Origin of the sequence: Mycobacterium sp., assembly GCF_046095365.1 — a bacterium.
GTDB lineage: Bacteria > Actinomycetota > Actinomycetes > Mycobacteriales > Mycobacteriaceae > Mycobacterium.
Genome location: NZ_JBJTJF010000009.1, coordinates 1 through 42676, shown reverse-complemented (window position 1 = coordinate 42676; position 42676 = coordinate 1). Strand labels below are relative to the sequence as shown.

The window sequence follows — 42676 nt, the reverse complement described above, 5'->3', positions numbered from 1 at the left end:
GGGCTGATCATCGCGGTCAAACGCCTCGATGCCGCCAAGAGCAGACTCTCGGCCCTGTTCGGGGCCGGCGCCCGCGAACGGGTGGTGCTGGCCATGCTGGTCGACACCATCGCCGCGGCCGGGGCGGTTCCGGCAGTCCGGTCGATCACCGTTGTGACCCCCGATGAGATGGTGGCTGCGGCGGCCCGGGAACTCGGCGCGGTGGTTGTCGCCGACTTGACACCGGAGGGTCACCCCGACCCCCTCAACAACGCGATCCTGACGGCATGCGCCCCGGTCTCGGCGACGACGCCGAACATCGTTGTGCTGCAGGGCGATCTGCCGGCCCTGCGAGCCGGCGAGCTCAGCGATGCGCTGGCGGCAGCGGAGCGGCATCGGCGCAGCTTCGTGGCGGACCGCCAGGGCGGAGGTACCTGCGCGCTGTTCGCGTTCGGGGTCCCGCCCGACCCGAGATTCGGCCGTGATTCCGCACGGCGCCATCGCGACTCAGGGGCGGTGGAGCTCCTCGGCGACTGGCCCGGCCTGCGCTGTGACATCGACACCCCCGAGGATCTTGCCGAGGCCCGAGGGCTCGGACTCGGTAAGGCCACCGCCGCCGAGATCCCCTGACGCCGCCCGGGCGGTTAACGGCGGGTTGCCGGTCGGTGGCCGCATCCGGACATATTCCCCGGCAGCCGACCACGGCGGGCCAAGGATGGGGAATGATGGCCGCATGACCGAGGCGGAGACCGAGACCCGAACAGCAGAGGGCGGCCGGCCGGCCCGCGACCCGGCGCCCGCACCGCCCCCGGCCGCCACGCCCGCGGCTGCCGACCCGCTGCCGCCGGACCGCTACCTCAACCGCGAGCTGAGTTGGCTGGACTTCAACAACCGGGTGCTGGCCCTGGCCGCCGACACCTCGCTGCCGCTGCTGGAACGGGCCAAGTTCCTGGCCATCTTCGCCTCCAACCTCGACGAGTTCTACATGGTGCGCGTCGCCGGCCTCAAGCGCCGCGACGAGATGGGACTGTCGGTTCGGTCCGCCGACGGACTCTCCCCCCGGGAGCAGCTCCAGTTGATCGGCGAGCGCACCCAGCAACTCGCGATTCGTCACGCCCAGGTCTTCTTCGAGTCGGTGCGGCCGGGATTGGCCGAGCACGGCGTCCACATCGTCAACTGGGCCGACCTCTCCGACGCCGAGCGCAGCGAGCTGTCGGCCTACTTCACCGAACAGGTGTTTCCCGTCCTGACACCGCTGGCCGTCGACCCGGCCCACCCTTTCCCGTTCGTCAGCGGGCTGAGCCTGAACCTCGCGGTGGCCGTCCGGTCCCCCAACGACGGGGGCGAGCGATTCGCCCGTGTGAAGGTGCCCGACAACGTCGACCGATTCGTCCGTCTCAAGAACAGCGATCCCGAGGACAAGACCGTACGGTTCCTTCCGATGGAGGACTTCATCGCGGCGTTCCTGCCGGTGCTCTTTCCCGGCATGGAGATCGCCGAGCACCACGCCTTCCGGATCACCCGCAACGCCGACATGGACGTCGAGGACCGCGACGAGGATCTGCTGCAGGCCCTCGAGCGGGAACTGGCGCGCCGCCGATTCGGCCCGCCGGTCCGCCTCGAGGTCTCCGACGACATGTCCGAGTACATGCTCGGACTGCTGCTGCGCGAACTCGACGTGAACCCCGGCGACGTGGTGCAGGTGCCGGGACTGCTGGACCTCTCGGCGCTCTGGCAGATCTACGCGGTGGACCGTCCCGCGCTCAAGGACCGGCCGTTCGTACCGGCCACCCATCCCGCGTTCGGAGACACCGGGAAAAGCATCTTCGCCACACTGCGCGACGGCGACGTGCTGGTGCACCACCCCTACGAGTCGTTCTCGACCAGCGTGCAGCGATTCATCGAAGTGGCCGCCGCCGACCCCGACGTGCTCGCCATCAAGCAGACCCTGTACCGGACCTCCGGCGACTCTCCGATCGTCAACGCCCTGATCGAGGCGGCCGATGCCGGCAAGCAGGTGGTGGCGCTGGTCGAACTCAAGGCGCGTTTCGACGAGCAGGCCAACATCAAGTGGGCACGCGCACTGGAAGACGCCGGGGTTCATGTGGTCTACGGTCTGGTCGGTCTCAAGACCCACTGCAAGACCTGTCTGGTCGTCCGCCGTGAGGGCTCGACGATCCGCCGGTACTGCCACGTCGGCACCGGCAACTACAACCCGAAGACCGCGCGCCTGTACGAGGACGTGGGGATACTGACGGCGGCCCCGGACATCGGCGCGGACCTCACCGACCTGTTCAACTCGCTGACCGGATATTCACGCAAGGTGAGCTATCGCAATCTGCTGGTGGCACCGCACGGGATCCGGCAGGGCATCCTTGAGCGCATCGACCGCGAGGTGGCCGCGCACGCCGAGAACGGCAACGGCCTGATCCGGGTCAAGGCCAACGCCATCGTCGACGAGCAGATCATCGACGGCCTCTACCGGGCCTCCCGGGCCGGAGTGCCGGTGGAGGTAGTGGTGCGCGGCATCTGCGCACTGCGGCCCGGGGTGCCGGGTTTCTCGGACACCATCGCCGTGCGTTCGATACTCGGACAGTTCCTCGAGCACTCCCGGGTGATGCATTTCCGCGCCATCGACGAGTTCTGGATCGGCAGCGCCGACATGATGCACCGTAACCTCGACCGTCGCGTGGAGGTGATGGCACAGGTCAAGGACCGTCGCCTGACCGGGTATCTGGACGAGGTGTTCGAGTCCGCGATGCACCCCTCCACGCGCTGCTGGGAACTCGGTCCGGACGGACGCTGGACGGCCTCCCCCGAGGGCGGCCGCGAGGTGCGTGATCACCAGGTGTGGTTGACCGAAAAGCACCGACACGGCTGAGCCCATGGCGCAGGCTAGCAAAACAGCGAAGACACGGCCGATCACCGTCCCCGCAGCAGGGGCAGTGCTGTGGCGGCCGGATAGCCGGTCCGGCGAGCCACTGGTCGCAGTGATCCACCGGCCGCGCTACGACGATTGGTCGCTTCCCAAAGGGAAGGTCGATCCCGGCGAGACCGAACCTGTCGCCGCGGTACGGGAGATCTGTGAGGAGACCGGACAGCGGGCGCACCTCGGACGTCGGCTGGCCAGGATCAGCTACCCGATCCCGGTCGGCACCAAGAACGTTCACTACTGGGCCGCCCGTGCTCTCGGCGGCGAGTTCACGCCCAGCGGCGAAGTCGACGAGCTGTTGTGGGTCCCGGTCAAGGAGGCGTCCAAGCGACTCAGCTACCCGCATGACCGCAAGGTGGTGGCCCGGTTCGGCAAGCGGCCGGCCGAGACCCGCACCGTGCTGATCGTCCGGCACGCCACCGCCGGCCGCAAGGCTCGGTACCACGGCGACGACCGCAAGCGCCCACTGGATCGCGAGGGCAGGACACAGGCGAAATCCTTGGTGCCGCAACTGCTCGCGTTCGGTGCGTCAGTCATCCATGCCGCCGACCGGACCCGGTGCGTTCAGACCGTCGAACCGCTGGCCAGAAGACTGGATGCACCCATCACCGTCGAGCCGACACTGACCGAGGAGGCCTACGCGGACAACCCGAAGGCGGCCCACGAGCGGATACTGCAGATCGCCGCCGCTGACGGAATCCCCGCGGTGTGCACCCAGGGCAGGGTCATCCCGCACCTGATCGACTGGTGGTGCCGGCGGGACGGTGTCAAGCCGGACAAGTCGCGCAACCGGAAAGGCAGCACCTGGGTTCTCTCACTGGTGCAGGACCGGCTCGTCGCGGCCGATCACCTGCCCAGTCCCCTGGCCCGGACAACGAAACCCTAGGTGCCTGAAGAGACAGATCCGCCGCGGACCCCGAAGGGCCCGCGGCGGATCCGCGAAGGGTGAAAGGGGTGGCTTAGCGCCGGCCGCGCTTGGCCGGAGCCTTGCGGGCCGGGGCCTTCTTGACGGCCTTCCTGACCGCGGCCTTCTTGACGACCTTGCGGGCCGGGGCCTTCTTGACGGCCTTCTTGACCGCGGCCTTCTTGACGACCTTGCGGGCCGGGGCCTTCTTGACGACCTTCTTGGCGGCCGCCTTCTTGACGACCTTCTTGGCGGCCGCCTTCTTGACGACCTTCTTGGCGGCGGCCTTCTTGACCGGAGCCTTGCGGGCCGGAGCCTTCTTGACGACCTTCTTCACAGCAGCTTTCTTCACAGCAGACTTCCTAACTGCGCCTCCTACGGCGCCTCTCCTGACAGCGGGTCCTTCAGCAGCGAGCTTTTGTGCACCAGAAACGATTGCTTTGAATTGCGCTCCGGGACGGAACGCGGGAACGGAAGTCGGCTTCACGCGGACCGTCTCGCCGGTGCGCGGATTGCGAGCGACACGTGCAGCACGACGCCGGCGTTCGAAAACGCCGAACCCAGTGATGGTCACGCTGTCACCCTTCTGCACAGCGCGAACGATGGCGTCGATCAGATGTTCCACGGCATCGCTCGCGTGACGGCGATCGGTGTCCAGCTTCTCCGTGAGAACTTCGATCAACTCTGCTTTGTTCATTCACATCCTCCAAAACAGTGGTCCGCTTTGGACCGACTCCGAAACACGCTAAACCCTCAACGCACAGATATCCATGCGCCACGCGTTTTTTCAGCAAAAAGTTCGCGGATTTTTTTCGCTTGGTTTGCGGCCCTCAGGCTCGCATTCCGTCGCATCGACACCGTCGCGGAGCACAGTCCGCATGGCTTGCCCGCCGTCTCAAGAGGACGTGCGAACGCGCGGCTTCCAACTGGGCCGCGATGATTCGAAGGCTCCGATTTCCGCCTGTTTACGCAGCGTGAGGCCGATATCGTCGAGTCCCTCTAGCAGTCTCCACGCGGTGTAGTCGTCAATCGTGAACGGCACCACGGCCGTTCCGCACGCGATGGTCCGATTCTCAAGGTCGACAGTGACTTCCACACCGGGATGTTGCTCGATCAACTTCCACAACAATTCAAGATCGTCGGCGGACACTTCGGCGGCGAGCAGTCCCGCCTTGCCCGCGTTGCCGCGGAAGATGTCGGCGAAACGTGACGAGACGACCACCCGGAAGCCGTAGTCCATCAGTGCCCAGACGGCATGTTCGCGTGAGGATCCTGTGCCGAAGTCAGGTCCGGCAACCAACACCGAACCGCGGTCGAAGGGACTGAGGTTGAGGATGAAGGAGGGTTCGGCCCGCCAGGCGGCGAAAAGACCGTCCTCGAAACCTGTTCGGGAGACGCGTTTGAGGTACTCGGCCGGGATGATCTGGTCGGTGTCGACATTCGATCGGCGCAGTGGCACCGCGATACCGGTGTGGCTGCGGAACGCTTCCATAAGTCCTCTTTCCCGGGTTCAGTTGTCCAGATCGGCGGGCGAGGAGAGGGTGCCTCGCACCGCGGTGGCCGCGGCGACCGCCGGCGAAACCAGATGGGTGCGGGCGCCCTTGCCCTGCCGGCCTTCGAAATTGCGGTTCGACGTCGACGCGCAGCGCTCCCCAGGCCCGAGGTGGTCGGGGTTCATCCCCAGACACATCGAGCAACCCGCGAGCCGCCACTCGGCGCCGGCGGAGGTGAAAACCTCGCCAAGGCCCTCGTCCTCGGCCTGCGCGCGAACCTTCATCGAACCCGGGACGATGAGCATCCGGACCCCGTCGGCGACCCTGCGGCCCCTGAGCACATCGGCCACCGCACGCAGGTCCTCGATACGTCCGTTGGTGCATGAGCCGACGAAAACGGCGTCGACGGCGATATCGCGCATCGGGATCCCGGGCTGCAGATCCATGTAGACCAGAGCCTTCTCGGCCGCCTGCCGTTCGGCATCGCTGCTCATCAACTCCGGGTCCGGCACCGCCTCCGACAGCGGCACCCCCTGCCCGGGGTTGGTGCCCCAGGTGACGAATGGGCTCAGCGACGCGGCGTCTATATAGATCTCGGTGTCGAACTCGGCACCGGAGTCGGTCGGCAGGCGGTCCCATGCCGCGACGGCGGCGTCCCACTCGGCACCGGTCGGCGCATAGGGCCGGCCCCGCAGGAACTCGTAGGTGGTTTCGTCCGGCGCGACCATTCCCGCCCGCGCGCCGGCCTCGATGCTCATGTTGCAGATCGTCATCCGGCCCTCCATCGACAGCGACTCGATGGTGCTGCCGCGGTATTCGATGACGTGGCCCTGGCCGCCGCCGGTCCCGATCTTGGCGATCACGGCCAGGATGATGTCCTTGGCCGTGACACCGGTGGGCAGCGGCCCGTCGACGTTGACCGCCATCGTCTTGAACGGGCGCAGCGGGAGGGTCTGGGTGGCCAGCACATGTTCCACCTCCGAGGTTCCGATCCCCATCGCCAGCGCGCCGAAGGCGCCGTGCGTCGAGGTGTGGCTGTCGCCGCACACGATCGTCATCCCCGGCTGGGTGAGTCCGAGCTGCGGACCGACCACGTGAACGATGCCCTGCTCCGGATCACCCATCGGATGCAGCCGGACCCCGAACTCGGCGCAGTTGCGGCGCAGCGTCTCGACCTGGGTACGCGACACCGGATCGGCGATTGGTTTGTCGATGTCCACGGTCGGGACGTTGTGGTCCTCGGTGGCCAGCGTCAGGTCCGGGCGCCGGACCTTGCGGCCGGCCAACCTCAGTCCGTCGAAGGCCTGCGGACTGGTGACCTCGTGGATCAGATGCAGGTCGATGTAGATCAGGTCGGGTTCGCGGGCGGCACCCTCGCCGGTGCCGGCGACCACGACATGGTCGGCCCACACCTTCTCGGCCAGTGTTCGGGGCTTGCGCACCATTGCTCTCACTCTTCGTTCGGCTTCGTCACGCGTCTCCGGGGCTTCGCCACCGCTATCCCAGATACCGCGGGGGTTTCGCCACCGCTATCTCGGATACCGCGGGGGCTTCGCCACCGCTATCTCAGATACCGAGACGCTAGTATCTGGATATGAGACAGGATAGCGGAATCGGTGTCCTCGACAAATCCGTGGGCGTGCTGCACGCAGTCGCCGAAGCCCCCTGCGGGTTACCGGAGTTGTGCGCGCGGACCGGATTGCCGCGGGCCACCGCCCATCGGCTGGCCGCCGGACTCGAGGTCCATCGACTGCTGGCCCGCGACGACGACGGCCGCTGGGTGTTGGGCCCGGCGCTGACCGAACTGTCCGCGGGCGTCAGCGATCCACTGCTCGCAGCCGGCGCCGCGGTGCTGCCGCAGTTGCGTGAGATCACCGGCGAGAGCGTGCAGCTGTACCGCCGCGAGGGCAGTACGCGGGTCTGCGTGGCCGCCCTGGAACCCCCTGCAGGTCTTCGCGATACCGTGCCGGTCGGCGCGCGCCTTCCGATGACGGCCGGCTCGGCGGCCCGGGTGCTGCTGGCCTTCTGCGACACCGCCACCCAGCAGGCCCTGTTGCCCTCGGCCGCCTTCACGGCGCGGACGCTCGCCGAGGTGCGCCGGCGCGGCTGGGCGCAGAGCGCGGCCGAACGCGAGCCCGGCGTAGCGAGCGCATCGGCGCCGGTGCGCGACCGCAGCGGCGCGGTGATCGCGGCGGTGTCGGTCTCCGGCCCGATCGACCGGATGGGCCGGCACCCGGGGGAACGCTGGGCGGCCGATCTGCTGGCGGCAGCCGAGCATCTCACCCTGCGGCTCTGACATCGTCGTGCGCCTGACACACTGGCCACCATGTCGGGTAACAAGCAACGCGCCCAGATCGTGATGACCGACGAGGAGATCGCCGACTTCGTCGCCCGCAGCCGCACCGGGACCATGGCCACCGTCGGACCCGACGGCCAGCCGCACCTGGTGGCGATGTGGTACGGGATCGTCGACGGCGACATCTGGGTCGAGACCAAGACGAAGTCGCAGAAGGTCGTCAACATCCGGCGCGACCCGAGGGTGAGCTTCATGATCGAGGCCGGCATGACCTACGACACGCTCGTCGGGGTGTCCTTCGAGGGCGTGGCCGAGATCCACGACGACCCCGCCACCATCTTCGCCGTGGGCGTCAGCGTGTGGGAGCGCTACAACGGGCCCTACACCGACGACCTCAAACCCGCGGTGGACATGATGATGAACAAGCGCGTCGCGGTGCGCATCCGTCCGCGCCGGGTCAGGTCCTGGGATCACCGCAAATTGGGCCTGCCGGCGATGCCGGTGGCCGGCTCGACCGCGCGAGCAGACACAAACTCGCACTAATCGTCGTGAAAAAGCGGGAGTTTGCGTCTGCTCGCCGGAGGCGACCGAGTACCCCCGATGGGATTCGAACCCACGCTACCGCCGTGAGAGGGCGGCGTCCTAGGCCGCTAGACGACGGGGGCTAGGAAACGATTCCGGTGTGAAAGCATAACCGAGGCTGAGACACCGGCGAAATTGCTCCCGCCGGCCGGCGCATTGGCTGGGGTACCAGGACTCGAACCTAGAATGGCTGAACCAGAATCAGCTGTGTTGCCAATTACACCATACCCCATCGGGGACCTATAACAGCTGGTCAGAACCAGCTATTCCAAGCCTCCGGACAACGCAGTGCAGACTACCAAAGATTGCGCGCCACACCGTCGCGGGCCTCGCGCAGCCGGCGCAGCGTGCGATCGCGGCCGAGCAGTTCCATCGACTCGTACAGCGGCGGGCTGACGCTCGCGCCGGTGACCGCGACCCGGATCGGCCCGAAGGCCTTGCGCGGCTTGAGGCCCAGTCCGTCGATGAGCGCGCCCCTGAGCGCCTCCTCGATCGCCGCCGACGTCCACGGACCGATTCCGTCGAGGGCACCGAGTGCGGAGTCCAGCACGCCGGCCGCATCGCCGGTGAGTTCCTTGGCGCCGGCCGCGGGATCGATGGCGTAGGACTCCTCGTCGAGGAACTTCAGCAGGTTCCACGCGTCGGAGAGCACCACCACCCGGGTCTGCACCAGACCGGCGGCCGCCGCGAAGCCGGCCTCGTCGAGTCCGGTGTCGTGGCCGTGGGCGTCGAAGAATGCGCGCAGCCTCCGGGCGAACTCCTCAGGCTCCAGCCGCCGGATGTGCTCGGCGTTGATGGCGTCGGCCTTCTTCTGATCGAAGCGGGCCGGGTTGGAGTTCACGTCGACGACGTCGAAGGCGCGGACCATCTCCTCCAGGGTGAAGACGTCACGGTCCTCGGCGATGCCCCAGCCCAGAAGCGCCAGATAGTTGAGCAGACCCTCGGGCAGGAATCCGCGGTCGCGATGCAGGAACAGATCGGACTGCGGATCACGCTTGGAGAGCTTCTTGGTGCCTTCGCCCAGAACGGTGGGCAGGTGCGCGTACTCGGGTATGCGCTCACCCACTCCGATCCGGATCAGCGCCCGGTGCAGTGCTATCTGCCGGGGCGTGGAGGGCAGCAGGTCCTCGCCGCGCAGCACATGGGTGATCCTCATCAGCGCGTCGTCGACCGGGTTGACCAACGTGTACAGCGGGTCCCCGCTGGCTCGGGTCAGCGCGAAATCCGGCACGGCGCCGGCGGCGAAAGTCGTCTCCCCGCGCACCAGGTCGTGCCATGAGAGGTCGTCGTCGGGCATCCGCAACCGCAGCACCGGTCTGCGGCCCTCGGCCTCGTAGGCCGCGCGCTGCGCATCGCTGAGGTCGCGGTCGTAGTTGTCGTAGCCCAGTTTGGGGCTGCGGCCGGCCGCGAGGTGCCGGGCCTCGACCTCCTCCGGCGTGGAGTAGGCGGGATAGGCCTCACCGGCCTGCACCAGCCGCGCGATGACGTCGCGGTAAAGATCGCCGCGCTGGGACTGCCGGTACGGTGCGTGCGGCCCGCCGACCTCCGGACCCTCGTCCCAGTCCAGGCCGAGCCAGCGCAGAGCGTCGAGGATCGCGGAGTAACTCTCCTCGGAGTCCCGCGCGGCGTCGGTGTCCTCGATGCGGAACACGAAGGCGCCGCCGGTGTGGCGGGCGTAGGCCCAGTTGAACAGCGCGGTGCGGACCAGACCGACATGCGGTGTCCCCGTCGGCGACGGGCAGAACCGCACCCGCACCGGACCCTCGGCATCGCGCGCGCTCATCGGCCGGGTTTCCGGACGACCGGATTAGTCAGCGTTCCGATGCCCTCGACGCTGACGCTGACGGTGTCGCCGTCCTCGATCGGTCCGACGCCCTCGGGCGTGCCGGTGAGGATCAGGTCACCGGGCAGCAGCGTCATCACCGCGCTCATCCACTCGATGATCGCTCCGATGTCGTGGATCATCAGCGACGTCCGGCTGAGTTGGCGCACCTTCCCGTTGACCTCGGTACGGATCTGCAGATCCGCGGGGTCCAGATCGGTGACGATCCACGGCCCCACCGGACAGAAGGTGTCGTGTCCCTTGGCGCGGATCCACTGGCCGTCGGCCTGCTGCTGGTCGCGCGCGGAGACGTCGTTGGCGATGGTGTAACCGAGGACGACCTCGCGGGCCTTCGATGCCGGCACGTCCTTGCACGGCCGGCCGATGACCGCCGCGAGCTCGCCCTCGTGGTGCACCGGAGAAGCGTTGGCGGGCAATTGGATCGGCACGCCGGGCCCGATGATGGCCGTGTTGGGCTTGAGGAAGATGACCGGATCCTCCGGAGTCGGACCGGTGGTGCCACCCATCTCCCGGATGTGCTCCAGATAGTTCTTGCCCATGCACACCACCTTGCTGGCCAGGATGGGCGCCAGCAGGCGGACCTCGGCCAGCGGCCAGGACCGGCCGGTGAAGGTGGGCGTGCCGAAGGGATGTTCGGCGATCTCGCGGGCGACCCAGTCCGGCCCGGGAACCTCCCCCCGGCCCTCGATGCTGACGAAGGCCACTCCGTCGGGGCTGGCGACACGACCCAGGCGCATTCGTGACAGCGTAGTGAGCATGCCCGCCGAGCCGGCCAGCGCCCTCCGCCGCTGGTCCATGCTCGCCGTCGGGCTGTTCGCGACGTTGTTCGCCAACGTGTTCATCAACGGGGTGGCATTCCTGATCCCGGCCCTGCATTCCGATTTCGGCCTGGACCTGGCACTGGCCGGCCTGATCTCGGCGATGCCGAAGTTCGGCATGGTGCCCACCCTGATCCCGTGGGGCTACGTGGTGGACCGCGCCGGGGAGCGTTTCACCCTGTGGGCGGGATCCGCGCTGACCGCGGCGGCCGCGGCGGGGGCGGCGGCCTGCGCCGGCGACTCGCCGCGCTCGCTGGCGGCAGTGGCGGGTCTGCTCTTCGCGGGCGGGATGGCCGCGGCGAGCAGCAACTCCGCCAGCGGCCGGCTGGTGGTGGGCTGGTTCCCCGCCGGGCAGCGGGGGCTGGCGATGGGAATCCGTCAGACCGCCCAGCCGCTGGGAGTGGGCCTGGGCGCGCTGGTGATGCCGCAACTGGCTCAGGACCGCGGCATCGGGGCCGCCCTGCTGTTCCCGGCGGCGGTGTGCGCGCTGGCCGCGGTGGTGTGTGCGGCGTTCGTGGTCGACCCGCCGCGTCCGGCCCGCGCCGAGGCGCCGCCCGAGGACCTGGCCAACCCGTACCGCGGTTCCCGGCTGCTCTGGCGCATCCACGCCGTCTCGGTTCTGCTGGTGGTTCCCCAGGCACTGGTGTGGACCTTCGCGCTGGTGTGGCTGATGACCGAGCGCGGGTGGTCGCCGGCCTCGGCGGGCGCTCTGGTGACGGCCACTCAGATCCTCGGCGCGCTCGGCCGCGTCGCGGCCGGCCGCTGGTCGGACCGGATGGCCGCGCGGCTGCGCCCGATCCGGATGATCGCCGCCGCGGCAGCGGCCGGCATGCTGATGCTGGCGGTGACCGACTGGCTCGGATCTCAGTGGAGCATCGCGGTGCTCGTCGTCGCCTCGGTGGTCACCGTCAGCGACAACGGCCTGGCCTTCACGGCGATCGCCGAGATCGCCGGCCCGTTCTGGAGCGGCCGAGCACTGGGCGCGCAGAACACCAGCCAGTTGCTGATGACGGGCCTGACACCGCCGGTGTTCGGCGCACTGATCGGGGTGGCCGGTTATCCGGCGGCGTTCGCGGTGTGTGCGCTGTTCCCGCTGCTGGCGATGCCGCTGGTGCCGGCCGAACCGGACTAGAGTCCGGCCCGGATGCGCTCGCCCACCTCCGCGGTGGACAGCACCGCATCACCCCGGGTCCCGAGATGGCCGGCGACGGCGCGATCGACCCGGTCGGCCGCCTCGTCATGGCCGAGGTGCGAGAGCAGAAGAGCCACACTCATCACCGCTGCGGTGGGATCGGCGATCCCCTTGCCGGCGATGTCCGGCGCGCTGCCGTGCACCGGTTCGAACATCGACGGGTTGGTTCCGGTGGCGTCGATGTTCCCGCTGGCCGCCAGTCCGATTCCCCCCGACACCGCCGCGGCCAGGTCGGTGATGATGTCGCCGAACAGGTTGTCGGTGACGATCACGTCGAACCGGCCGGGGTCGGTCACCATGTGGATGGTCGCGGCGTCGATGTGCTGGTAGGCGACCTCGACGTCGGGGTACTGCGCGCCGACCTCGGCCACGACCCTCGACCACAGCGTGCCCGCGAAGGTCAGCACGTTGGTCTTGTGCACCAGCGTGAGGCGCCTGCGGCGTCTGGCCGCCAGATCGAACGCGTAGCGCACGACGCGGTCCACGCCGTAGGCGGTGTTGACACTGACCTCGGTGGCGACTTCGTGCGGTGTGCCCACCCGGATCGAGCCGCCGTTGCCGGTGTAGGGGCCCTCGGGTCCCTCGCGGACGACGACGAAGTCGATCTGCGGCTCGCCCGCCAGCGGACTGGCGACCCCCGGGTAGAGCCGGCTGGGCCGGAGATTGACGTGGTGGTCGAGTGCGAAGCGGGTCTTGAGCAGCAGGCCGCGTTCCAGCACACCGCTGGGCACCGACGGGTCCCCGATCGCGCCGAGCAGGATCGCGTCGTATCCGCGCAGTTCGTCGAGGACCGAGGGCGGCAGCACGTCCCCGGTCGCGTGGTAGCGCCTGGCCCCCAGGTCGTACTCGGTCTTCTCGACACCGGGCAGCACCGCATCGAGAACGGTGAGCGCCTCCGCGATCACCTCAGGGCCGATGCCGTCGCCGGGGATCACCGCCAGTTTCACGTCAGGTCAACGACTTCCAGTGTGGTGGCGTCGACGGCGGCGCGGATCCCCGCGCACACGTCGGCCGGTACGTCGCGGTCCAGTCGCAGCATCACGGTCGCGCCGCGACCGGAGGTGTCCTGGCTCATCTGCGCGGCCTCGATGTTGACCCCGGCCGCCCCCAGCAGGGTGCCGATCTTGCCCAGCGCCCCGGGCTTGTCGCCGTAGTGCAGGATCAGGTTCACGCCCTCGGCGCGCAGGTCGAAACTGCGCCCGTTGATCGAGACGATCTTCTGCACCTGCTGCGGACCGGTCAGGGTGCCTGAGACGCTGACCGCCGACCCGTCCGGACCCACCACCCGGACGTCGACCAGGCTGCGGTGGTTCGGGCTCTCGCTGACCGTGCTCAGCTCGGTGTCCAGGCCGCGCTCGGCGGCCAGGGCGGGCGCATTGACGAACGTCACCTGCTGGTCGGTCATGGTGGAGAACAGGCCCCGCAACGCCGACAGCTTCAGCACCCCGACGTCGTCGGAGGCCAGTTCACCGGAGACCTTGACGACCAGACTCTCCGGTGGCTCGGTGGCGAGCACACCCACCAGCACGCCGAGCTTGCGGACCAGTTCCAGCCACGGCGCCACGTCCTCGCTGACCGCTCCGCCGCCGACGTTGACCGCGTCCGGCACGAACTCCCCGGCCAGTGCGAGCTTCACGCTGGCCGCTACGTCGGTGCCCGCCCGGTCCTGCGCCTCCGACGTCGAGGCGCCCAGGTGCGGGGTGACGACGACCTCCGGCAACTCGAAAAGCGGGCTGTCGGTGCACGGTTCGGTGGCGAACACGTCGAGTGCCGCGGCGCGCACATGGCCGCTCTTGATGGCATCGGCCAGGGCGTGCTCGTCGATCAGACCGCCGCGCGCGGCGTTGACGATGATCACTCCCGGCTTGGTCCTGGCCAGGGCCTCCTTGCCGAGCAGGCCGGCGGTCTCCTTGGTCTTGGGCAGGTGCACCGAGATGAAATCCGCGCGGGAGAGCACGTCGTCCAGCGGCAGCAGTTCGATGCCGAGCTGGGCGGCGCGGGCCGGCGGGACGTAGGGGTCGTAGGCGATGACGTGGGTGCCGAACGCCGCCAGCCGCTGCGCGACCAGCTGCCCGATCCGGCCCAGGCCCACCACGCCGACGGTCTTGCCGAAGATCTCGGTTCCGTTGAACGTCGAACGCTTCCAGGTGTGCTCGCGCAGGGTGGCGTCGGCCGCCGGGATCTGGCGGGCCGCCGAGAGCATCAGCGCCAGCGCGTGCTCGGCGGCGCTGTGGATGTTGGAGGTGGGCGCGTTGACCACCAGCACACCGGCCGCGGTGGCCGCCTCGACGTCGACGTTGTCCAGACCCACCCCGGCGCGGGCGACGATCTTCAGTCTCGGGGCGGCGGCGATCACCTCGGCGTCGACGGTGGTGGCCGAACGCACCAGCAGCGCGTCGGCGCCGGCGACGGCTTCGAGCAGCTTGGGGCGGTCCGGGCCGTCCACCCAGCGGACCTCCACCTGGTCGCCGAGGGCGGCGACGGTCGATTCGGCGAGTTTGTCGGCGATCAGTACTACGGGCAGAGTCACGCGGACAGCGTAATGGGGTCTAATCAGACCGTGGATGTCACGGTCGTCGGCAGCGGCCCCAACGGGCTGTCGGCGGCGGTCACCTGCGCCCGAGCCGGACTGTCGGTGCAGGTCCTCGAAGCGCAGCCGACTCTCGGCGGGGGCGCACGAACGCTGGCCGACCCCGAATTCACCGACGTCGGCCACGACATCTGCTCGGCGATCCACCCACTGGCGCTGGCCTCGCCGTTCTTCGCCGAGTTCGACCTGCGCGCCCGCGGCGTGGAGTTGGTGGTGCCGGAGATCTCCTACGCCAACCCGCTGCCGGGGCGTCCGGCCGCGCTGGGCTTCCGCGACCTGGACCGCACCTGCGCCGGACTGGAGTACGGCCGGGACTGGCGGCACCTGCTGGGACCGCTGGTCGCCCGGGGCCGGGACGTGGTGGCCTTGCTGATCGGCGACAAGCGGTCCCTTCCACCGGACCTGCCCGCCGCGGTGGCACTCGGGCGGCGGATGCTCGAGCAGGGCACTCCGGCCTGGGGCCGACTGCGCGGCGAGGACGCCCGCGCGTTGTTCACCGGCGTTGCCGCACACACCATTTCGACGATGCCCTCGCTGGTGGCCGCGGGCGCCGGACTGCTGCTGGCCACTCTGGGGCACACTTCGGGCTGGCCGGTTCCGGTCGGCGGCAGCCAGGCGATCGCCGACGCGCTGATCGCGGACCTACGCGCGCACGGCGGGGAACTGCGTGCCGGAACCGAGGTGCGCACCCCCCCGCCCGGGGTGGTGCTGTATGACACCGCACCGACCGCACTGCTGGACATCTACGGCGACGCCATGCCGTCCCGGTATGCGCAGGCGCTGCGCCGTTACCGCTACGGTCCGGGTGTCGCGAAAGTGGATTTCGTTCTCTCCGAGGATGTTCCGTGGTCCGACCCGAGGATCACGACGGCGCCGACGCTGCATCTGGGCGGCACCCGCGCGCAGATGGCTCACGCCGAGCGTGAGATCACCGCCGGCCGGCACGCGCAGTGGCCGATGGTGCTGGCCGCTCAGTCCTGGGTCGCCGACCCGAGCCGGATCGACGCGCTCGGCCGCCGGCCGTTCTGGACCTACGCCCACGTGCCGGCGGGGTCCGCTGTCGACCAGACCGCGGCGATCACCGCGATCATGGAGCGGTTCGCGCCGGGCTTCGCCGACATCGTCCTCGCCGCGCGCAGCGTCCCGGCTTCCCGCCTGCACCTGCACGACGCCAACTACGTCGGCGGCGACATCGGGGTGGGCGGAAACTCGGTGCTGCGCGCCCTGCTCGGCCCGACACCGCGGGTGAATCCGTGGACCACGCCGATCCCGCGGGCCTACCTGTGTTCGTCGGCCACCCCGCCCGGTGGCGGGGTGCACGGCATGAGCGGCTACTACGCGGCCCGCACCGTGCTCAAGCGCGAGTTCGGTCTGCGGGCGCCTGCCCTGGCGCCCTGAGGCGCCTCACACGCAGTCGGAGGCTCCGTCGACGACGAAGACCGCCCCGCTGGTGTAACCGCTGCTCTCGGTGCACAGGAAGGCGATCGCCGCCGCGACCTCGGCGGCGTTTCCCATCCGGCCCAGCGGTATGTGCGCCAGTTCGCCGTCGAGCAGGGGCCGGTAGGAGTGCATCGGCGCGGTCATCGGGGTGTCGATGAGGCCGGGCGCGACCGCATTGACCCGGATCCCGTCGCCGGCCCACTTGACGGCCAGGTTGCGGGTGAGATTGATCAGGCCCGCCTTGGCGGCTGCGTAGCCGGGCACCAGCGGGACCGCCCGAAGCGCCGAGATCGAGGCCAGGTTGACCACGCTGGCGCCGCCCCGGGCGGTGGACGCCTTCAGCGCCGTGTGCAGGGCGACGGTGAGCCGGTAGTGACCGCCCAGGTTGAGAGTCACCGAGGCCTCGAAGCCGTCGGGATCGGACTCGTCGCGTCCCCCGGGGAAGTTCGCACCGGCGTTGTTGACCAGAACGTCGAGTCGGCCGAACTCGCCGGCCAGCGCGGCGACGGAGTCGGTGTCGGTCAGGACCAGCCGCCGGTAGGTCAGGCCGGTCAGGTCGGTGTCGTAGTCGGCCGGCGCCGCGCGGGTGCCGGTCACGGTGACGGCGGCCCCGGCGTCGCCCAGCACGCGGGCGATCGCGTGTCCGATGCCACTGGTGCCGCCGGTCACCAGGGCGCGGGTTCCGGTGAAGTCGAAGCTGACCCGGGCGGTCATACGTACCTCGCGATCTGCGTTGTGAGCCAGGCGGATTCCCAGAAGTTGACGCTGACGGCCAGCAGCGTCTCGTGCGCCTCCCGCAGGACGGCCCGCGACGCCTGGTGCCCCGGTTCGGCCCGGGCGACGATCTCGGCGAGGTGGATCGCCTGCAGCGGCCGGCCGGCGGTCAGGTGCTCGCGGGCCCGGGCGGCCAGGGCGTCGGCGCCGGCCAGCCCGACCAGGTCGGCGCTGACCGACTCCGGTCCGACCGGGTAGAGCTCGGTGGTGGAGCGGTGGTGGAACCAGCCGGAATAGTTCTCCCAGACGGCCCGCACGTCCCAGGGCACGGCGCCGTAACCCTGCCCGACTCGCAATTGCTCGGGCAGGACGATCTCGGCCATCAGGGTGCGGACGTCGGCGCCGGCGTTCATCCCGGCCACCGTCTGATCGTGGACGTAGGCGACGGCGTCGCGGATCCTGGTCAGTTCGGCGTCGATGAGCCCGGCGCCGGAGATCGGCTCGAAGTGCCCGGTGATGAGGATCTCCGGTTGCAGCGCCCGGACCCGTTCGATGGTGTCGGTCACCGTCAGAGCGTCGCGATATCGGTCACCGCGCATCGTCACCAGGTTGGGAATGTGCCCGAAGACCGGTCCGAACGTGTTGCTGCACAGGCAGACCCGTTCGTCGGGCAGCCAGACGACCATGGAGTCGGTGGTCTCCCCTCCCGGGGTGGCGATCAGTTCCAAACGGCGGTCGCCGACGTCGAGGGTCAGACGGTCCTGCACCTCGATGTCTGCGGTCAGCGTGCTCTGCGGCGGCAGGGCGCCGAAGCGGCGCTGGATCACCGCCACCCCGTCGGCCAGGGTATCCCGGAAGGCGAAGGCGCTGCGCGCCACCCGGTAGCGCATCAGCCGTTCGTTGTCGTCGCGCCAGGTACGCCAGTTCGCCTGCGCCACAACCTGCGTCAGCGGATCGCGCAGGGTGTCGATACCGCCCACGTGGTCGTAGTGACCCTGGGTGATGACGATGTAGCGCACCGGGCCGGAATCAACCGCGTCGAAGTTGGCGCGGTGCACCGGCGCCTCGAACCCCATCCCGGTGTTGATCACCACCCGGCCGTCGTCGGTCGTCAGCAGATAGGAGTTGGTCAGGCCCGGCGAGCACCAGATGCCCGGTGCGACCTCGTCGGCCTGCTCGGCCGAGGCCGGCGCCATGGCGTCGGCTCCCGGGCGGCTGTGCCAGATCGGTTCGGTGTCGGTCACCGCGGGCGCTCCTGGGTCAGGGGTTCAGATTTCCGGGCGGACGTCGAAGCGGTCGAAGTAGAAGTCGAATCCGGCACGCAACTCCTCGGGCGTCACGCCGAAGTGCCGTCTCAGATCGTAAGGGACCGAACCCTTCCCACCGCGACGATTGCCGTCGATGTAACGCTGGAATCGGGCTGCGACCTGGTCCGGTAGCTCGACTTCCGCGCGCCGGTACAACTCCTGGAGCACCCCCATCTCGTTGCCGTTGAGGCGGTGGAACCCGACGTCGATGCTCTGATCGGCCGGGACCAGTCCCCGGTCGCGCACGCAGGCGCCGAGCAGCCGGCGGATCCGGTCGGTCCAGTAGCAGACCAGCCAGTCCGGGTCGATGCGCTGCCGGCGCATCCTGTCGGAGTAGGCCATCATTGTGATCGCCGACCGGATCACCGCCGCCGGGTCGCGGTGGGTGAACGCCACCGTGGCGTCCGGGAAGGTGGCCATCAGCGGACCGAGCTGCTCGCTGTGCTGCGGGGATTTGAGCACCCAGGTACGGGGGCCGCGCAGAAACGTCAGGGCCTGCAGGACTTTTTTCGTGTAGCGGTAGTGCGTGCGCTGATCAAGCCCGAGGTAGTAATCCCGCCAGTCCGGCACCCGGGCATGCCACTCGAGCACATACGACGCCAGATCGAGGTCTTCGAGTTCCACCTCCTCCTCGATCGCGTCGGGATACCTGTCGTGCATGGCCGCGACGTAGGGCACGCTGAGCATCATGGCGTCGTGCTCGGCCTTCACCCGGGCATAGCGCGGGTCGACCCCGTCGGGTCCCGGACCGTGACCGGGGGCCGGGATCGGTTCCTGGCTCTCCCAGTACGGCAGTGACCGCCGGCGGGGATCGCGCGCGATCAGGTTCACCAGATGAGTCGTGCCGGACCGGGGCATGCCCACGACGATCAGCGGGCGTTCGATCCGGATCGAGGTGATCTCCGGATAGCGGCGGATCAGATCGTTCAGCGACAGTCGGTTTCGCAGCAGCCGCACGACGCGCGCGCGCAGTGTCGACCGGGCGAGCTGGCGCAATCCGGTGTCGGACTCGATGGCCGCGACGTGGGCGTGCAGCCGCGCGCCGAATCCGTCGGTCTCGTCGAGGTCCCCGGCGCCCGCGGCTGCCGCCGCCTCCTCGAGCATCCGATCGACGTCGAAGCTCACCGGGCGCGACTCGGTGTACTCGAGCACCTGACGCTGCACCTCGGTCAGCACCGGGGTGGCCAGGTCATCGAGATTGATCTGCATCCGACCCCCCAGCCTGACCGTGGGGAATAGTCTCGCGAGCACATGACATCAACGCCAGTGTTTCCCACCACCCGCCAGGTTCGGGTGCATTCGCCCGGGAAGGTCGCCGTCGACCGGGTCGATCTGCCGGTCTGCGGACCGCGCGACGCCCTGGTCGAGGTCGACGCCTGCGGCATCTGCGGCAGCGATCTGACCTACATCCGCCTCGGCGGCCTGGCCGGGCCGGGCGGCGGGCCGATGCCGCTCGGGCACGAGTTCGCCGGGGTGGTGCGCCAGGTCGGAGCCGAGGTCACCGGAGTCGAGCCGGGCCGGCGGGTCGTCGTCCACCCCGGCGACGAGACCTCCGGCCGCATCGGCGGCGGCAGTGCCGCCGGCGGCCTGGCCGACGTGGTGCTGGTGCGGGAGGCAGCCGCCGGAGACCGGCTGGTCGCGGTGCCCGACGGCATGTCCATGGATGTCGCGGCGCTGACCGAGCCGGTCGCGGTGGGCATGCACGCCGCCGAGCAGGCCGGCGTGGCCCCCGGTGAATCGGTGGCGGTATTCGGTTGCGGCCCTGTCGGTTTGGCGGCAATCGCAGCACTGGCCGACCGGGGATTCACCGGGATCGTCGGGGTGGACCCCTCCGCCGAGCGCCGTCGCCTCGCCGGGGCCGTCGGTGCGTCGGCCACGATCGACCCCGACCGAACCTCGGTGTGGCGGGAACTTCGCAGTCTGCACGGCACCCGGGCGCTGGCATACGGACAGGCGCCGGCCACCGACGCGTTCATCGAGGCGTCCGGATCGGATGCGGTGCTGACCTCGATCATCGACCGGGCCGGTCCGGGCTCGCGAATCAGCGTGGTGGGACTGCACTACACGCCGGTGCCGGTGAACTTCCTGCAGGTGCTGATGAAGGAACTGACGATCCGCGGCTCGATGGAATATCCGGCCCGGTTCGCCGACGCCATCGACCTGCTGGCCCGTCGGGACCTCTCGGCGCTCATCACCCACCGGTTTGCGCTCGGCGAGGTCGACGCGGCCCTGGAACTGCTGGCCGGCAGCCGCGAGTGCGGCAAGGTCATGATCACCCCGCGGGGCTGAGAGCCAGCCGCAGGAACTCCCGCCGGCGGGCCAGCACGCTGGGCAGCCACGGACCCACCTCGGCGGCTTCGAACCAGCCGGTGCGCTCCAGCAGCATCCCCAGCACTGTGACAGCCTCCAGCCGGGCCAGCGGCGCGCCCAGGCAGAAGTGGACGCCCTTGCCGAAGCTCATGTGGCCCTTGCTCACCGGGCGGTCCAGCCGGAACTCGTCGGGGTTCTCGAAGTGGGCCGGGTCGCGGTTCGCCGCTCCCCACAGCAGCAGCACCCGGGAATCCTCCGGCACCGCGACACCGGCCACCTCGGTGTCGGCCAGGACGTGGCGGTAGTGGGCACGGAACGGAGGTTCCAGCCGCAGAGTCTCCTCCACGAAAACCGGGAGCAGATCCGGGCGCCCGCGAAGCAGCTGCTGCAGCTGGGGGTCGGTGGCCAGGATCGCCGCGGCGGTGCCCAGCAGTGACGCCGTCGATTCGCCGCCGGCGCTGAACAGCGAGACCAGGATCAACCGGGCGGTGAAGCCGTCGAGGTGGCCGGCTTCGCACGCGGTGGCCAGCACGCCCATCAGATCGTCGCGGGGATCGGCCGCGGCCAGGCGCAGCCGGGTGGCGAGGTAGGCGTCCAGATCGGAGATCGCAGCCATCGACGCTGCCAGGTCGCCGGCGGACATCAGCCCGTCGAGCAACTGGGTGCTGGCGTACCCCCACCGGGCCAGCTGGTCGGCGTCGGCTTCGGGGACACCGATCAGCTCCGCGACGATCAGCATCGGCAGCCGGTTGGCGACCGCCTCCATCCACTCGACGGTGCCGCCGTCATCCGTTGTCGCCCAGAGCTTCTCGAAGACCGTGGCGATGAGGGGCTGCAGTGCCTGTACCCGCCTGGCGGTGAACTGGCCCAGCAGCAGCTTGCGGTGCGCGGCATGGACCGGGTCGTCGGCGGTGACCAGGATGTGGGTGCGGCCGCCCACCCCGTCCATCGGGAACGACCCCATCCCGGCGTCCGCGGTGTAGGTCATCGTCGCGGTCAGGTTGGAGGAGAAGACCTCCGGCCGGTTGACGACGTCGGTGATCGCGGCCCAACCGGCGGCCAGATGGAACGGGGAGTCACCGAGCCGGTGGACGCCGCCCTCGCCGCGCAGCCGGGCGTAGAGCGGATAGGGGTCCTGGACCGCCGCCTCGGCGAAGAACTCCGCCGGGTCCAGCGTCGGCGCACCCACTCGGTCAGTCTAGAGGCTGACGCGGTTCGGCGCGCTCGTCATCGCTGAGCGACGATGAGCGCGCCGAAGTCGCCTGGAGTGCGACGTTACGCCGTCTCGGTGATGGGCCGGTCCACCCAGCTCATCAGCTTGCGCAGCTTGGCACCGGTGACCTCGATCGGGTGCTCGGCGTTCTGCTTGCGCAGCGTCTCCAGTTCCCTGTTCCCGCCCTCGACGTTGGCGACCAGACGCTTGACGAAGGTGCCGTCCTGGATCTCGGCGAGGATCTGCTTCATCCGGGCCTTGGTGTCGGCGTCGATCACCCGGGGACCGGACAGGTACCCGCCGAATTCCGCTGTGTCGGAGACCGAGTAGTTCATCCGGGCGATGCCGCCCTCGTACATCAGGTCGACGATGAGCTTGAGCTCGTGCAGCACCTCGAAGTAAGCCAGTTCCGGGGCGTAACCCGCCTCGACCATCACCTCGAAGCCGGTCTTGACCAGTTCCTCGGTGCCGCCGCACAGCACGGCCTGCTCGCCGAACAGGTCGGTCTCGGTCTCGTCCTTGAAGGTGGTCTTGATGACCCCGGCGCGGGTGCCGCCGATGCCCTTGGCGTACGACAGCGCCAGTGCCAGGCCCTCACCGGTGGGGTCCTGCTCGATGGCCACCAGGCAGGGCACGCCCTTGCCGTCGACGAACTGCCGGCGCACCAGGTGCCCGGGCCCCTTCGGTGCGACCATGCCGACGGTGACGTCGGCGGGCGGCTTGATCAGGCCGAAGTGGATGTTCAGGCCGTGGCCGAAGAACAGCGCGTCGCCGGCCTTCAGGTTCGGCTCGATGTCGTTTCTGAAGATCTCGGCCTGCGCGGTGTCCGGCGCCAGCAGCATGATCACGTCGGCCCACTTGGCCACCTCAGCGGGGGTGTCGACCAGCAGGCCCTGCTCCTCGACCTTGGCGCGCGACTTCGAGCCCTCCTTGAGGCCGACCTTCACCTGCACGCCGGAGTCGCGCAGGCTCAGCGAGTGCGCGTGGCCCTGGCTGCCGTAGCCGATCACACCGACCTTGCGGCCCTGGATGACCGACAGGTCGGCGTCGTCGTCGTAGAACATCTCGATTGCCACTGAACTGATTCCTTTTCTCTTACTTCGTGTTCGTGATGCCGCGCGGACCACGCGACAGTGCTACCACACCGGACTGCACCGTCTCGCGGATGCCGTACGGTTCCAGCACCCGGATGAGCGCCTCGAGTTTCTCCTCGGTGCCGGTGGCCTCGACGGTCAGCGACTCGGTGGACACGTCGATCACCTTGGCGCGAAACAGGTTCACCGCCTCGATGACCTGGCTGCGGTTGCCGGCATCGGTGCGAACCTTGATCAGCGCCAACTGCCGCGCAACCATGTTGCCCTCGTCCTGCTCGAGAATCTTGATCACGTTGATCAGCTTGTTCAGCTGTTTGGTGATCTGCTCCAGCGGGGTCTCCTCGGCGGTGACGACGATGGTCATCCGGGACATGTCCTTGACGTCGGTGGGTCCCACCGCCAGCGACTGGATGTTGAACCCGCGCCGGGAGAACAGGGCGGCCACCCGGGCCAGCACGCCGGGCTTGTCCTCGACGAGGACGGACAGAGTATGGGTCTTGATGTTCGGCATCAGGCGCGTCCCTCCTCGTTGTCCTCGTCGAACAGCGGCCGGATGTTGCGGGCCGCCATGATCTGGTCGTTTCCGGTGCCGGCCGCCACCATCGGCCACACCTGCGCGTCCGCGCCGACGATGAAGTCGATGACGACCGGCCGGTCGTTGATCGCGCGGGCCTGGTTGATCACGTCGACGACGTCTTCGGCACGCTCGCAACGCAATCCGACGCAACCCATGGCCTCGGCCAGCTTGACGAAGTCGGGGATGCGCTGGCTGTGGGTGGCCAGGTCGGTGTTGGAGTAGCGCTCGCCGTAGAACAGTGTCTGCCACTGCCGGACCATGCCGAGGTTGCCGTTGTTGATCAGAGCGACCTTGATCGGCACGCCCTCCACGGCGCAGGTGGCCAGTTCCTGGTTGGTCATCTGGAAGCAGCCGTCGCCGTCGATCGCCCACACCTCGGCGTCCGGCAGCGCCATCTTCGCGCCCATTGCCGCGGGGATCGCGTAGCCCATGGTGCCCAGCCCGCCGGAGTTCAGCCAGGTGCGCGGCTTCTCGTAGGAGATGAACTGCGCGGCCCACATCTGATGCTGGCCCACCCCCGCCACGTAGACCGCGTCCGGCCCGGCGATCCTGCCCAGTTGCTCGATGACGTACTCCGGGCTCAGGCTGCCGTCGTGCTGCGGGTCGTAGCTCAGCGGGTAGGTCTCCCGGACCCCGTTGAGGTATGCCCACCACGGCGCCAGATCGGGGTCGCAGACGCCCTCATTGCCGATCCGGTCGGCGCCGGCGGGCATCCGGCGGAACGCCGCGATCAGGTCGCGGATGACGGCCTTGATGTCACCGACGATCGGGACGTCGGCGTGCCGGTTCTTGCCGATCTCGGCCGGGTCGATGTCGGCGTGGATCACCTTCGCCCCCGGGGCGAAGGAGTCCAGCTTGCCGGTCACCCGGTCGTCGAAGCGGGCGCCGAGAGCGATGATCAGGTCGCTGCGCTGGAAGGCCGCCACCGCGGCGACCGTGCCGTGCATGCCCGGCATGCCGAGGTTCTGCGGGTGGCTGTCCGGGAAGGCGCCGCGGGCCATCAGGGTGGTGACCACCGGGATGCCGGTCAACTCTGCCAGTTCGGCGAGTTCCTCGGTCGCCTCGCCGCGGATCACCCCGCCGCCGACGTAGAGCACCGGTCTGCGGGCCTCGGCGATGAGCCTGGCGGCTTCCTTGATCTGGCGGCCGTGCGGCTTGGTGTTCGGCTTGTAGCCGGGCAGCTCGAGCTGCGGCGGCCAGGCGAAGGTGCACTGGCCCTGCAGCACGTCCTTGGGGATGTCCACCAGCACCGCGCCGGGCCGCCCGGTGGCGGCGATATGGAAGGCCTCGGCCAGCGAGCGGGCGATGTCGTCGCCGTCGCGGACCAGGATGTTGTGCTTGGTGATCGGCATGGTGATTCCGGTGATGTCGGACTCCTGGAAGGCGTCGGTGCCGATCAGGCTGCGGCCCACCTGCCCGGTGATCGCGACGACGGGGACGGAGTCCATCTGGGCGTCGGCCAGCGGGGTCACCAGGTTGGTGGCTCCCGGGCCCGAGGTGGCCATCATGACGCCGACCCGCCCGGTGGCGTGGGCGTAGCCGCTGGCGGCGTGGCCCGCGCCCTGCTCGTGGCGGACCAGCACGTGGCGCAACTTGGTCGAGTCGAAGAGCGGGTCGTACACCGGCAGGACCGCGCCGCCCGGGATGCCGAAGATCAGCTCGACGCCGAGTTCCTCCAGGGAACGGACCACCGCCTCGGCCCCGGTGAGCCGCTGCGGGGCGATGCGATTGGCGCGCGAGGTGGCGTGGCCGTTGGCCGGGACGGCGTCATCGGACTCGGGCGCTCGCGTGGTGGGTGCGCTCACTGGGTTCCTCGGTCTCTCGTGACTTGTTCGGGCTATCGGGCGGGTCTGCGGTTGTGGGGCAAGAAAAAACCCCCGTCAGCGTGGGCGGCTGTACGAGGGTTGCGCGCTGGTGCGTGTGACTAAACCCGGGGGCGGGCAAGCGCGGCACCAACGCGCTGACCTACTACGAGCTTTCCGCCGGACGTCATACCTGCGAAGGTTAGCCTCGGCACAGCTCAAGCGTCAACCTCACCGCCGCAGACCCGCGCACGAACGGCCCCCCGGTGGGATGATTCCGGGATGGCCGGCCAAGGAGACAACGCCCCGACGGTGATCAGGATCTCCCCGATCGCGCACTTTGCGTCCTTTTTCCTGCTGATGGCCCTGCTCACGGTCGGTCCGGCGTTCGGCATGACCAGCATGGCGGTGCTTTTGCTGGTCCCGGTGGCCCTCTCCTTCGCCATCGAGCGGCTGCGCACGGTGGCCGACGAGGACAGCGTCACCGGCCGGACCCTGCTCAACAGCAGGACCGCCCCGTGGACGCAGGTCGACGGACTGAAGTTCACCCGCGGCGGCTGGGCGCGGGCCTGCCTGAGCGACCACACCGACATGCTGCTGCCCGGGGTGACCTTCGCGACGCTGCCGAAGCTGACCGGCGCCAGCGGCGGCCGGGTGCCCAACCCCTACCAGCGTTAGCCGGTCAGGCGAACGGGTTGATACCGCGCAGGTAGAGCCAGGCGGCAACACCGCCGCCGGCCCCCAGCAGGAGGGCCAGGAACGATCCGATGAACGGGCGTCTGGCCCAGCCGCGACCGCCGTCGAAGCCGTAGCGGCCGGGTCCGGCCAGGATGATCGCGGCCGCTACCGCGGTCAGCATCAACAGGTACTCAGCGGCCGAGTCGAAGACGAAGATGCCGCCCTTCTGGCGCTGCACGGTGAACGTCGCGAGCAGGCTGTTGACCAGGAACGCCAGCGCCACCGCAGCGGCCACGGGTGTGAACAGCCCGAGTACCAGCAGGACTCCCGAGGCGATCTGCGCGCCGGCCGCCACGTAGGTCAGCAGCCCCGCGTTCTGGTAGCCGGCTTCGGTGAGGGTCTCCCGGAACCCCTGCAGGCCCTCTCCGCCCCACCAGCCGAACGCGTTCTGCAGTCCGTGCGCGATGAACACCACGCCCAGGGCGACCCGTAGCACGAGCAGCCCGAGGTCCTGGGTCCCGCGCCGTCCGGCGGCACGGGCCCGCGCCTCGGCGTCGACCGGGCTGATCTCCAGCGGGCCCGCCGCGGCCGGCGGCGGCACGGCCGGTGGCGGCGCGCTCTGCGGCTGGGCCGCCGGCTCCACGTAGGGCAGCGGATCCGGCTCCTGCAGCAGCCCGTATCCGGTCGATGGACCGGGCGCCGGGGCCGCCGGCCCCGATCCGTAGGGCGCTTTGAGCCGGGTGGTCTCGAAGTCGCCGCCCAGGGTTCCCGCCGCCAGGTCGTCCTCGGGATCGACCAGCCGGGCCGACGCGGGCCGGACCGGGGCGTCCTCGGGCCGCTGCCAGCCGGGATCGGGGTTCTGGCTCGTCACAGAGGCCAGGGTAAGTGCTATCGGCGCCAAATCGGGGATTTGTCCCGCACGTCGAACCGGGGATCCGGCCCGAGCCGCGAGGACCGTCGTGGCGCGGACCGGCGGGCGATCCGTAACCTTGCGGCATGCGCACGCGTCCCGCCCGGTCGGCCGTGGCTGCGCTGTGCGCGGCGGCCGCCGTGGTCTCCGGGTGCGCGCGGTTCGACAACGCGGTCTCGCAGCCGTTCACCACACCCCCGGACTTGCGGCCCGGCCCGCCGTCCACTCCGCCGCCTCCCCCGCCGCTGCCGCCCAAGCCCTTTCCGAAGGTCTGCCCGGCTCCCGGGGTCATGCAGGGCTGCCTGGAGAGCACCAGCGGGCTGATCATGGGCTCCGACGCCAAGACCGCCCTGGTCGCCGAACGCACCACGGGCGCGGTCAAGAAGGTCTCGGTCAGCGCCGAGCCGAAGGTCGAACTGGTCATCCCGGTCGACGGAAGCGGCGACGGCGGCCTGATGGACATCGTGCTGTCCCCCGCCTACTCCCAGGACCGGCTGATGTACGCCTACATCAGCACGCCGACCGACAACCGGGTGATCCGCATCGCCGACGGAGACGCGCCCAAGGACATCCTCACCGGAATCCCCAAGGGCGCAGGCGGCAACACCGGGTCGCTGATCTTCACCAGCCCCACCACGCTGGTGGTGCAGACCGGTGACGCGGGCAACCCGGAAGCCGCCAACGACCCGAAGTCCCTGGCGGGCAAGGTGATCCGGATCGAGCAGCCGACGACGGTCGGCCAGGCCCCGCCGACGACGGCGCTGAGCGGGATGGGCGCCGGCGGCGGCATGTGCGTCGATCCGGCGGACAAGTCGCTCTACGTGACCGACCGCACCCCGGCCGGAGACCGGCTACAGCGCATCGGCCCGGACTCCAAGGCGACCACGGTGTGGACCTGGCCGAACCGCCCCGGGGTGGCGGGCTGCGTGGCGCTGGACGGCACGGTGCTGGTGAATCTGGTCAACACCAAACAGACCGTCGCGGTTCGGCTGGCGCAGGCCACCGGTGCGGTCACCGGGGATCCCGAAGTGGTGCGCCAGGACAAGCACGGTCACGCCTGGGGGCTGGCCGTCGCACCCGACGGCAACATCTGGGGAGCCACGGTGAACCGCACCGCCGGTGATGCCGAGAGACTCGACGACGTGGTCTTCCCGCTCTTCCCGCAGGGCGGCGGCTTCCCGCGCTCCAACGCCGACGTCACCTGACGTCGAGCACCAGCCCGGGGTCGAAGGTGGCCCGGGCGGCCACCGAGGCCGCAGCGGCGGCGACCACCAGACCTGCAGCGCTGTCGTAGCCCTTCGGAAAGACGATCTCAGCGCTGTCCGGGCCGTCGCGGTGAGCCATCAGCCAGTCGTAGAGCAGCCAGTCCAGCGCGCACGTCACCGCCATGGGGTCCGCCCCGGGCGTCCGGGATGCGTCCACCACCGTGCGCAGGGCGTCGCGGTGCTCCTCGCGGGCGCCTTCCTTGTTGGCCCCCGAGCTGTCGAACATCAGCATCGACAGGGTCAGCGGAAATCGTTGCCCCTCATCGGTTCTCACCACCCAGCGGCCACCCATCCAGGGCTTGTCCGGGTCGACCCGGTGAAACTCGCCGTAACCGCCCACCACACCGAGTCCGGGGTCGTCGAGCTCACCCTCGAAGGGAGCCGGGCCGAGCAGTCCCAGCGGCCGCCGGGCCCGGATGGAGAACAGGGCTGCGGTGCCGATGATCTTGCCGGCGCGCAGGTCCGCGCTCAGCCCGGTCTTCTCCAGGCCGGCGGCGTACTCGTGGCACAGCCGGTCCAGCGTCCGGTGCAGTTCCAGCAGTCCGTCGCGCTCGTCCGGCCCGGCCGGACCGCGCCCGCCGCCGAGGATCTCGCCGAATCGCTCGGCGGCGATGATCAGCGCGTCGTCGAGGGCCTCCAGGTGGGTGGCGATAAGCCGGTCGGGCTCGTCGTCGCCGACGACGAGGGCCTGCAGCGAGGTGGGCGCTCCGGACGGGGTGGCCCAGAAGAAGCCGATCTGGCCGTCGGACTGGATGATCCGCGGTCTCACCGCGTCCTCGTCCACAGCATCACCCGGTTGTTGCCGGAGTCCGCGACGGCCAGCGTGTCCCCGCACAGCGACAGTCCGTAGGGCCAGCAGAGCGTGTCGCGCTGGACGGCGGTCCAGCGGTTCTCGCCGTTGGATCCGAAGTCCGGCTGGGCCAGCACGAAGTCGGCGCCCCGCGCGACCGGGCCGTCCGGCATCCCCTCCCAGAGCAGGATCCGGTTGTTGGCCGTGTCGGCGACGGCAAGCCGGTCACCGTCCAGACACACCGCGTACGGGAAGCGCATCCGGTCTGCCGTGTGCGGGCCATACGGCCACTCCTCGGCGCCGGTGAAATCCGGCTGCCCGACCACCAGGTCCGCGGGCCGGTCGGATTCGGGTTGCGGGGACCAGCCCAGCACCCGGTGATCGCCGGCGTCGGCGACCAGGAGCAGGCCGTCCCGGCCGGAGATGTCGTGGGCCCAGCGGAAGCTGTCCGGCCCGGCCGGGCCGCCGCGATTCTCCTCGTGCGAGACGGCGTCCGGCTGACCCAGGATGACGTCCGGACGCTGATCGGGCGCGGGAATACCGTTGCGCCAGCCCAACACCCGCCGGTTTCCGGTGTCGGCGACCCAGAACGTCGTGCCGACCACCGCGATCCCGAAGGGCCAGTAGAGGCCGGCCGCCGAACAGTCGCCGCCGCGGTTGGCCTCGACCGAACCGGGGTCAGGTTGGCCGATGACGTGATCGGGGGCCAGGTCGTTCACCGTGGGCACGCTGTCCCACACCAGGATCCGGTGATGCCAGGCGTCGGCGACGATCAGCCGGCCGTCGTGCACGAGCACCCCGGTGGGTAGGTTCATGCCGCGTTCCGGGCCGCGCCCGCCGGCGGCCGGCCCCTCGGTGTCTCCGTCGGGCTGGCCGAGTACGACGTCGGCGGGTTGCTCGTCACGGTCGGGTACGCCGTTCCAGATCAGCACCCGGTGGTTGCCGGAGTCGGCCACCACCAGGTGGTCGGCGGAGACGAACACACCCCGCGGGGAGTACATCCAGGCCATCGAGGGCTTGGCGGCAGGAAGCGCCAGACCTCCCGGCGCGGGGGCGCCGAGCCACACCTGCGGTACCCATCCGCCGGTCAGGTCGACATCGGGAACGACGTCGGGGCGGGTACCCACGCCACTGATGTTGTGCCGGACGGTGTACCGGCTCATCCGACCCGTACCCAGACCTCGCCGTCGTCCACCCGCAGCGGCAACTGCTCAAGTTGAGCGCCGGGAGCGCTGAGGCACTCCCCCGATGAGGCGTCGAAGCAGAACCCGTGCCATGGGCAGGTCAGGGTCCCGTTGCTCAGGTCGAGTACGGCATCGTCGAGCGGCAGCGCCTCATGCGCACATTCGTTGCGGTACGCCGACAACCGCTGGCCGATGTTGACCACGATCACCTCGGTGGACCGGCCTTCGCTTCTCAGCGCCGCCGACGAGATCTCGCCGACCGGCAGGCCGGCCGCCGGACCGAGCCGCACCCAGCCTTCGGCTGCGGGATCGCGACCGATCCGCAGCGACTCCAGCGGGATCAGGGTCGGGGTCGGCTCGGCGGCCACCACCTCGACCGCGGTGATTGCCGGAACACCCTGCACCAGAGCGTCTTCCACGAGATTACGCAGGGTCACCGAGGACATCGAGCAGCCGTTGCACGCTCCCTCCAGCCGCACGAATGCGGTGCCGTCCTCGACCCGGACCAGCGACACGTCACCGCCGTGACTCTGCAACTGGGGGCGCACCGAGTCCAGCACCTGTCCGGCGTGGGTCACCGGGTCGGGACGGACGATCCCGTGCAGGGAGAGCAGCAGATGCACCAGCGGGTCGTCGACCAATTCGAAGAGCACGGGACGGGCGCCGTCGTCGCCGCGCATCGCGGTGACGATCCTCACCAGGCCGGCCCGGTGCACGGCCTCGATGGCGGCCTGCAGTTCCTCGGCCACCGCCCGGGCGGCGGGGTCCAGACCGTCCAGCGCGCTCGCCGCGTCGTCGACCCGCTTGGCCAACTCCTCGAATGCCGGCTCGGTTGTTGTCATTCCGCGATCGACTCCGTCTCGGTCCGGGCCAGCGCCTGCTGGCGGGAGATCTCGTCGAGCACTCCGCGCACCGTGCGCACCGAGTCGTGGTCGCCGAGTTCCTCGAAAAGGAAACGCGCCTCGTACAGCTTGGCCTTGGCCTGGTCGAAATCGCCGAGATGGGCCAGCACGTTGCCCTGGTTGGCCAGCACCCGCGCCCGGCCCAGCGGGTCGGCGTCCCGATCGCGGGCCACCAGCACGCCCTCGTAGAGTTCGACCGCCTCGACCAGGTTGTCGGTCTGGTGGCTCGAGGGCGTGTAGACCAGCGAGTTGGCCAGGTTCAGCTGGACGCTCGCCCACTGTTCGGGGTGGTCCTCGCGGGTGTAGACCTTCAGCGCCGACCGCAGTGACTGCGCGGCCACACCCAGACGCAGCTGGCTGGACGCCTCGGTCATCGGCATGGTCAGGTAGGCGGTGGCGAGGTCGGCGTGGGCGGCGGCCCACAGCAGCGGCGCTTCCGACCGCAGTACCAGCTGTAACGCCGAATGATAGTGCGGCACAGCGCGATTGAGCAGATCCGGTCGGTCAACCGCCTGCTGGTGCAACAGCCCCGCCAGGGTCAGGTGTAACTCCGCTCGGGCCACCCGCAGATCCTCGGCGCCCTCCAGCGCACCCAAAGCCCGCTCCAGCCGCGCCACCCCGTCGGCGGTGTTCTCCTGCCCGGCGAGCGAGCCCGCGGCCCCCAGCAGGACACCCCGCAGCGGCCCGCAGCCCTCGCCCGCGGCCTCGGCGGCCCGGTCGAGCAGCGCCACCGCCCCGGCGGTGTCGCCGTCGTCGAGGGCCTTGCTGGCCTGGGCCGACAACACCATCGCGGCCAGTTCGCCGGTGGCCGAACCCATCTCCGGCGGGGTGTCGGTGCGCCCCAGCGCGAAGAGCACCACGTCGACCAGGACACCGAATTCGCCCAGTGCCGAGCGCAATTCGGCGGGATCCTCGGTACCCCCGTCGGGGTCCATCACGAAGCGGTTGTAACGGGTGACCGGGTCGTCACCGGTCAGCGCGGCCAGCGCACCCGCCCGGTCCCCGGACAGTGCGAGTTCGTGGGCTCGCAGGGCCGGCGGCCAGTCGGGGATCGACCCGGACAGCAATGCCAGCCGGGCCGGCTCGGTGTCCGGCTCGGCCGGGACCAGCAGGTAGCCCAGCGGCAGCGGAAAGGCGCCAAGCGGTTGCGGACGGACCGCGAGAACGGCCGCCTCGACGTCGGTCACAGAACTCCTCCCGGTCCTTGCGGGCCGTTTCCCTCAGGATGTCTCATCCGTTCACCGGTCCGCCGCCGATGTCGCGTTCGGCGGTCCGCCGGATCAGGTCGGCTGCCAGTTCGGCGCGGGCCCGGGTGGCGTGGCTGTTGATCCGCTTGCGGACGACGCCGTCGGCGAAGACCACGACGATCTCCACCACCCAGCGGCCCGACTCCTCGACGACCACGGTGGCGACGTCCAGCGCCACATCCGCGGAGCTGCCCTGGCGTACCTCCGTCTTCGGCCATTGCCGCTCGCCCCGGTCCTCACCCACGGCGATCACCGCGCGTCCCGCCCGGGCAGCGGAATCCGAAGAGCCTTGTGCTCATCGTCCCAGAATGCCGCATGGACCCCCACCGGGAAGTCGTCACGGAGCACTTCGCGCACCAGCAGCACGCGGTCACCGGCCGGGTTGCGCTGTTTGAGCAGCAGGCCGCCGCTGCTGGGACCGCGCAGCGGGAACAGCCACAACTCGCCGTCGCGGGGCACCACGGCCACCGCGTCGGAGGGAAACCTGCCGGCCGACAGCGCGGCGTCGAGGCGCAGGTAGCCCTCGGCGGTGATCTCGACGTCGACCTCGTCGGCACCGACCGGTCGCAGCGGGCCCAGAAAGTCGCGCTCGATCAGCGCGAGCACCTGCTCCATGCCGGCCCGGACCGGCGCGGACAACTCGGCGCCCAGATCCATCGCGGCCGCCTCGATCAGGAACACGGTGATGTCGGTGGGACACGCCTCTCCCAGCGCCCACCGCGCGAACGGGATCGCATGGTCCCACCGGAAGGCATGGGTGTGCAGGCCCTGCAGCGGCGGCAGGTCGTCGAGCTCCTCGCCCGGAACCCGGTAGACCGTGCCGGGCGCGGCTGCGGCGCTGCCCTGCGACACGCACGCGTCGACGATCACCACCCGCCGCGCACCGCGCATCTGGAAGCCGACGTCCATCCCGGCGGTGCCCCCGTCGACCAGCCGCGCGCCCTCGGGCACACCGCGGTCCCACAGATGCCGTATCAGAACCGGGCCGACCCCGTCGTCGCCGCGCAGCAGATTGCCGCAGCCGACCACCAGAACGTCGCAGCCCGGCGGCTCCAGGTCGATCTCCGGTGCGACCTCGCCGGCCACACGGTTCCCCTCCGGTGTGAGCCCCTCTTTCACACCATTCCGTTGATGACGAACTTCGAGAGCTCCCGGCCGGTCTTGCCGTCGTAGGCGTGCACGGTGCAGACCAGGCAGGAGTCGAAGCTGCGCGCGACGTGGCCGAGTTCGACCGGGTCCTCCGGGTCGACGATCGGGGCGCCGACGATCGCCTGCTCCATCGGGCCCAGCACATCGCTGCCGTCGCGCGGGCCGATGTTCCACGCGGTCGGAGTGATCACCTGGTAGTTCTTGATCTTGTTGTTCTCCAGCACGATCCAGTCCGACAGCGAGCCGCGGGCGGCCTCGGTGGAGCCGAAACCGCGGCCCGAGTCGTACTCGGTGGGCTTGCTGTAGAAGCTCTCCTTGAGGTCGAGTTGGTCGAGCCAGGTGCGCACCCACTTGAAATACTTGGGCGCCTCGTGCAGCCGGGCCAGTTGTCGGACCATCACGCTCGGGCCGATCTTGTTGTACATGTCGAGGAACAACGGGTCGTTGTCCTGGTGCGGTGCGGCGTTCGGGCCGGCCGCGGCCATCCGGCGGGCCAGCGGACCGGCCTCCAGCGGCAGGTCGCCCATCCCGTCGATCAGGTAGCGCGGCGACTTCGCCCAGCTGTACTTGCCCTGCCCCCTGCCCTTCTCCGGGTCGACCGGGATGGTCTCGCCGTCGAACGGGTGCAGCGGCCGGCTGCCCTCGTAGAACGAGTGCGTGACGTCCTCGCGCACGTTGGCCTGGTCGAACTCGTGGTACCGGCCCCCGGCGAACACGCCGCTGCGGCCGATCAGCGCGGCGTTGCGGCCCTCGATGGTCGGGTTGCGATACAGCGCGGGATCGAAGTAGGTGCCGGTCGCCAGGTAGTTGCCGACACCGGCGCCGTATTTGTCCAGGCCGATGTCCAGCGAGTAGCGGATGAAGAAGCCCATGTCGCTGTTGCGCTGCGACTCGTTCTCGTCGACCCAGGCCAGCACGTCCTCCCAGGTCTTGTTCTCCAGCCAGCGGTCGACGCTGCAGCCCAGCAGGTCGGACTCCAGCCAGTTGTCCTTCCAGTTCTCCAGGATCGCGATCGAGCGGGTGACGTCGGAGAGGGTGGCCGCTCCCATCACACCGCCGGGCACCATGAAGCTGGAATGCGGCCACTGCCCGCCGAAGATGGCGTAGACCTCGACCGGTTTCTGCGAGAGCACCACACCCTTCTGGTAGCTGGTGCCCACGTACGGCGCATGCCGGCGCACCGCCTCGTCGTACATCGGGGATTTGGCGTAGTTCTTGTTGGTCAGGTCGATGGCGAACAGCGCGTAGTAGTAACGCGGGATGGACTGCAGCGTCTCGCAGCCCTGGGCGATGTTGCGCACCAGGGTCGCGTTGGTCGGCATGGTGGTCTTCCACGCGGTGTCCAGCGCGTAGGCCGACTTGTAGAGGTGACTGCCGCCGCAGATGCCGCAGATGCGCGGACACACGATCAGTCCGGCGTGCGGGTCCTTGCCGCGCAGGATGATCTCGAATCCGCGGAACATCGCGGCCTCGGTCCAGGCCGAGGTGACGACCCCGTCGGTGATGGTGACCCGGACGTCGAGGTCGCCCTCGACGCGTCCGAGCGGGCTGACATGCAGATCCATTGATGTCATTGGGTGAGTCCTCCAGAGTCTCTAGGTCAGATGTTTCGGCGCGGCGTCAGACCACGAACATGTCTTCTTTGGTCCACTTCGGCGCGGCGACCCGCGCCGCGGCGGCGGCTGCCATGTAGGACAGCTTCTTGGTACCGGTTCCGGTCTCCTTGGGGATCACCCCGGCGACCTTCTGGGTCTTGAACACGGTGCCCGGCGCCAGGTCGAAGTGCGGGAACTCCGGCTCGGTGCAGCCGTAGCACGGCTGGCCGGCGCGGGTCTTCGAGGACTGGCGGTTCCACAGGATGCGATTGCACGGCGAGTGCGTCATCGGGCCGCGGCAGCCGAACTCGTAGAACAGGCAGCCGGTGCGGGTGCCCTCGCCGAAGGACATGGTGGACTGCTTGTACTCGTAGAACTGCACCCGGGTGCACCCGGTCTGGGTGAACGTCTTGAAGAAGGTCTGCGGCCGCTGCAACTCGTCCAGCGCGATGTCGCTGGTGCGGCCGGTGGCCAGCGCGACGAGGATCTGGGTTATCCAGTCGGGGTGCGCGGGGCAGCCGGGGATGTTGATCACCGGCAGTCCGGCCTTGGACTTGAAGTTGGGTCCCAGGAAACCGCCCCGGTTGCGCTTGTGGAACTGCAGCCCGGTGGACGCCGACGGGTTGGGTTCCATCGCCGGGATACCGCCCCAGCACGCGCAGTCGCCGATGGCGACGACGATGCCGGCCTGGCTGGCCAGCTCGGTCACCCAGTCCTTCATCGGACGGTCGGCGAACATGTCCATCCGGCCGGTTCCGTTGGGCGCCTCGATCACCGAGCCCTCGAAGACGAAGACGTCCATCGGACGCGCACCGGATGCGCAGTCCCGGAAGATCTTCTGGGCCTGGTTGCCCAGTTCCAGGCCGAGCGAGGGATGCCAGATCACCTCGAGCCCGAAGTCGACGATCAGGTCGACGACGTTGGGTTCGTCGGCGTTGAGGAAGGACATCGTGTTGCCGCTGCACGCCCCTCCCTGAAACCACAGAACAGACGCCATGAACGAACTCCTCTCAAACGGCCCGGGACGCGGGGATACCCGGACAGACAGGCCGGGGCGGACAGGGGAGGGCGGGCACCGCTGAACGTCGCGACAGCCAAGCCGTCATGCAAGACCTCCGGGTCTTCTGGCCCCTGTGACGACAGTAACCCCTCCGGCTCGGCGGGGTGGTCAATTTCGGACCGGGAGTCGGTACCGCGTCAGAAAAAATTTACAACGCGGAAACCCATCGGGGGCTAGGGCCGTTGGTCCTCCGGCGCAACCGTGACGGTGACGGTCGTGCCCGCCCCCGGCGCGGACTGGACGGTCAGGGTCCCGCCGACCAGCTCGGCCCGCTCGGCCATCGACAGCATGCCGTAGCCGCCGGCCGAGGCGGCGGCACCGGCGTCCAGGCCGACCCGCCTGGCGGCGGCGTCGAAACCGACGCCGTTGTCCCGGATCTCAAGGCGGGCAACGCCGTCGCGAACCGTGAACTCAACGGTGGCCACCAGTGCCCGGGCGTGCTTGACGACGTTCTGCACGCACTCCTGCGCGATCCGGTACAGCGCCACCTCGATGTGCTCGGACAGCCTGGCGTCGTCGAGGTGCAACTCCAGGTCGACCTCCGGGGTGGAGGCGGCCAGGCTGGCCAGGGCTCCGCCCAGGCCCAGGTCGTCGAGGACCGGCGGTCGCAGGCCGCTGATCGCCGACCTGGCCTCCCCCAGGGTCAGGTCAACAAGGTCGCGGGCCTTCTCCAGTTGCTCGGCCGCCGCGGGCTGGTCGCCGTCGTCGACCGCGCGGGCCGCGGCATCGAGCCGATAGGTCAGCCCGACCAGTCGTTGGGAGATGCCGTCGTGGATGTCACCGGCCAGCCGCCGCCGCTCGCTCTCCTGGGCGGCGATGACCTGTTCGGCGAAATCCTCGTGAGCGCGCTCGCGCGCCGACAGCTGGCGGTGCAACCGGGCCTGGTGCAGGGCCCCGGCGATCAGCCGGCCGATCACCAGCAGTAGTTCGACGTCGCGGGGGCTGAAGTCCCGTCGCGAGATGGTGTGCACGTTGAGCACCCCCACCAGACCACCCGGCTCAGTCTCCATCGGCACCGAGGCCATCGAGGTGAAGTCGTTGCCGCGCAGCGCCGCGATCGGCACATACCGCGGGTCGGCCTCCTTGTCGCTGACGATCACCACCGGCTGCCGGTTGCTGGCCACCCAGCCGGACACCCCCGAGCCGAGCGGCAGCCGGATCCGGCCCACCTGCTCGTCGAACGGCGGGGTGGCCCCGGCCAGCGTCAGCGAACTGTCGGTGTCGTCGAGCACATGCACGAAACAGACGTCGGAGGCGGTGGCGGCGGTGATCATCCTGGCCACCGCCGCGGCCATCGGCTCCACGCCGGGTCCGGTCGACGTCGCCGCGATGATGTCGCGCAGCAGGGCGACCTCCCGGTCGGCGTCGAGCAGGCCGTGCACGTCGTTGGGGCTCAGCGGACCGCTCACCGGAAGATGCCTTCCCGCAGCGCCGTCGCCGCCGCACTGGTGCGGTCACCGACGCCCAGCTTGCGGTAGATCGAGCTGAGGTGGGTCTTGACGGTCTCCTCGCCGATGACCAGCTTGGCGGCGATCCCCCGGTTGGACAGCCCCGTCACGACCAGTGACAGGATCTCGCTCTCCCGCTGGGTCAGACCATGGCGGGCGCCGGGCCAGAACTGGTCGCTCTGCAGCCGCGCCGCGGTCTCGGTGGCCCGCGCCGCCAGACCGGAGTCGATGGCGGTCGCGCCGGCCTGTACGCCCTCGATCTGCCGCACCAGGTCGTCGCTGCTGATCCCCTTGAGCAGATAGCCCGAGGCGCCGACCCGCATGGCCTGGAACAGATATTGCTCGTCGTCGTAGACGCTGATCAGGATGACCTTGCGGGCGGGATGGCGATCCCGGATCTCCCGGCACAGGTCCAGGCCGCTGACACCTTGCATGCGCACGTCGCACAGCACGATGTCGGGCTCGAGTTCGGCGATCACCCCCATCGCCTTCTCCGCCCCGACCGCCTCGCCGACCACCTCGACCCGGTCGGCGAACGGGGCCAGCATCGCCTTGAGTCCCTCGATGACCATCTCGTGGTCGTCGACGAGCACCACCCGCACCGGCATGTCGCTTACGGTAATCGGCCGGTGCGGTCCCGTGCGGCCGCGCGGGTGATCCCCCGCCCGCCTCCCCTGATCGGGGGATGAACGAGGCTGCCGGCAGCCGGATACTCCTCACGTGGCATCGACGCAGGCATCGTTCTGGTGGGAACGTGCCGGACGCGCCCCGATGGGGGTCCCCGGCCTGGAAGGTGTGATCTTCTCCCTGGACGCGGTCCTGGCCGATGCCCGGGCCGATCACGAACTGTTCGCCGGGCTGGTCTGGGACCTGCACTGCGCGGGAATCCGGGTGGTGGTGGCGACCTCGCGCCAGGGCCTGGGTGTGCATCGCTCGGTGCGCGATCTGCTCGGCGACGGCGCGGTGGAACTGGTGATCACCGGCGACGAGGTCGCCAATCCGAAGCCCGACCCGGAGGTCTACCACTACGCGCTGTGGGAACTCGGTCTGCGCGCCGAACATGTTCTTGCCGTGGAGGATTCAGCCGAAGGCCTGCGCGCGGCACTGGGCGCGGGGCTGGCGACCGTCGTGGTCACCACGGAGGGGACCAGAAGCGATGATTTCACCGGCGCGGCCGCCGTGCTGCCCGGTTACGACGGACCCGACTCGCTGTCGGTGCACCGCTGCCGCGGCCTGCGCGCGGGTTGGCTGACGGGCGCGCTCAGCGCCTGACGATCAGACGACCGACAGCGGAACCTCGTCGACCGGGGTCGGCTCCACCACCACGGGCCCGTTCTCGATCGTCCAGTGGTTCAGCGACCACTGGCCGTCGGCCGGACTGATCACCTGGAACACGTCGTTGATCTGCCACTGATCCCAGTGCGTGACCGTCACGCTCGAGGACTTGCCGTCCGCGCCGGTCACCGAGAACACCGCGGTGTCGTTGCGCGGGCCCGAACCGGAGTTGGAGTACTGCGCACCGGGGGTGCCGGCGATATTGAACACCAGGCTGTCTCGGCCGGACTGCATGGAGCCGTCGATGGTGAGCGCGACGTTGTAGCTGTTGACGCTGTAGGTGTCGGTGCCGTCGCCGCCGTCAGCGGAATAACTTCCGGCCCGGCTGTAGGCGAACACGTCGTTGCCGGCTTTGCCGCTGTCGCTGAGGTTGACGAAGTAGTCGTTGCGGCCGTCACTGCCCTGGCCCGCCGCGGTCGGGGTGAGTTGCGGTGTGCTGGCGGCAAGCTCGTTGGGGTTCTTCAGCAGCGGGCTGTTGCTGATGAGCCGCAGGACCGACTCCCGGTAGAGCGTCATCGAGTGGGTGCCGCCCGGCACGTAGCGCAGCAGCCATGACGTGTAGGCCTGGTGTATCGAATTGTCGATGTTGATATTGAGAACCGTCCCGGGATCGCGGGATCCGATCTGGGCGACGATGTCCCCGGGATAGCGCCACGAGGTGTTGGCGTGCTCTAACTGGAACACTCTGGTGGCGAAGTTGATCCCTGCGATGCCGGTGAAGCTGGGCACTTTCTTCTCGTCGACGACCAGGGTGGCGATCGCCGCGGGCAGCAGCCCCAGGGCTGGCACGAGGCCGGCGCTTGCCGCAACGGCGGCAAAGGCCGCAGCCTCGGTCATCCCCGGCTTGGTCGGCTCGATCAGGATGCTGGGGGCGCCGAAGGTGTAGACCGACGTCGCGGCCAGCAGCGCTGTCCTGGTGGCATCCGACCAGCCCCCCACGGTGTCGAGAACACGGTTTCCGGCCGAGAGGTAAGCCGCGGTGTCCGGCCAGAGATTGCCCTGGGGAGTCAGTAGATCGGCGAACGCCATTTCGGCGGCAGCTCCGCCGAGGCTGTGGCCGGTGATGATCAGCTGGGTGTTCTTCTGTTCGGACTGCGCCTGGAGCATCTGCCCGACCACCTCGGTCACCAGCGGTTCGAGGCTGGCGTAGTAGCGCGACCAACCGTACTCACCCGCGTTGGCAATCCAGTCGGCAGGCTCGGAGAGCGGACTGTTCGAGCCCTCGAACGAGATGATGAACTGCTCGGTGCCGTCGGTTGCCGTCCGCTTGCCGGCGAAGGCGAAACTCTGCATGGTCACGCCGTCTTTGACGCCGTAGCCGCCGGCCGCCGGCGAATAGCCCTTGGCGCCCAGGTTTGCGGTGGTGACCCCGATGCCCTCCCACCCGGTCGACTGCACCAGGCTGTTGAAATCGGCTTCGACGCGGTGGTTGTAGGCCAGGTCGGAGAAGGACGCGGCCAACAGCGCATCCCCGTAGGCGAAGTTCGGATTGACGTCGATCCTGATGCATTCGTCGTCGACGATGATGGCCGTCGCGGAGGCGATGACCAACTGCGAGAGCACGTCTGGCGACGCGGCGGCGACCCGGGCGGCCGACGGACCCGACGCGGCTGCCTTCGCGCCTGCCGGGAGGGTCTGCGGGTTGATCACCCTGAGGATGTCCAGGGTGAACGACTCAGGCGCCTCGGCGGTGTAGTCGTCCAGGCAGTTCACAACCACCAGCTGGGACGTCTGGCCCGGCACGAAGGTCAGGACACCCGAGGTTTCCTCGTAGTCGGACCCCGCCCCGGCGCGTGTGCTGAGGTCGCCGGCCTCACCGGGCTGCGCCCGGGTGCCGGCGGTTTTGTAGCCCACCGTCAACGCCGATGTGAAGGGCTTGTCCAGGGTCACGGTGAAGATGGCCTGGTTGCCGCTCTCGCTCACGGTGACGTTGCCGACGTGAACGATCGGAACGTCCGCGAAGAGATTGCGGCGCACCAACTGCAGGGCGCCGGCGAGGAATGCGGTGCCCTGTCTGGATGGCAGGCCGGAGAGCCAGTGCCCGAGGCCGTCGAGGAGTTCCGCTGCCCTCACGGTCGCGGTCACCGACCTGCCGGACGCGATCGCGCGGGTTTTGGCAGCGAAAGGCCGGCAGCCAGAACATGTTCCGGCCGCCGACGCCGACGCCGGCGCGGGAAGATCGCTCACCGCAACAGAGACGGCGGCAGCGGGCACCGCCACGGCCGGGGAAGTCGCCGACGGTGCGGGTCGCACCGGCGCCGATGATGCGGTGGCGGCCGGCCGGGCGGTCGGAGCCGTGGCGGCGCTGGGCCTGGGACTGACGGCGCGGTTCGGCAGCGCCCGTCGCCGGGCCGCGCCCGCCGCCTTAGCGGGCTCCTTGGCCGCGGCGGTGGCCGCGGGAGCCGCGGTGGTGCGGGCGCTTCGCGACGGTGCGCCGCGCCTGGCGCGGACCGGCCCGGCTTTCGCTTGCGTCGAGTCGGTTGCGGCTGTCACGGCCGCGGAGTCGCTGCCGGTGGCGTCGGTCGTGCCGTCGGCGGTCGCCGTCCCGTGCGGACCGGCCAGCGACAGCCCCAGGGCGAAAGCCGCAGCGCTCATCCGTGCGCTGTTTTTCGTCATGCCCCGCGCCCCGATCCTGCGCCCGGTGCCCGACCCGCCGTCGAGGGCCCACCGGTGTTGGCGCGATCCTACAACCGGTCGGTTCCGAACTGGTACAGGCTGGTAATGGATTGACCCGGTCGGACCTATCCGCCCTGGCCGCAGGCGGCCAGCACCAACTCACGCACCCGGGCCGCGTCGGCCTGTCCCTTCGTCGCCTTCATCACCGCACCGACGATCGCGCCGGCGGCCTGGATCTTGCCGCCGCGGATCTTCTCGGCGATGTCCGGACTTGCCGCCAGTGCCTCGTCGACCGCGGCCTGGATCAGCGAGTCGTCGCGAACCAGGGTCAGGCCGCGGCCGGCCATCACCTGTTCGGGATCGCCCTCGCCGGCCAGCACCCCCTCGACCACCTGGCGGGCCAGTTTGTTGGACAGCGTGCCGTCGTCGACCAGGGCGATGACCTCGGCCACCTGCTTGGGCGTGATGGCCAGTTCGTCGACGACGACACCGCTATCGTTGGCCTTCTGGACCAGGAAGTTGCCCCACCACGCGCGGGCGGACTCGCTGGAGGCGCCGTGCCCGACCGTGGCGGCGACCAGTTCGACGACGCCGGCGTTGACGAGGTCGCGCATCACCTCGTCGGACACCCCCCAGTCCTGCTGAATCCGCTTGCGCGACAGCCACGGAAGCTCCGGGATGGTGCCGCGCAGCCGCTCCACCAGATCCGCACTGGGCGCGACCGGCTCGAGGTCGGGCTCCGGGAAGTAGCGGTAGTCCTCGGCGGTCTCCTTGTCCCGGCCGGGCGAGGTGTGCCCGTCCTCGTGGAAGTGCCGGGTCTCCTGGTGCACGGTGCCGCCGGCGTCCAGCACCGCGGCCTGGCGTCGCATCTCGTAGCGGACCGCCACCTCGACGCTCTTGAGCGAGTTCACGTTCTTGGTCTCGGTGCGGGTGCCGAACTCCCGCTGACCGATCGGCCGCAGCGAGACGTTGGCGTCGCAGCGCAGCGACCCCTGGTCCATCCGGACGTCGGAGACATCCAGGGCGCGCAGCAGGTCCCGCAGCGCGGTGACATAGGCGCGGGCCACCTCCGGGGCGCGCTCGCCGGCCCCCTCGACCGGCTTGGTGACGATCTCGATGAGCGGCACTCCGGCGCGGTTGACGTCGAGCAGCGAGGTGGTCGCGCCGTGGATGCGGCCGGTGTCGCTGCCGACGTGGGTGAGCTTGCCGGTGTCCTCCTCCATGTGGGCGCGTTCGATGTCCACCCGGAATGTGCTGCCGTCCTCGAGGGGGACGTCAAGGTGGCCGTTGAAGGCGATCGGCTCGTCGTACTGGGAGATCTGGTAGTTCTTCGGCTGGTCGGGGTAGAAGTAGTTCTTCCGGGCGAACCGGCACCAGGAGGCGATTTCGCAGTTCAGCGCCAGGCCGATGC

38 protein-coding genes and 2 tRNA genes are annotated in these 42676 nt (G+C 69.6%); 11 read left to right on the top strand and 29 right to left on the bottom strand.

All coding sequences use genetic code 11. The features are described from left to right. The 3 genes from cofC to mutT1 form a co-directional block, all read left to right on the top strand. The coding region (cofC, locus tag ACKOQ4_RS00575) for a 2-phospho-L-lactate guanylyltransferase (protein WP_526287749.1) at positions 1-609 on the top strand (609 nt) is incomplete at its 5' end. 85 nt (positions 610-694) lie between these two features. Next, the gene (locus tag ACKOQ4_RS00570) at positions 695-2860 is read left to right on the top strand and encodes an RNA degradosome polyphosphate kinase (RefSeq protein WP_526287747.1); all 2166 of its coding nucleotides are present in this window, start codon (positions 695-697) and stop codon (positions 2858-2860) included. A gap of 4 nt (positions 2861-2864) precedes the next feature. Next, positions 2865-3797, top strand: a complete 933-nt coding sequence (gene mutT1, locus ACKOQ4_RS00565) for an 8-oxo-(d)GTP phosphatase MutT1 (protein ID WP_526287745.1) — start codon at positions 2865-2867, stop codon at positions 3795-3797. Positions 3798-3870: 73 nt separating this feature from the next. Here the strand turns inward: mutT1 and ACKOQ4_RS00560 are convergent, their stop codons facing one another. The 3 genes from ACKOQ4_RS00560 to leuC all read right to left on the bottom strand — a co-directional run bounded on the left by ACKOQ4_RS00560 (position 3871) and on the right by leuC (position 6753). Continuing rightward, positions 3871-4512, bottom strand: a complete 642-nt coding sequence (locus tag ACKOQ4_RS00560; RefSeq protein ID WP_526287743.1) for an HU family DNA-binding protein — start codon at positions 4510-4512, stop codon at positions 3871-3873. A gap of 198 nt (positions 4513-4710) precedes the next feature. Then, a complete protein-coding gene (leuD, locus tag ACKOQ4_RS00555; protein WP_526287741.1) occupies positions 4711-5307 on the bottom strand; it encodes a 3-isopropylmalate dehydratase small subunit in 597 nt (198 codons plus the stop codon). An 18-nt stretch (positions 5308-5325) separates the two neighbouring features. Next, positions 5326-6753: a 3-isopropylmalate dehydratase large subunit gene (leuC, locus tag ACKOQ4_RS00550; RefSeq protein ID WP_526287739.1), complete on the bottom strand. Its 1428-nt coding sequence runs from the start codon at positions 6751-6753 to the stop codon at positions 5326-5328. A 149-nt stretch (positions 6754-6902) separates the two neighbouring features. Here leuC and ACKOQ4_RS00545 point away from each other — a divergent pair, with 149 nt between their 5' ends. Together ACKOQ4_RS00545 and ACKOQ4_RS00540 are read left to right on the top strand one after the other, a co-directional pair. Next, positions 6903-7604, top strand: a complete 702-nt coding sequence (locus tag ACKOQ4_RS00545; RefSeq protein ID WP_526287737.1) for an IclR family transcriptional regulator — start codon at positions 6903-6905, stop codon at positions 7602-7604. Between the two features lie 30 nt (positions 7605-7634). Next, positions 7635-8147, top strand: coding sequence for a pyridoxamine 5'-phosphate oxidase family protein (locus tag ACKOQ4_RS00540; RefSeq protein WP_526287735.1), 513 nt, complete (start codon positions 7635-7637; stop codon positions 8145-8147). Between the two features lie 49 nt (positions 8148-8196). Here the strand turns inward: ACKOQ4_RS00540 and ACKOQ4_RS00535 are convergent. The 4 genes from ACKOQ4_RS00535 to ACKOQ4_RS00520 form a co-directional block, all read right to left on the bottom strand. Further along, positions 8197-8269, bottom strand: a tRNA-Glu gene (locus ACKOQ4_RS00535). A 74-nt stretch (positions 8270-8343) separates the two neighbouring features. After that, positions 8344-8418, bottom strand: a tRNA-Gln gene (locus ACKOQ4_RS00530). Positions 8419-8481: 63 nt separating this feature from the next. Then, positions 8482-9969: a glutamate--tRNA ligase gene (gene gltX / locus ACKOQ4_RS00525; protein WP_526287733.1), complete on the bottom strand. Its 1488-nt coding sequence runs from the start codon at positions 9967-9969 to the stop codon at positions 8482-8484. Next, entirely contained in the window at positions 9966-10766 is an 801-nt protein-coding gene (locus ACKOQ4_RS00520; RefSeq protein WP_526287731.1) for a fumarylacetoacetate hydrolase family protein, read from the bottom strand. The genes gltX and ACKOQ4_RS00520 overlap by 4 nt, the downstream gene beginning before the upstream one ends. A gap of 19 nt (positions 10767-10785) precedes the next feature. Here ACKOQ4_RS00520 and ACKOQ4_RS00515 point away from each other — a divergent pair, with 19 nt between their 5' ends. Beyond that, positions 10786-11979, top strand: a complete 1194-nt coding sequence (locus tag ACKOQ4_RS00515) for an MFS transporter (protein ID WP_526287729.1) — start codon at positions 10786-10788, stop codon at positions 11977-11979. Here ACKOQ4_RS00515 and ACKOQ4_RS00510 read toward each other — a convergent pair. Together ACKOQ4_RS00510 and serA are read right to left on the bottom strand one after the other, a co-directional pair. Continuing rightward, positions 11976-12986 carry a 3-isopropylmalate dehydrogenase gene (locus ACKOQ4_RS00510; protein ID WP_526287727.1) on the bottom strand — a complete coding sequence of 337 codons (1011 nt, stop codon included), beginning with the start codon at positions 12984-12986 and terminating at the stop codon, positions 11976-11978. The genes ACKOQ4_RS00515 and ACKOQ4_RS00510 overlap by 4 nt on opposite strands. After that, a complete protein-coding gene (serA, locus tag ACKOQ4_RS00505; RefSeq protein WP_526287725.1) occupies positions 12983-14569 on the bottom strand; it encodes a phosphoglycerate dehydrogenase in 1587 nt (528 codons plus the stop codon). Before serA ends, ACKOQ4_RS00510 begins: the two co-directional genes overlap by 4 nt. A 30-nt stretch (positions 14570-14599) precedes the next feature. Here serA and ACKOQ4_RS00500 point away from each other — a divergent pair, with 30 nt between their 5' ends. Beyond that, complete coding sequence (locus tag ACKOQ4_RS00500) at positions 14600-16027, top strand: phytoene desaturase family protein (protein WP_526287723.1); 1428 nt, start codon at positions 14600-14602, stop codon at positions 16025-16027. Positions 16028-16033: 6 nt separating this feature from the next. On the opposite strand, the gene ACKOQ4_RS00495 is transcribed toward ACKOQ4_RS00500, so the two are convergent. From ACKOQ4_RS00495 to ACKOQ4_RS00485, 3 genes are all read right to left on the bottom strand, one after another. Beyond that, entirely contained in the window at positions 16034-16783 is a 750-nt protein-coding gene (locus tag ACKOQ4_RS00495) for an SDR family NAD(P)-dependent oxidoreductase (RefSeq protein WP_526287721.1), read from the bottom strand. Further along, on the bottom strand, positions 16780-17979 hold the full coding sequence (locus tag ACKOQ4_RS00490; RefSeq protein ID WP_526287751.1) for an MBL fold metallo-hydrolase: 1200 nt from the start codon (positions 17977-17979) through the stop codon (positions 16780-16782). Before ACKOQ4_RS00490 ends, ACKOQ4_RS00495 begins: the two co-directional genes overlap by 4 nt. Before the next feature lie 72 nt (positions 17980-18051). Beyond that, entirely contained in the window at positions 18052-19299 is a 1248-nt protein-coding gene (locus tag ACKOQ4_RS00485; protein ID WP_526287719.1) for a sulfotransferase, read from the bottom strand. A 42-nt stretch (positions 19300-19341) separates the two neighbouring features. Here ACKOQ4_RS00485 and ACKOQ4_RS00480 point away from each other — a divergent pair, with 42 nt between their 5' ends. Continuing rightward, positions 19342-20379 carry a zinc-dependent alcohol dehydrogenase gene (locus ACKOQ4_RS00480; RefSeq protein ID WP_526287717.1) on the top strand — a complete coding sequence of 346 codons (1038 nt, stop codon included), beginning with the start codon at positions 19342-19344 and terminating at the stop codon, positions 20377-20379. Here ACKOQ4_RS00480 and ACKOQ4_RS00475 read toward each other — a convergent pair. The 4 genes from ACKOQ4_RS00475 to ACKOQ4_RS00460 form a co-directional block, all read right to left on the bottom strand. Next, positions 20363-21589, bottom strand: a complete 1227-nt coding sequence (locus tag ACKOQ4_RS00475; protein WP_526287715.1) for a cytochrome P450 — start codon at positions 21587-21589, stop codon at positions 20363-20365. The genes ACKOQ4_RS00480 and ACKOQ4_RS00475 overlap by 17 nt on opposite strands. Positions 21590-21675: 86 nt before the next feature. Beyond that, a complete protein-coding gene (ilvC, locus tag ACKOQ4_RS00470) occupies positions 21676-22689 on the bottom strand; it encodes a ketol-acid reductoisomerase (RefSeq protein ID WP_526287714.1) in 1014 nt (337 codons plus the stop codon). A gap of 19 nt (positions 22690-22708) precedes the next feature. Beyond that, positions 22709-23218 carry an acetolactate synthase small subunit gene (gene ilvN, locus ACKOQ4_RS00465; protein ID WP_526287713.1) on the bottom strand — a complete coding sequence of 170 codons (510 nt, stop codon included), beginning with the start codon at positions 23216-23218 and terminating at the stop codon, positions 22709-22711. Further along, positions 23218-25089 carry an acetolactate synthase large subunit gene (locus ACKOQ4_RS00460; RefSeq protein ID WP_526287712.1) on the bottom strand — a complete coding sequence of 624 codons (1872 nt, stop codon included), beginning with the start codon at positions 25087-25089 and terminating at the stop codon, positions 23218-23220. Before ACKOQ4_RS00460 ends, ilvN begins: the two co-directional genes overlap by 1 nt. Before the next feature lie 279 nt (positions 25090-25368). On the opposite strand from ACKOQ4_RS00460, the gene ACKOQ4_RS00455 reads away from it, so the two are divergent. Then, positions 25369-25764: a PH domain-containing protein gene (locus tag ACKOQ4_RS00455; RefSeq protein ID WP_526287710.1), complete on the top strand. Its 396-nt coding sequence runs from the start codon at positions 25369-25371 to the stop codon at positions 25762-25764. 4 nt (positions 25765-25768) lie between these two features. Here the strand turns inward: ACKOQ4_RS00455 and ACKOQ4_RS00450 are convergent, their stop codons facing one another. Then, positions 25769-26635, bottom strand: a complete 867-nt coding sequence (locus ACKOQ4_RS00450; protein ID WP_526287708.1) for a DoxX family protein — start codon at positions 26633-26635, stop codon at positions 25769-25771. Between the two features lie 125 nt (positions 26636-26760). On the opposite strand from ACKOQ4_RS00450, the gene ACKOQ4_RS00445 reads away from it, so the two are divergent. Next, positions 26761-27879 (top strand): PQQ-dependent sugar dehydrogenase, encoded by a 1119-nt coding sequence (locus tag ACKOQ4_RS00445; RefSeq protein WP_526287706.1) that lies wholly within the window; start codon positions 26761-26763, stop codon positions 27877-27879. Here the strand turns inward: ACKOQ4_RS00445 and ACKOQ4_RS00440 are convergent. The 10 genes from ACKOQ4_RS00440 to ACKOQ4_RS00395 all read right to left on the bottom strand — a co-directional run bounded on the left by ACKOQ4_RS00440 (position 27872) and on the right by ACKOQ4_RS00395 (position 37922). Continuing rightward, positions 27872-28708 carry a hypothetical protein gene (locus tag ACKOQ4_RS00440; RefSeq protein WP_526287704.1) on the bottom strand — a complete coding sequence of 279 codons (837 nt, stop codon included), beginning with the start codon at positions 28706-28708 and terminating at the stop codon, positions 27872-27874. The two genes, ACKOQ4_RS00445 and ACKOQ4_RS00440, sit on opposite strands and share 8 nt — an antisense overlap. Next, positions 28705-29892 (bottom strand): NHL repeat-containing protein, encoded by a 1188-nt coding sequence (locus ACKOQ4_RS00435; RefSeq protein WP_526287702.1) that lies wholly within the window; start codon positions 29890-29892, stop codon positions 28705-28707. The genes ACKOQ4_RS00440 and ACKOQ4_RS00435 overlap by 4 nt, the downstream gene beginning before the upstream one ends. After that, a complete protein-coding gene (locus ACKOQ4_RS00430) occupies positions 29889-30755 on the bottom strand; it encodes a NifU family protein (RefSeq protein WP_526287700.1) in 867 nt (288 codons plus the stop codon). Before ACKOQ4_RS00430 ends, ACKOQ4_RS00435 begins: the two co-directional genes overlap by 4 nt. Next, positions 30752-32002, bottom strand: coding sequence for a hypothetical protein (locus ACKOQ4_RS00425; protein ID WP_526287698.1), 1251 nt, complete (start codon positions 32000-32002; stop codon positions 30752-30754). The genes ACKOQ4_RS00430 and ACKOQ4_RS00425 overlap by 4 nt, the downstream gene beginning before the upstream one ends. A 43-nt stretch (positions 32003-32045) precedes the next feature. Next, positions 32046-32315 (bottom strand): hypothetical protein, encoded by a 270-nt coding sequence (locus tag ACKOQ4_RS00420; RefSeq protein WP_526287696.1) that lies wholly within the window; start codon positions 32313-32315, stop codon positions 32046-32048. Beyond that, entirely contained in the window at positions 32312-33148 is an 837-nt protein-coding gene (locus ACKOQ4_RS00415; protein WP_526287694.1) for a hydrogenase maturation protease, read from the bottom strand. Before ACKOQ4_RS00415 ends, ACKOQ4_RS00420 begins: the two co-directional genes overlap by 4 nt. 29 nt (positions 33149-33177) lie before the next feature. Next, positions 33178-34785 carry a nickel-dependent hydrogenase large subunit gene (locus tag ACKOQ4_RS00410; protein WP_526287692.1) on the bottom strand — a complete coding sequence of 536 codons (1608 nt, stop codon included), beginning with the start codon at positions 34783-34785 and terminating at the stop codon, positions 33178-33180. Positions 34786-34831: 46 nt separating this feature from the next. Continuing rightward, positions 34832-35803, bottom strand: coding sequence for an NADH-quinone oxidoreductase subunit B family protein (locus ACKOQ4_RS00405; RefSeq protein ID WP_526287690.1), 972 nt, complete (start codon positions 35801-35803; stop codon positions 34832-34834). Positions 35804-36039: 236 nt separating this feature from the next. Next, positions 36040-37275 carry a GAF domain-containing sensor histidine kinase gene (locus tag ACKOQ4_RS00400; protein WP_526287688.1) on the bottom strand — a complete coding sequence of 412 codons (1236 nt, stop codon included), beginning with the start codon at positions 37273-37275 and terminating at the stop codon, positions 36040-36042. Continuing rightward, the gene (locus ACKOQ4_RS00395) at positions 37272-37922 is read right to left on the bottom strand and encodes a response regulator transcription factor (protein ID WP_526287686.1); all 651 of its coding nucleotides are present in this window, start codon (positions 37920-37922) and stop codon (positions 37272-37274) included. The genes ACKOQ4_RS00400 and ACKOQ4_RS00395 overlap by 4 nt, the downstream gene beginning before the upstream one ends. Positions 37923-38034: 112 nt before the next feature. Between ACKOQ4_RS00395 and ACKOQ4_RS00390 the strand changes: the two genes are divergently transcribed. After that, positions 38035-38586 (top strand): HAD family hydrolase, encoded by a 552-nt coding sequence (locus ACKOQ4_RS00390; RefSeq protein ID WP_526287684.1) that lies wholly within the window; start codon positions 38035-38037, stop codon positions 38584-38586. Positions 38587-38589: 3 nt separating this feature from the next. On the opposite strand, the gene ACKOQ4_RS00385 is transcribed toward ACKOQ4_RS00390, so the two are convergent. Continuing rightward, on the bottom strand, positions 38590-41244 hold the full coding sequence (locus tag ACKOQ4_RS00385; RefSeq protein ID WP_526287682.1) for a Calx-beta domain-containing protein: 2655 nt from the start codon (positions 41242-41244) through the stop codon (positions 38590-38592). 146 nt (positions 41245-41390) lie between these two features. After that, positions 41391-42676, bottom strand: a 1286-nt coding sequence (gene gatB, locus ACKOQ4_RS00380) for an Asp-tRNA(Asn)/Glu-tRNA(Gln) amidotransferase subunit GatB (protein WP_526287680.1), incomplete at its 5' end; no start/stop codon positions are given.

What these genes read in the sequence shown, in the direction of transcription:
- ACKOQ4_RS00570 (WP_526287747.1), top strand. Translation starts at nt 695, where the DNA reads ATGGGGAATGATGGCCGCATGACCGAGGCGGAGACCGAGACCCGAACA.
- mutT1 (WP_526287745.1), top strand. Translation starts at nt 2,865, where the DNA reads ATGGCGCAGGCTAGCAAAACAGCGAAGACACGGCCGATCACCGTCCCC.
- ACKOQ4_RS00560 (WP_526287743.1), bottom strand. Translation starts at nt 4,512, where the DNA reads ATGAACAAAGCAGAGTTGATCGAAGTTCTCACGGAGAAGCTGGACACC.
- leuD (WP_526287741.1), bottom strand. Translation starts at nt 5,307, where the DNA reads ATGGAAGCGTTCCGCAGCCACACCGGTATCGCGGTGCCACTGCGCCGA.
- leuC (WP_526287739.1), bottom strand. Translation starts at nt 6,753, where the DNA reads ATGGTGCGCAAGCCCCGAACACTGGCCGAGAAGGTGTGGGCCGACCAT.
- ACKOQ4_RS00545 (WP_526287737.1), top strand. Translation starts at nt 6,903, where the DNA reads ATGAGACAGGATAGCGGAATCGGTGTCCTCGACAAATCCGTGGGCGTG.
- ACKOQ4_RS00540 (WP_526287735.1), top strand. Translation starts at nt 7,635, where the DNA reads ATGTCGGGTAACAAGCAACGCGCCCAGATCGTGATGACCGACGAGGAG.
- gltX (WP_526287733.1), bottom strand. Translation starts at nt 9,969, where the DNA reads ATGAGCGCGCGCGATGCCGAGGGTCCGGTGCGGGTGCGGTTCTGCCCG.
- ACKOQ4_RS00520 (WP_526287731.1), bottom strand. Translation starts at nt 10,766, where the DNA reads ATGCGCCTGGGTCGTGTCGCCAGCCCCGACGGAGTGGCCTTCGTCAGC.
- ACKOQ4_RS00515 (WP_526287729.1), top strand. Translation starts at nt 10,786, where the DNA reads ATGCCCGCCGAGCCGGCCAGCGCCCTCCGCCGCTGGTCCATGCTCGCC.
- ACKOQ4_RS00495 (WP_526287721.1), bottom strand. Translation starts at nt 16,783, where the DNA reads ATGACCGCCCGGGTCAGCTTCGACTTCACCGGAACCCGCGCCCTGGTG.
- ACKOQ4_RS00490 (WP_526287751.1), bottom strand. Translation starts at nt 17,979, where the DNA reads ATGGCGCCGGCCTCGGCCGAGCAGGCCGACGAGGTCGCACCGGGCATC.
- ACKOQ4_RS00485 (WP_526287719.1), bottom strand. Translation starts at nt 19,299, where the DNA reads ATGCAGATCAATCTCGATGACCTGGCCACCCCGGTGCTGACCGAGGTG.
- ACKOQ4_RS00480 (WP_526287717.1), top strand. Translation starts at nt 19,342, where the DNA reads ATGACATCAACGCCAGTGTTTCCCACCACCCGCCAGGTTCGGGTGCAT.
- ilvN (WP_526287713.1), bottom strand. Translation starts at nt 23,218, where the DNA reads ATGCCGAACATCAAGACCCATACTCTGTCCGTCCTCGTCGAGGACAAG.
- ACKOQ4_RS00455 (WP_526287710.1), top strand. Translation starts at nt 25,369, where the DNA reads ATGGCCGGCCAAGGAGACAACGCCCCGACGGTGATCAGGATCTCCCCG.
- ACKOQ4_RS00445 (WP_526287706.1), top strand. Translation starts at nt 26,761, where the DNA reads ATGCGCACGCGTCCCGCCCGGTCGGCCGTGGCTGCGCTGTGCGCGGCG.
- ACKOQ4_RS00435 (WP_526287702.1), bottom strand. Translation starts at nt 29,892, where the DNA reads ATGAGCCGGTACACCGTCCGGCACAACATCAGTGGCGTGGGTACCCGC.
- ACKOQ4_RS00430 (WP_526287700.1), bottom strand. Translation starts at nt 30,755, where the DNA reads ATGACAACAACCGAGCCGGCATTCGAGGAGTTGGCCAAGCGGGTCGAC.
- ACKOQ4_RS00410 (WP_526287692.1), bottom strand. Translation starts at nt 34,785, where the DNA reads ATGACATCAATGGATCTGCATGTCAGCCCGCTCGGACGCGTCGAGGGC.
- ACKOQ4_RS00405 (WP_526287690.1), bottom strand. Translation starts at nt 35,803, where the DNA reads ATGGCGTCTGTTCTGTGGTTTCAGGGAGGGGCGTGCAGCGGCAACACG.
- ACKOQ4_RS00395 (WP_526287686.1), bottom strand. Translation starts at nt 37,922, where the DNA reads ATGCCGGTGCGGGTGGTGCTCGTCGACGACCACGAGATGGTCATCGAG.
- ACKOQ4_RS00385 (WP_526287682.1), bottom strand. Translation starts at nt 41,244, where the DNA reads ATGAGCGCTGCGGCTTTCGCCCTGGGGCTGTCGCTGGCCGGTCCGCAC.